The sequence below is a fragment of the Pseudomonas sp. NPDC087690 genome (assembly GCF_044743175.1).
Classification (GTDB): Bacteria; Pseudomonadota; Gammaproteobacteria; order Pseudomonadales; family Pseudomonadaceae; genus Aquipseudomonas.
The window spans coordinates 57672-113393 of the sequence record NZ_JBIUVX010000012.1 but is presented as its reverse complement, the minus strand read 5'-3'; the positions used below and the strand labels follow the sequence as shown (position 1 = coordinate 113393).

The 55722-nt window shown below is 60.5% G+C and carries 56 protein-coding genes and 1 pseudogene (1 of these 57 cut by a window edge); 20 read left to right on the top strand and 37 right to left on the bottom strand.

What is annotated here, in order from left to right:
* Positions 1–56: 56 nt before the first annotated feature.
* The 4 genes from ACIPIZ_RS15055 (at position 57) to ACIPIZ_RS15040 (ending at position 4296) form a co-directional block, all read left to right on the top strand.
* The gene (locus ACIPIZ_RS15055; protein WP_401165894.1) at positions 57–2192 is read left to right on the top strand and encodes a type VI secretion system tip protein VgrG; all 2136 of its coding nucleotides are present in this window, start codon (positions 57–59) and stop codon (positions 2190–2192) included.
* Positions 2189–2785: a DUF4123 domain-containing protein gene (locus ACIPIZ_RS15050; RefSeq protein ID WP_105709002.1), complete on the top strand. Its 597-nt coding sequence runs from the start codon at positions 2189–2191 to the stop codon at positions 2783–2785. The genes ACIPIZ_RS15055 and ACIPIZ_RS15050 overlap by 4 nt, the downstream gene beginning before the upstream one ends.
* Before the next feature lie 29 nt (positions 2786–2814).
* Positions 2815–3417: a hypothetical protein gene (locus ACIPIZ_RS15045; protein ID WP_105709003.1), complete on the top strand. Its 603-nt coding sequence runs from the start codon at positions 2815–2817 to the stop codon at positions 3415–3417.
* 450 nt (positions 3418–3867) lie between these two features.
* A complete protein-coding gene (locus ACIPIZ_RS15040) occupies positions 3868–4296 on the top strand; it encodes a nuclear transport factor 2 family protein (protein ID WP_122661352.1) in 429 nt (142 codons plus the stop codon).
* Between the two features lie 692 nt (positions 4297–4988).
* Here ACIPIZ_RS15040 and mqo read toward each other — a convergent pair.
* Positions 4989–6635, bottom strand: a complete 1647-nt coding sequence (mqo, locus tag ACIPIZ_RS15035; RefSeq protein WP_401165891.1) for a malate dehydrogenase (quinone) — start codon at positions 6633–6635, stop codon at positions 4989–4991.
* Positions 6636–7158: 523 nt separating this feature from the next.
* Between mqo and ACIPIZ_RS15030 the strand changes: the two genes are divergently transcribed.
* Entirely contained in the window at positions 7159–7590 is a 432-nt protein-coding gene (locus ACIPIZ_RS15030) for a nuclear transport factor 2 family protein (RefSeq protein ID WP_401165889.1), read from the top strand.
* A 178-nt stretch (positions 7591–7768) separates the two neighbouring features.
* Here the strand turns inward: ACIPIZ_RS15030 and ACIPIZ_RS15025 are convergent, their stop codons facing one another.
* Both ACIPIZ_RS15025 and ACIPIZ_RS15020 read right to left on the bottom strand, forming a co-directional pair.
* Positions 7769–8494 carry a methyl-accepting chemotaxis protein gene (locus tag ACIPIZ_RS15025; RefSeq protein ID WP_371043887.1) on the bottom strand — a complete coding sequence of 242 codons (726 nt, stop codon included), beginning with the start codon at positions 8492–8494 and terminating at the stop codon, positions 7769–7771.
* Positions 8495–8626: 132 nt separating this feature from the next.
* Positions 8627–9403: pseudogene (locus ACIPIZ_RS15020) on the bottom strand (MCP four helix bundle domain-containing protein); the annotation flags it as partial.
* A gap of 225 nt (positions 9404–9628) precedes the next feature.
* On the opposite strand from ACIPIZ_RS15020, the gene sodC reads away from it, so the two are divergent.
* The 3 genes from sodC (at position 9629) to ACIPIZ_RS15005 (ending at position 11107) form a co-directional block, all read left to right on the top strand.
* The gene (gene sodC, locus ACIPIZ_RS15015; RefSeq protein WP_064392689.1) at positions 9629–10150 is read left to right on the top strand and encodes a superoxide dismutase family protein; all 522 of its coding nucleotides are present in this window, start codon (positions 9629–9631) and stop codon (positions 10148–10150) included.
* A gap of 160 nt (positions 10151–10310) precedes the next feature.
* A complete protein-coding gene (locus tag ACIPIZ_RS15010) occupies positions 10311–10625 on the top strand; it encodes a DUF2388 domain-containing protein (RefSeq protein WP_008082402.1) in 315 nt (104 codons plus the stop codon).
* Positions 10626–10705: 80 nt separating this feature from the next.
* Positions 10706–11107 (top strand): hypothetical protein, encoded by a 402-nt coding sequence (locus ACIPIZ_RS15005; protein ID WP_177431017.1) that lies wholly within the window; start codon positions 10706–10708, stop codon positions 11105–11107.
* Here ACIPIZ_RS15005 and ligD read toward each other — a convergent pair whose 3' ends face one another.
* The 4 genes from ligD to ACIPIZ_RS14985 form a co-directional block, all read right to left on the bottom strand.
* On the bottom strand, positions 11108–13699 hold the full coding sequence (gene ligD / locus ACIPIZ_RS15000) for a DNA ligase D (RefSeq protein ID WP_105709006.1): 2592 nt from the start codon (positions 13697–13699) through the stop codon (positions 11108–11110).
* Positions 13700–13716: 17 nt separating this feature from the next.
* Positions 13717–14670, bottom strand: coding sequence for a class I SAM-dependent methyltransferase (locus tag ACIPIZ_RS14995; protein WP_122853952.1), 954 nt, complete (start codon positions 14668–14670; stop codon positions 13717–13719).
* Positions 14671–14681: 11 nt separating this feature from the next.
* A complete protein-coding gene (locus ACIPIZ_RS14990) occupies positions 14682–16058 on the bottom strand; it encodes an iron-containing redox enzyme family protein (protein WP_253482811.1) in 1377 nt (458 codons plus the stop codon).
* Positions 16059–16221: 163 nt separating this feature from the next.
* A complete protein-coding gene (locus ACIPIZ_RS14985) occupies positions 16222–16989 on the bottom strand; it encodes a tellurite resistance TerB family protein (RefSeq protein WP_401165885.1) in 768 nt (255 codons plus the stop codon).
* Between the two features lie 260 nt (positions 16990–17249).
* Here ACIPIZ_RS14985 and pcsA point away from each other — a divergent pair, with 260 nt between their 5' ends.
* The gene (gene pcsA / locus ACIPIZ_RS14980; protein WP_105709010.1) at positions 17250–17972 is read left to right on the top strand and encodes a phosphatidylcholine synthase; all 723 of its coding nucleotides are present in this window, start codon (positions 17250–17252) and stop codon (positions 17970–17972) included.
* A gap of 147 nt (positions 17973–18119) precedes the next feature.
* Here the strand turns inward: pcsA and ACIPIZ_RS14975 are convergent, their stop codons facing one another.
* Both ACIPIZ_RS14975 and ACIPIZ_RS14970 read right to left on the bottom strand, forming a co-directional pair.
* Positions 18120–18932, bottom strand: coding sequence for a class I SAM-dependent methyltransferase (locus ACIPIZ_RS14975; protein WP_064392677.1), 813 nt, complete (start codon positions 18930–18932; stop codon positions 18120–18122).
* A gap of 33 nt (positions 18933–18965) precedes the next feature.
* Positions 18966–19238, bottom strand: coding sequence for a DUF4242 domain-containing protein (locus ACIPIZ_RS14970; RefSeq protein ID WP_064392676.1), 273 nt, complete (start codon positions 19236–19238; stop codon positions 18966–18968).
* 226 nt (positions 19239–19464) lie between these two features.
* On the opposite strand from ACIPIZ_RS14970, the gene ACIPIZ_RS14965 reads away from it, so the two are divergent.
* On the top strand, positions 19465–19926 hold the full coding sequence (locus ACIPIZ_RS14965) for a GNAT family N-acetyltransferase (protein ID WP_064392675.1): 462 nt from the start codon (positions 19465–19467) through the stop codon (positions 19924–19926).
* A 17-nt stretch (positions 19927–19943) separates the two neighbouring features.
* On the opposite strand, the gene ACIPIZ_RS14960 is transcribed toward ACIPIZ_RS14965, so the two are convergent.
* From ACIPIZ_RS14960 to ACIPIZ_RS14950, 3 genes are read right to left on the bottom strand one after another with little or no spacing between them, the layout of a single operon-like run.
* Complete coding sequence (locus tag ACIPIZ_RS14960; RefSeq protein WP_105709012.1) at positions 19944–21155, bottom strand: cytochrome c biogenesis protein DipZ; 1212 nt, start codon at positions 21153–21155, stop codon at positions 19944–19946.
* 37 nt (positions 21156–21192) lie between these two features.
* Positions 21193–21489 (bottom strand): hypothetical protein, encoded by a 297-nt coding sequence (locus ACIPIZ_RS14955; RefSeq protein WP_064392673.1) that lies wholly within the window; start codon positions 21487–21489, stop codon positions 21193–21195.
* Positions 21490–21518: 29 nt separating this feature from the next.
* A complete protein-coding gene (locus tag ACIPIZ_RS14950) occupies positions 21519–21782 on the bottom strand; it encodes a DUF2790 domain-containing protein (protein WP_064392672.1) in 264 nt (87 codons plus the stop codon).
* Positions 21783–22081: 299 nt separating this feature from the next.
* Between ACIPIZ_RS14950 and ACIPIZ_RS14945 the strand changes: the two genes are divergently transcribed.
* Positions 22082–22822 (top strand): response regulator, encoded by a 741-nt coding sequence (locus ACIPIZ_RS14945; RefSeq protein WP_064392669.1) that lies wholly within the window; start codon positions 22082–22084, stop codon positions 22820–22822.
* Positions 22819–24126 (top strand): ATP-binding protein, encoded by a 1308-nt coding sequence (locus ACIPIZ_RS14940; RefSeq protein WP_105709014.1) that lies wholly within the window; start codon positions 22819–22821, stop codon positions 24124–24126. Before ACIPIZ_RS14945 ends, ACIPIZ_RS14940 begins: the two co-directional genes overlap by 4 nt.
* Before the next feature lie 41 nt (positions 24127–24167).
* Here the strand turns inward: ACIPIZ_RS14940 and ACIPIZ_RS14935 are convergent, their stop codons facing one another.
* Together ACIPIZ_RS14935 and ACIPIZ_RS14930 are read right to left on the bottom strand one after the other, a co-directional pair.
* A complete protein-coding gene (locus ACIPIZ_RS14935; protein WP_105709015.1) occupies positions 24168–24920 on the bottom strand; it encodes a DUF2063 domain-containing protein in 753 nt (250 codons plus the stop codon).
* A complete protein-coding gene (locus ACIPIZ_RS14930; RefSeq protein ID WP_064392664.1) occupies positions 24913–25752 on the bottom strand; it encodes a DUF692 domain-containing protein in 840 nt (279 codons plus the stop codon). Before ACIPIZ_RS14930 ends, ACIPIZ_RS14935 begins: the two co-directional genes overlap by 8 nt.
* Before the next feature lie 251 nt (positions 25753–26003).
* On the opposite strand from ACIPIZ_RS14930, the gene ACIPIZ_RS14925 reads away from it, so the two are divergent.
* The 3 genes from ACIPIZ_RS14925 to ACIPIZ_RS14915 all read left to right on the top strand — a co-directional run bounded on the left by ACIPIZ_RS14925 (position 26004) and on the right by ACIPIZ_RS14915 (position 29097).
* Positions 26004–26849, top strand: coding sequence for a hypothetical protein (locus ACIPIZ_RS14925; RefSeq protein ID WP_163024116.1), 846 nt, complete (start codon positions 26004–26006; stop codon positions 26847–26849).
* A gap of 242 nt (positions 26850–27091) precedes the next feature.
* Positions 27092–28138, top strand: coding sequence for a class I SAM-dependent methyltransferase (locus ACIPIZ_RS14920; RefSeq protein WP_253482797.1), 1047 nt, complete (start codon positions 27092–27094; stop codon positions 28136–28138).
* A 110-nt stretch (positions 28139–28248) separates the two neighbouring features.
* A complete protein-coding gene (locus tag ACIPIZ_RS14915) occupies positions 28249–29097 on the top strand; it encodes an NAD-dependent protein deacetylase (RefSeq protein ID WP_064392658.1) in 849 nt (282 codons plus the stop codon).
* A gap of 88 nt (positions 29098–29185) precedes the next feature.
* On the opposite strand, the gene ACIPIZ_RS14910 is transcribed toward ACIPIZ_RS14915, so the two are convergent.
* On the bottom strand, positions 29186–30067 hold the full coding sequence (locus tag ACIPIZ_RS14910) for a LysR family transcriptional regulator (protein ID WP_064392657.1): 882 nt from the start codon (positions 30065–30067) through the stop codon (positions 29186–29188).
* Between the two features lie 280 nt (positions 30068–30347).
* Between ACIPIZ_RS14910 and ACIPIZ_RS14905 the strand changes: the two genes are divergently transcribed.
* Genes ACIPIZ_RS14905 through ACIPIZ_RS14895 form a run of 3 tightly spaced genes read left to right on the top strand, consistent with a single transcriptional unit; the run spans position 30348 to position 32929 of the window.
* On the top strand, positions 30348–31046 hold the full coding sequence (locus ACIPIZ_RS14905; RefSeq protein ID WP_007919568.1) for a CoA transferase subunit A: 699 nt from the start codon (positions 30348–30350) through the stop codon (positions 31044–31046).
* A gap of 24 nt (positions 31047–31070) precedes the next feature.
* Positions 31071–31736: a CoA transferase subunit B gene (locus ACIPIZ_RS14900; RefSeq protein WP_064392655.1), complete on the top strand. Its 666-nt coding sequence runs from the start codon at positions 31071–31073 to the stop codon at positions 31734–31736.
* Between the two features lie 11 nt (positions 31737–31747).
* The gene (locus tag ACIPIZ_RS14895) at positions 31748–32929 is read left to right on the top strand and encodes an acetyl-CoA C-acetyltransferase (protein WP_105709019.1); all 1182 of its coding nucleotides are present in this window, start codon (positions 31748–31750) and stop codon (positions 32927–32929) included.
* Positions 32930–33153: 224 nt separating this feature from the next.
* Here ACIPIZ_RS14895 and ACIPIZ_RS14890 read toward each other — a convergent pair whose 3' ends face one another.
* Positions 33154–34473, bottom strand: coding sequence for an Nramp family divalent metal transporter (locus ACIPIZ_RS14890; RefSeq protein ID WP_401165879.1), 1320 nt, complete (start codon positions 34471–34473; stop codon positions 33154–33156).
* A 72-nt stretch (positions 34474–34545) separates the two neighbouring features.
* Complete coding sequence (locus ACIPIZ_RS14885; protein ID WP_401165877.1) at positions 34546–35082, bottom strand: chalcone isomerase family protein; 537 nt, start codon at positions 35080–35082, stop codon at positions 34546–34548.
* Positions 35083–35227: 145 nt separating this feature from the next.
* Between ACIPIZ_RS14885 and ACIPIZ_RS14880 the strand changes: the two genes are divergently transcribed.
* On the top strand, positions 35228–36004 hold the full coding sequence (locus ACIPIZ_RS14880; RefSeq protein WP_064392648.1) for a hypothetical protein: 777 nt from the start codon (positions 35228–35230) through the stop codon (positions 36002–36004).
* Positions 36005–36084: 80 nt separating this feature from the next.
* Positions 36085–36648, top strand: coding sequence for a hypothetical protein (locus tag ACIPIZ_RS14875; protein ID WP_105709021.1), 564 nt, complete (start codon positions 36085–36087; stop codon positions 36646–36648).
* On the opposite strand, the gene ACIPIZ_RS14870 is transcribed toward ACIPIZ_RS14875, so the two are convergent.
* The 20 genes from ACIPIZ_RS14870 to mnxG form a co-directional block, all read right to left on the bottom strand.
* Entirely contained in the window at positions 36638–37354 is a 717-nt protein-coding gene (locus tag ACIPIZ_RS14870) for an alpha/beta hydrolase (protein ID WP_105709022.1), read from the bottom strand. The genes ACIPIZ_RS14875 and ACIPIZ_RS14870 overlap by 11 nt on opposite strands.
* Positions 37355–38202: 848 nt before the next feature.
* Positions 38203–39063, bottom strand: a complete 861-nt coding sequence (locus ACIPIZ_RS14865; RefSeq protein WP_064392643.1) for a CsgG/HfaB family protein — start codon at positions 39061–39063, stop codon at positions 38203–38205.
* A gap of 28 nt (positions 39064–39091) precedes the next feature.
* A complete protein-coding gene (locus ACIPIZ_RS14860; protein ID WP_064392641.1) occupies positions 39092–39523 on the bottom strand; it encodes a curli assembly protein CsgF in 432 nt (143 codons plus the stop codon).
* Positions 39520–39912 (bottom strand): curli production assembly/transport protein CsgE, encoded by a 393-nt coding sequence (gene csgE / locus ACIPIZ_RS14855; protein ID WP_064392640.1) that lies wholly within the window; start codon positions 39910–39912, stop codon positions 39520–39522. Before csgE ends, ACIPIZ_RS14860 begins: the two co-directional genes overlap by 4 nt.
* Positions 39909–40460 (bottom strand): type II secretion system protein, encoded by a 552-nt coding sequence (locus ACIPIZ_RS14850; RefSeq protein WP_401165873.1) that lies wholly within the window; start codon positions 40458–40460, stop codon positions 39909–39911. Before ACIPIZ_RS14850 ends, csgE begins: the two co-directional genes overlap by 4 nt.
* The gene (locus tag ACIPIZ_RS14845) at positions 40435–40809 is read right to left on the bottom strand and encodes a type II secretion system protein (RefSeq protein ID WP_064392635.1); all 375 of its coding nucleotides are present in this window, start codon (positions 40807–40809) and stop codon (positions 40435–40437) included. Before ACIPIZ_RS14845 ends, ACIPIZ_RS14850 begins: the two co-directional genes overlap by 26 nt.
* 5 nt (positions 40810–40814) lie before the next feature.
* On the bottom strand, positions 40815–41288 hold the full coding sequence (locus tag ACIPIZ_RS14840; RefSeq protein WP_007919393.1) for a type II secretion system protein: 474 nt from the start codon (positions 41286–41288) through the stop codon (positions 40815–40817).
* Positions 41289–41290: 2 nt separating this feature from the next.
* Positions 41291–43138, bottom strand: coding sequence for a secretin N-terminal domain-containing protein (locus ACIPIZ_RS14835; protein ID WP_401165871.1), 1848 nt, complete (start codon positions 43136–43138; stop codon positions 41291–41293).
* The gene (locus tag ACIPIZ_RS14830) at positions 43135–43647 is read right to left on the bottom strand and encodes a hypothetical protein (RefSeq protein ID WP_105709026.1); all 513 of its coding nucleotides are present in this window, start codon (positions 43645–43647) and stop codon (positions 43135–43137) included. Before ACIPIZ_RS14830 ends, ACIPIZ_RS14835 begins: the two co-directional genes overlap by 4 nt.
* Complete coding sequence (locus ACIPIZ_RS14825) at positions 43647–44195, bottom strand: GspMb/PilO family protein (RefSeq protein WP_105709027.1); 549 nt, start codon at positions 44193–44195, stop codon at positions 43647–43649. The genes ACIPIZ_RS14830 and ACIPIZ_RS14825 overlap by 1 nt, the downstream gene beginning before the upstream one ends.
* Positions 44182–44727, bottom strand: coding sequence for a PilN domain-containing protein (locus tag ACIPIZ_RS14820; protein ID WP_122853942.1), 546 nt, complete (start codon positions 44725–44727; stop codon positions 44182–44184). Before ACIPIZ_RS14820 ends, ACIPIZ_RS14825 begins: the two co-directional genes overlap by 14 nt.
* A 1-nt stretch (position 44728) precedes the next feature.
* Positions 44729–45532: a hypothetical protein gene (locus ACIPIZ_RS14815; RefSeq protein WP_122853941.1), complete on the bottom strand. Its 804-nt coding sequence runs from the start codon at positions 45530–45532 to the stop codon at positions 44729–44731.
* On the bottom strand, positions 45513–47219 hold the full coding sequence (locus ACIPIZ_RS14810) for a GspE/PulE family protein (protein ID WP_253482769.1): 1707 nt from the start codon (positions 47217–47219) through the stop codon (positions 45513–45515). Before ACIPIZ_RS14810 ends, ACIPIZ_RS14815 begins: the two co-directional genes overlap by 20 nt.
* Before the next feature lie 81 nt (positions 47220–47300).
* Positions 47301–47831 (bottom strand): response regulator, encoded by a 531-nt coding sequence (locus ACIPIZ_RS14805; protein WP_105709030.1) that lies wholly within the window; start codon positions 47829–47831, stop codon positions 47301–47303.
* Positions 47832–48050: 219 nt separating this feature from the next.
* The gene (locus ACIPIZ_RS14800; protein ID WP_105709031.1) at positions 48051–48812 is read right to left on the bottom strand and encodes a SurA N-terminal domain-containing protein; all 762 of its coding nucleotides are present in this window, start codon (positions 48810–48812) and stop codon (positions 48051–48053) included.
* 15 nt (positions 48813–48827) lie between these two features.
* Positions 48828–50378, bottom strand: coding sequence for an ABC transporter substrate-binding protein (locus tag ACIPIZ_RS14795; protein ID WP_401165867.1), 1551 nt, complete (start codon positions 50376–50378; stop codon positions 48828–48830).
* Between the two features lie 9 nt (positions 50379–50387).
* Positions 50388–51008 carry an SCO family protein gene (locus ACIPIZ_RS14790; RefSeq protein ID WP_105709033.1) on the bottom strand — a complete coding sequence of 207 codons (621 nt, stop codon included), beginning with the start codon at positions 51006–51008 and terminating at the stop codon, positions 50388–50390.
* Entirely contained in the window at positions 51005–51655 is a 651-nt protein-coding gene (locus tag ACIPIZ_RS14785; protein ID WP_064392614.1) for an SCO family protein, read from the bottom strand. Before ACIPIZ_RS14785 ends, ACIPIZ_RS14790 begins: the two co-directional genes overlap by 4 nt.
* Positions 51656–51669: 14 nt before the next feature.
* Positions 51670–53592 (bottom strand): YncE family protein, encoded by a 1923-nt coding sequence (locus ACIPIZ_RS14780; protein ID WP_401165864.1) that lies wholly within the window; start codon positions 53590–53592, stop codon positions 51670–51672.
* Positions 53593–53884: 292 nt separating this feature from the next.
* Positions 53885–55722, bottom strand: partial view of a manganese-oxidizing multicopper oxidase MnxG gene (gene mnxG / locus ACIPIZ_RS14775; RefSeq protein WP_401165862.1) — the 3' end only. The gene runs 3994 nt beyond the window's last position; the window shows 1838 of its 5832 coding nt (coding positions 3995–5832); its start codon lies beyond the right edge, outside the window; it ends in the stop codon at positions 53885–53887.

Genomic DNA, 55722 nt, shown 5'->3' with positions numbered 1-55722 from the left:
TAGCACTTTGGTATTCCGGCACCATCGGCAAAGCTTTTCCACGGAAGGAGTCAGGCATGCTGGACGCAAACGCTACCCACATTACCTTTTCGCTCGAAAGCGTTGCCAGCGATCTGCAGGTGTTGAGTTTCGTTGGCCGCGAAGCCATCAACCACCCCTTCTGCTTCGATATTGAACTGGTCAGCGCCCGCCCCGACCTGAAGCTCGAAGAACTCCTGCACAAGCCCGGCGTGCTGACCTTTGGCGCCACCGGCGAAGGCACGATCCACGGCCTGGTCTATCGCATCGAGCAAGGCGATTCCGGCAAGACCCTGACCCGTTACAGCCTCAGCCTGGTGCCGCAACTCGCCTACCTGCGCCACAACCACGATCAGCAGATTTTCCAGCAACTGACAGTGCCGCAAATCATCGGCCAGGTCCTGGAAGATCGCGGCATCCTCGCCGACGCCTACGATTTCCAGCTCAGCGCCGAGTACCCGCAGCGCGATTATTGCGTGCAGTACGACGAGTCCGACCTGCACTTCATCCAGCGCCTGTGCGAAGAGGAAGGCATTCACTTTCACTTCCAGCACAGTAGCAGCGGGCACAAACTGGTGTTCGGCGATGACCAGACGGTTTTCCGCAAACTCAAAGCGGTGAGCTACCAGCAAGATTCCGGCATGAGCGCCGACAAACCGGTAATCAAGCGCTTCAACCTGCGCCTGGAAACCCGCACCACCCGCGTTTCTCGCCGCGATTACGACTTCGAAAAACCGAAAATCCTCCCCGAAGGCGCAGTTAAATCCGACTTCGCCCCGGATCTGGAGGACTACGACTACCCCGGCCGCTTCACCACCCGCGAGCGCGGCAAATTCCTCTCCACCCGCGCCCTCGAACGCCATCGCAGCGACTACAAACTCGCCGAAGGCAAAGGTGACGAACCGACCCTGACCAGCGGCCATTTCCTCACCCTGGCCGAGCACCCGCGCGCCGAATGGAACGACCTGTGGCTGCTGCTGGAAGTCTTCCACGAAGGCAAACAACCGCAAGTGCTCGGCGAAAACGTCACCAGCGACGTCACCGACCACAAAAGCGATTTCCACCAGGGCTACCGCAACAGCTTCCTCGCCACCCCGTGGGACGCGCACTACCGCCCTGCCCTCGAACACCCGAAACCGAAAGTGCTCGGCAGCCAGACCGCTGTGGTCACCGGCCCCGCAGGCGAAGAAATCCACTGCGACCAATACGGCCGGATCAAGGTGCAATTCCATTGGGATCGCGAAGGCCAGTCCAACGACAAAACCACCTGCTGGATGCGCGTCGCCAGTGGCTGGGCCGGCGCCGCGTACGGCGGCATCGCCATCCCGCGCATCGGCATGGAAGTCCTCGTCACCTTCCTCGAGGGCGATCCCGACCAGCCCTTGGTGACCGGCTGCCTGTACCACAAGGAAAACGTCGTCCCCTACGACCTGCCGGCAAACAAAACCCGCAGCACCTTCAAAACCCTGAGTTCACCGGGCGGCAAGGGCTACAACGAGTTCCGGATTGAAGACAAGAAAGGTGTAGAGCAGATCTACATCCACGCCCAGCGCGATTGGGATGAAAACATCGAGCACGATCAAAAGATTCGTGTCGGCAACGAACGGCATGACACCGTTGAAGCCAATACGCTGAGCGAGTTCAAGGTTGAAGAGCATCGGATTACCCATCTCGATCGCAAGACGGAAACGCGGGTCGATGACCACCTGACGGTGGGTGTCACCCGGCACCTGAAGGTCGGCACGGCGCAGTTTGTCGAAGCCGGAACCGAAATTCATTATCACGCCGGCGCCAAGGTTGTGGTCGAAGGTGGCATGGAGCTTACCGCCAAGGCTGGCGGCAGTTTTGTGAAGGTTGATGCCGGCGGAGTGACCATCAGCGGTGCCGAGGTGAAAACCAACTCGGGTGGCTCGCCGGGCTCGGGGAGTGGAATCGCGATCAAACTGCCAATCGCCTTGACCCCCGCCGATGCCGATGCTGCCGGCAAACGCCTCAGCGCGGCACCGATCAACACGCCGACGCCTGCGGAGCTGCTCGCAGCACCTTCATCCGGCGCCGCGCCCGCTGCAGCGACGGCTGCAGAAACCCGACTGATCCAACAGAATATGCAGGCACAAACACTGGTAGCGGCCGCCAAAAGCGGCGTGCCCTTTTGCGAGATCTGCAACCGATGAGCCAGTTTCGTCCCAGTCTCAACGAATGGTTGACTGCCGAGTTCTGGCCGCAGGGCACGCAGCCTGACGCGCCGAAGGTCTACGCCTTGCTGGACGGTGCCCGCGACCCACACATCGAATCGCTGGTGCGCAGCAGCGGCGCGGAATTTTCCTGCCTGTACGCGGGCGAACTTGCCCCGAGTCTGTCGGCCGCAGCACCTTATCTGCTGCAGCTCGACCCGCAACAGCCGTATACATGGCGACTGTTCGAGGAAGGCTGGGGGCAGAGTTGGGGCAGCTTCGTCATTGCCCCCGCGCACGTGTCGCTGGACGACCTGCGCAGCCACTTTCGCACGCTGCTGCGGGTGACCGATCCGGATGGCAACCTTCTGGTGTTTCGATTCTACGACCCCAGAGTCCTGCGCGTTTACCTGCCGACCTGCACAGCGCAAGAGCGCGCCGCGATGTTCGGCCCGGCGAGCAAGCTCATTGCCGAAACCAGTACGGGGAATTCCTTGATTGTTTACCCGGCGGATCCCGCAGGCGGGCCAGCGGCGCGAGTCAGTGGCTGGCCGTCGGCCGATGCAGTTGGCCAATACGGTCTCGCCCCCTAGCGGTAAAATAACCATCACGGAGTGGCTGATTGAAACGTCTCGCCTGTCTACTGTTCCCCTTGCTCGCCGCCTGCAGCGCCGGCCCGCTGATGTATCCCGAATCAACAGCAGGTCGCCCGACGCTCCTTTATCCGACCTGCCCTGGACCGCAGACGGCGATGCGTTTCACAACCACATCAAACGAGCTGAACTGGGTTTTCCTGCTGGTTCACGTCTCATTGCCGGGAGGCGAGCCCTCGCCGCCGGGGGCGACCGTGGCCGAAACCGAAGTACGACTTTCCACTCAACTGTATATGGAACATTCGCCTAAACGTGCGTTACACACCCAAAGACAATCCGAGACAGCAGACAAAGTGCCGCTGTGGATCACCGCGTCATCGCCGATGGCAACCGTGCAGTTGGCCAACGGAAAAACCTATCAAGTGAGTATCGAACGTCTGAAAACCGGCTTCGATCCGCGCGCCCCTGAAGTACGCGATGTTCAGCACCCCGGAAGCCCATTAGGCAAAGGGGATATGGGCGACTTCATCCTGACCTTGCCCGAGCTCTACCTGAACGGTGAGAAGATCAATACCGCGCCGATCCATTTCAAGAAACGTGAAGAGCGCTATTTCCCGATATTCAACTGTTGAAGGCTCAGACCGGAGAAATGGTCGCGAGCAAGCCGATCAGAATGGTCAGTGTCAGAAATCCACCCAGAAAAAACGCCATTTTGTTCATGTTGCTCTCCTCAATGCCGAGCTTGCGGTGCACCGGACGCTTCGGGATGAAGGATTGCCGCGAGTGACCGGACTACGGGGTTATTTTGAGCCGATGACTGCGCCGGTTACAGAGGCAGATTGCAATGAAAAATGCATATCAGATGCACATCTGATCCTGTAGGAGCTGTCGAGTGAAACGAGGCTGCGATCTTTTGATCTTAAAAAACGAAATTCAAAGATCGCAGCCTCGTTTCACTCGACAGCTCCTACATAGGCTTTTCATAGGGTGATATTCAGGTTGCCATGACAAGGTTGCCCTGGCCGCGCTTTGCTCTAGAGTCTTGGTCACCGCGAGAACAACTAGAAAAAACCGGAGTGAACATGACCGACCTGCAGCTGCAACCCAACGTCGCCGAATCCCTGAACCGCTGGCACCAGATGATCCGCACCGGCGACCTCAAAGCCCTGCCCGAACTGCTTGACCCCAACGCGGTATTCCGCTCACCCATGGCCCACACGCCTTACCCCGGCGCGCAAGTGGTGTCGATGATCCTCAACACCGTGTTCAACGTGTTTGAAGACTTCAAATACCACCGTGAACTGGTAACGGCCGATGGTCTGAACGTGGTTCTGGAATTCAGCGCCAAGGTTGGGACAAAGGAGCTCAAAGGCATCGACATGATTCGCTTTGATGAGAATGGCAAGATTGTCGAGTTTGAAGTGATGGTGCGGCCATTGAGCGGGTTGCAGGCCCTCGGCGAAGAAATGGGGCGGCGCCTTGGTGCATACCTGGCAAACGCAAAACCCTGACCGCCGAATAACCTGTGCAGGAGCTGCCGAACGCGGCCCGAGCCTTCGGCAGTTCCTACAGGGGTAGATACAAAGCGTGCCCACAAAAAAGCCCACTATTACTTATCTACGATTCTTTTCATTCGCAATTAGCCTAAATGGAAAAGATATAAAAACCTGTCAGATTTTACAGGTTCACGTAACAACCAAGAAGACTAGCCTTGGCTCCGACGTCGAGAAGTTTGCCTAGAGCGTGAGCTTTCAGCGGGCTGCTTATTCAAATAGTCAGGGAGATTCAGAAATGGCAATAAATTACTTTTACGGCGATGGACTCACTCCAAGCGAGAAACGACCCGTCGAAGAATCAGGCGGAACCACCAACCGATTCGTGGAAAAACCAGTTAAACAGGAACACAAATTCACCTGTATTTGCGATCTTTGCAAAAAAGACAGAGGAGATAGAACAGGAACGGCGGCGATCTATTCACAGTGGTACGTTACAGATCCTGTCTACCCATAGAAAACAATGAAACCTTCCAATTTCATGATGTTCAAGATCCAGTCCGCTCCACATGACAAGCTCTTAACCGTCGAACGGATAATGATGGATATCCAACCCACTCCAATCCGTTCCAGGTCATTCAGCTATCGGGTCCACAAAAAAGCCCACTGACCGTCGCCGGTTCAGTGGGCTTTGTGTGTCAGGCGTCTAGTTACAGAGCCATGTCACGTGCAGCGTTTTCCTTCGGTGCTTCAGCTTTTTCAGCTGCAGGTGCGGCCGGAGCTGCTACCTGACCGATCACTGGAGGTGTCGGCAGTTCGAGGATCTTGGCGGTGTAAGCCCACTCTGCAGCCACTTTGGCTGGATCGCTGTTCAGCTGGGTGCCGTAGCTTGGAACGATCTGGTGCAGTTTGGCTTGCCATTCCGGGCTGGCCACTTTGTCTTTGAAGACTTTCTGCAGCACGCTCAGCATGATCGGTGCAGCGGTCGACGCGCCTGGCGATGCGCCCAGCAGGCCGGCGATGGAGCCGTCTTGTGCAGCGACGATTTCGGTGCCCAGTTTCAGCACGCCGCCAGCGGCTTCATCACGCTTGATGATTTGCACGCGTTGGCCGGCCTGCCACAGGCGCCAGTCTTCGGCTTTGGCGTTCGGGAAGTATTCCTTCAGCGCGTTCATGCGGTCTTCATCCGACAGCATCTGTTGACCGGCCAGGTACTCGACCAGCGGGTATTCCTTGATGCCGACCTTGGTCATTGGCCAGATGTTGTGGGTGGTGGTGCTGGTCAACAGGTCCAGGTACGAACCTTCCTTGAGGAACTTGGTGCTGAAGGTCGCGAATGGGCCAAACAGGATGACGCGCTTGCCGTCCAGAACACGGGTGTCCAGGTGCGGAACCGACATCGGTGGCGAGCCAACCGAAGCTTTACCGTAGGCCTTGGCCAAGTGCTGTTCAGCGATGGCCGGGTTATCGGTCACCAGGAACGAGCCACCTACCGGGAAGCCACCGTATTCCTTGGCTTCAGGAATGCCAGACTTCTGCAGCAGGTGCAGTGCACCGCCGCCCGCGCCGATGAACACGAACTTGGCATCGGTTTCGGTTTTGGTGCCGTCTTTCAGGTTTTTGTAGCTGACGCGCCAAGTGCCATCGGCGTTCTTGGTGATGTCCTGCACTTCGCTCGACAGTTTCAGATCGAAGTTAGGCTTGGTCTGCAGATGGGCAGCGAACTGGCGGGTGATTTCGCCGAAGTTCATGTCGGTACCCAGCGGGCTCCAGGTGGCCGCGATTTTCTGGTTCGGGTCACGCCCTTCCATCATCAGCGGAACCCACTTCTTGATCACAGCCGGGTCTTCGGAGTACTGCATGCCGGCGAACAGCGGGCTCGCTTGCAGGGCTTCGTAGCGCTTTTTCAGGAACTTGATGTTGTCATCGCCCCACACGAAGCTCATGTGCGGCGTGGTGTTGATGAACGAGCGAGGGTTCTTCAGAACGCCTTGCTGAACCTGCCAGGCCCAGAACTGACGGGAGACCTGGAACGCTTCGTTGATCTCGACGGCTTTCGGGATCGTTACGTTGCCTTTGTCGTCTTCCGGGGTGTAGTTCAGCTCGGCCAGAGCCGAGTGACCGGTACCGGCGTTGTTCCAGCCGTTGGAGCTTTCGAGGGCGACGCCGTCAAGGCGCTCGACCATTTCCATCGACCAGCTTGGCTCCAGCTCATTGATCCACACACCGAGGGTGGTGCTCATGATGCCGCCGCCGATCAGCAGAACGTCGACTTTCTTTGCTTCGTCAGCATTGGCGGATGTCATCCCCATCGCCAAAGCCAGACCCAGCAGGGCTGTGTTCACTTTTTTAAACATCTGTTGCACCTATGATAAAACGCCTTCCGCCCGCCGCTGTTATCTGCATGCGATCCGCTTTGATGACGCTCAGGCTAGCGTCGCGGATTCCGGCACACTTCAATTTTGACGGGTGGGCACACAAGGCCGACATCCTGCATCGACCTCAGTTAATGTCCCTTCTGAACTGACTTCTTATCATTATTGGCTTCAGCTGCTTGAGCGACAGGGATTCCGTCAGCCCGCCCGAAGGCAAGCAAACCGAATTAGGTCAAACCAAGTTGGCGCGAAGAATATCACGTCAGGGCAAACCCGCGCGTCTGTTCCCGACTTGAGAGTCTTTTTCCGCTCAGGGACTTATCGGCCGCCAAACGCTGAACATGACCCTCTGATCGGTGCGTCGACTCAAACCCTCCAGCATTCAAGTGTAGTTGTCCCGCGATCAGGCGTTTTTCTGCAGTGCCTTACTCAAGCAATATCTGCTAGGTTGTACGACGACTGACAAATAAGTCGTCACCTCCATAACAACAAGGAAACAATCGCAATGACCAAGACCCGACTGCTGATAGGTTTTCTCTGTGCCTTCAACGGTTACGCCATGGCCGCATCGGCCCCCGCGGAAAAAGATGTCGCCCAAGCGGTAGACCATCTGACCCAGGCGATGCTGCACAAGGACATCGCCGACCTGAACGCGCTCACCGCACCCAACCTGACTTACGGCCACTCCAGCGGCAAGATTCAGGACAAGAAGGAATTCATCGCCGACATCGAGACCGGCAGAAGCGCCTTCAAGACCCTCGAGATGCAGAAGCAGACCATCACCCTCTCAGGCGATACCGCGCTGGTGCGTCACCACTTTTCCGCGCAGGCGTTGAAGGGCACTGAGGTGATACCGACCGAGATCGAGAACTTTCAGATCTGGCAGAAGCAGGATGGCAAGTGGTTGCTGGTGGGGCGGCAGGCGTTCAAGTTTTGAGGCCAGTGATCTAGCCTGAATGGATGTTGATTGTGCCGGCCTCTTCGCGGGCAAGCCCGCTCCCACAGGGTTCGATGTTGTGAATGCAATTGTGTTTACACCACCGCCCACTGTGGGAGCTGGCTTGCCAGCGATGAGGCCTGTTCAGACACCGAAACCGCATTTGACCCAACGGCTATCACAACCGAAACCGATCCACCGATTGCGCCAACTGCCCCGCCAGGCTCGACAGCTCATCGGTGGTATTCGCCGTTTGCCCGATCACCCGGCTGTTGCCCTCGGACATCCCCGCGATCATTTCCACCTGATGGGCAATCTCGTTACTGGCCTGGCTCTGCTCGCCAATCGTGCGGGTGATGTCGTTGACCAGTTGTGTCGTGCTCAACGTCGCCTCGAGGATTTCGCGGATGGCGCGCTCGACATCAGCCGTCACCGCCATGCCCTTGTCGACCTGTGCAACACCTGCCTCCATGCTGCTGACCGCCTCGCGGGTGCTGTGCTGAATGCGTGCGACCATCGCGGCGATTTCCTGGGTCGAGGCGCTGGTGCGCGCCGCCAGACTGCGCACTTCGTCCGCGACCACCGCAAAGCCCCTGCCCTGCTCGCCGGCACGAGCCGCTTCAATGGCGGCATTGAGCGCCAGCAGATTGGTCTGGTCGGCAATGCTCTTGATCACCTGAATGATGTTGAAAATGGCTTCGGATTCCTGATCCAGTGTGCGGATGACCTGTGCCGACTGTTGCGCCGAGCGCGCGATATCGTCCATGTCGCTGACCACTTGATGAATCACCCCACCGCCCTCTTTCGCCAGGGTTTCGGCTTGATTGGCCATGCTCAGGGCTCGTTCGGCGTGACGGGTGATTTCCTCGATGCTCGCGGTCATCTGGCTGGCGGCGGCGGCCATGGTGCCGGCGGCGACACTTTGTTGCTGGCTGCTGTCGGCAACCTGATGGCAGCCCTGACTGAGTCGTGCGCTCATGCCGCTGACGCCGTGAGCGTTGCGTCGCACCACGTCGATCATGTTGCGCAGATCGCGCTGCATGGTCGCCAAGGTGCGAATCAGCGCACTCGCTTCATCCTTGCCGGACGGCTCGGCGATGGGTTCGCCGAGGTTGCCGTGAGCGATGCTGTCGGCGATGCGGCTGGCGGTTTTCAGTGGCCCCATGATGCTGCGTATCACCCAGCGTCCCTCCACCAATAGCAGCAGCAGACCGGCAAGCAACACCACACCAAGCGCAATATTGGCATTGCGGATGGCGGCTTCGGTACCTGCGCTGGTCTGCCGGGTATTGGTTTCGATCAGTTCACTTAACGCAGCCATCTGCTCTTCAAGTTGGCCGAATGCGGTATTGAACGAACCGAGTTCCTGTTGCGCGGTATCCGGATTATCGAGCGCCAGGCCGACAATCCGCTCGCCCGCATTGATGTAGATGTCGAGACTCGGTTTTATCTGCTCCAGCGCTGTACGCAATGCAGCATTGATCGGCAATTTGAGGTTCTCATCGAGCACTTCGCGAAAGTGCCCCGCGTGCTCGTCAATCGACTCGCGCACCTCGGTCGCCGTGCTGGTGCTTTTGCCCAGCCCGACCAACATGGCCGAATAGACATCGGCGCGCAGGGCGTCGTGCATCATGTCGGCTTCCATGTGGTTGCGCAGCGCGCTCATGCTGACCGCGTTGTCGCTGACCGCTGCAGCCATCCGCTGGTTGCCGACGTAACTGACCAGACTCACGATCACTGCCGTCAGCAGACTTGTCACAATCAGCAACACTAAACGCAGTTTGATCGACACCGGGGTTTCCTCCTTGGCCATGCCTGCAAACGCCTGTCAGACCTTCAGTTAAGCCTATTTGCGCAGGTCTGCCGTGCCAGAGCGTGTCAGCAGGTGTCGGCATGACAGCCAAATGCCGCAAAACTTTCGCAATGAGCGGCAAGTCTCACTTTGCAACGCAGGCGTACAACGCCTTCATCGCCGGTTAATGCCGGCAGGCTATTGAGTCCGCCGTTCTGAACACTCATGCAGCAAAAGGAGACGCCTATGAAACGCGTATTGTGGTTGGGTCTGCTTGGCACTTTGGCCATCGGCAGCGCACAGGCGGCGACGGAAAAAGTCGCCATCAATCTGGTCAGCGCCGACGGTGCGCCGCAAGCGATCGGCTCGGTCACCATCAGCGAAACCGCGTATGGCCTGTTGTTCACCCCGGATCTGAAGTCCCTGCCGGCCGGCATCCATGGCTTCCACGTCCATGAGAACGGCAGTTGCGAAGCCGCGATGAAGGATGGCGTGAAAGGCGCTGCACTGGCCGCTGGCGGGCATTTCGATCCACAGAAAACCGGCAAGCATCTCGGCCCTTACGCCGACGGCCATCTGGGCGACTTGCCAGCGGTTTACGTGACCGCTGACGGCATCGCCAACTACCCGGTACTGGCGCCGCGCCTGAAAAAGATCGCCGAGATCAAGGGCCATGCGCTGATGATCCATGCCGGTGGCGACAACCACGCTGACATGCCCAAACCGCTGGGCGGTGGCGGTGATCGCATGGCCTGCGGGGTGATCTGAGCCGTCGCCGTCTGAAGGCCGGGCAACCCGTAATCGCGTTGCCCGCGTCTGTTTTGCAATAACGCAGACTTTCCTGCCCCACGGAACTCCCGCCCGCCGCGCCCCTCTCACATTATGTAGTCCTTCCCTTTTTGCTTCGCGCTTGTGGAGGAACACCGTCATGCGCAAGTTAGTGCTCGTTTCTTCTTTACTCCTATGCCTGCCCGTTGGTTCCGCTCTGGCCAAAGTCGATGCCGGAGATGTCGCCACCTCGGCCGGTGTCTCCGCGTCGCTGTACTCGACCTTCAAGGATCACAAAATGGTGATTCCGGCCCGTGACGACTTGTCTGCATTTGTCGCCAGTGGCGGGGCCATTCGTGGGGTTTATCTTGAGTCGGTGCTGCAACAGGTTCGCCAGGACAATCCTGGCCTGAACGCCAGTGATGAAGATCTCGCCAACGCGATTCTGGTGCATTACGAAGGCCTGAATCAGTAGCTGTCACGGATGAAGCAGCCGATGGACGGCCGCTGACGGCGCATAGGCAAAACTGTCCGACGGCCTCTATGATGGAGGCCATGACGACTTCCGCGCCTTTGCGCTCACCCTGCCCGCCCGGCGCCTGCATTTGCGGGCGCGATCCGTTGCTGGAGACACCCGGCGCGGATTTGCGCATCCTGCGCCTGACCCGCGAGGAGGAGAAAGTCCTGCTGGCGCGGCTGGAAAAACTCAAAGACCTTGCCGATCTCGAACACCTGCAACAACGCATGTATGAACAACTGGGATTGCGCGTCGAGGTCGCTCCCGGTTTTAACGAAGTGCGCACCATGCGCGGCATTGCCATTCAGATCGAAGAGTTGCCGGGCCTTTGCCGCAAGACGCGCGCGGCCATCCCCACCGCCATTCGTCGCGGCTTGGAAAACCATCCCGAAATCGCCTTCGAACTGCTCAACGCCCACGACTTGCTGCGCGACACCTGATCACTTTTTCAGCCCGACCCGTTTGCGCATCTCGGCGGTGATGCTCTGCCGGGTTTTCTTCATCTCGGCCCATGGCGCGTCGCCGACCTCCGCCAGACGCTCGTGAACGTTGTGCACGTTCCATTGATTTGCGCCCTTGATCTCGGCGACTTCCTCGCGAAACAGCGGCACCGACACCGGCAGACCTTCGCGGGTGCGCGCGGCGTAAGCGCAGATGGTGGTGGCGCCCAGACCGTTGCGCAGGTAATCGATGAAGATCCGCCCGACACGGTTCTTTGGCCCGGACACCGCCGAAAAGCGGTCTGGCAACAGCTTGGCCATGTGGCTGACGATGGCGTGGCTGAAGTCCTTGACCTCATCCCAGCCGAGTTTGCGGGTCAATGGCACCACCAGATGAATGCCCTTGCCGCCACTGGTTTTAAGGAACGCTTTCAATCCCAGTTCATCGAGCACAGTCAGCGTCAGCGCTGTCGCTTCGACCATGCTTTTCCAGGGCAGCGCCGGGTCCGGGTCGAGGTCGAGAACGAAGCGGTCAGGCTTGTCCAGATCGACGGTGGTGGCGTTCCAGGTGTGCAGCTCGACGGTGCTCATCTGCACCGCGCCAATCAGCGCTTCGGCGTTGTTGATCAGCATCACCGGTTGTCCGGTGACGTCCTTGTCCAGCGTAGCGATACCGGGGATCGCCAAGCGTTCGGCGTTCTTCTGGAAGAACAACTCGCCGGCGATGCCGTCTGGCGCGCGCACCAGTGCCACCGGGCGCTCCTTGAGTTGCGGCAGGATCCATTCGGCGACGCTGGCGTAATACTCGGCGAGTTGCATTTTGGTGGTGCCACTGACCGCGTCGATCACGCGATCCGGGTGGGTGATGCGCACCTTGCCGCTGGCCAGTCCGAGCTGCGATGGCGCGCTCTCGGCATTGCTCGCCGGGGCTTTTTTCGTGGTTTTTTTCGCGGCGGGTTTCTTCTCTGCAGTCTTCACCGGTTTCGCTCGCTCCTCAGTGATGTCCCTGGCCGGCTTGTCATCGCGCAGACCATGGAACACGGCGTGGCGCACCGAACCGTCCTTGGTCATTTCGGCAAACGCGACTTCCGCCAGCAGTTTCGGCTTGAGCCAGTGCACGCCTTTGACCTCGAAACCGCTGGGCGGATTGACCACAGCGGCTTGCTTCACCTGCAAGGGTTTGAGTTGCGCCAGAATGCTTTTCAACGTCGACTCGTTGAAACCAGTGCCGACCTTGCCGGCATAGCGCAACTCGCCGCTGTCGCGATCATGCAGCCCCAGCAACAAGGCGCCGAACGCACTGCGCGAACCTTTCGGATCGGTGTAACCGACGATCACGAACTCCTGGCGATGCTTGCATTTGAGCTTGATCCAGTCGCCGCTGCGTCGCGACACATACGGCGAGCCAAGGCGTTTGCCGATCAGGCCTTCCATCTGCATCTGACAGGCACTGTTGAGCAACGCGTCCGGCGTTTCGTCAAAGGCTTCGGAGAAGCGCAACAACGGTTGCTCATGGCTGCCAAGCACCGTGGCCAATGCGGCGCGACGTTCCTCGACCGGCACTTCACGCAGGTCGACCCCGTTGAGATACGGCAGATCAAACAGGTAGTAGAGGATGTTGCCGCTGCGCCCGGCCTCGAAAGCATTTTGCAGGGCCTGAAAATCCGGCACGCCTTGTTCATTGGCGACGACCATCTCGCCGTCAAGCCACGCTGACTCCAATCCCAGCGCGGCCAGCGCCTCAGCCTGTTGCGGCAGTTTGTGCGTCCAGTCGTGACCGTTGCGGGTAAACAGCTGCACCTGATCATGGTCAATGCGCGCCATGATCCGGTAGCCGTCGAATTTGATTTCGTAGCTCCACTGCCCTTCGGGCGCGCTATCGACCAAGGTGGCCAGCTCCGGCTTGATTTGTGCCGGCAGTTTGGCCTTGTGTGCGCCAGTGAGCTTGCCGCTCGCAGGTTTGCGGGTTTTCGCCGCAGGCTTGTTTAGCGGTTTGCTTTGCTCGGCGGCCAGTTTGGGTTTGCCGACGATGGTGCGCTCGCTCAGCACACTGTCCGGTTCGGCCACCAGCACGTCGTAATCATCCTGCGGCCGCGCGGCGCCGTCCTGATGCTTGATCAGAAACCATTGCTCTTTCTTGCCCGGCATGTGCGTGCGCACCAGGTTCCAGATGCCGCCGAGCTTCTCGCCCTGCAGCTCAAACTTGAGCTTGCCCTTGGCGTAGGCCTTGTGCGGATCTTCCTGCGGTATCCACACGCCACGATCCCAGACAATCACATCGCCGGCACCGTAATGCCCTTCGGGAATACTGCCCTCGAACGTCGCGTAATCCAGCGGATGATCCTCGACATGCACCGCCAGCCGCTTGACCTTGGGGTCGAGTGACGGCCCCTTCGGCACCGCCCAGCTTTTTAAGGCGCCATCGAGTTCCAGGCGAAAGTCGTAATGCAGGTGCGAAGCGTCGTGCTTCTGGATGCAGAACTGCAAGGCGTGCTCGGTGGCGGATTTGCGCCCCGAACGTTTGACGGCCGCCGGTTCTGACGTCGCCGAAAAGTCGCGCATGCGGTTGTAGTCGTCGAGGTTCCTGTTCATCGCGTGCCTGCCTTTTTTCAGCCGATTCGGGTCACCGTCAGCGCCACCACGGCGATTCGGTCTACCCGTTGATAACCGGGGTTGAGCAGTTCTTCGCCGAAGACATCCGGATCGAGTTCGCGGTACGTCCAGCCGAAGCGCTTTTCATCCAGTCGTGGCAGCACGGTGTCGAGAAACGGATCGCGACCATCGACCATCGCCACACCGGTGTAGAGCAACAGCGAGCCGCCGGGTGCCAGTCGATTCAACGCCTGCTCGACAATGCGCAGCGACAGCCCCGCCCCCAGCGTCCCGCCACCGTGACGATAAGCGCGCTCTGCCGGATCGGCCATGTACGGTGGGTTGGCAACAATCAGATCGAACTCGCCCTCGGCACCCTGCAGAAGGTCACTGGCGTGCACTTCGACGTTGGCAACCTCCGCCAGTGCGGCGTTGATCGAAGTCAGGCGCAGCGCTGCGGGGTTGATGTCCAGCGCCAGCACTTGCGCCTCGCGACGGGCACGGCCGATCAGAATCGCCCCGACGCCCGCACCACAACCGATATCCACCGCGCGATGGATGGGCGCGAAGTTCTGCTGCAAGTGAGCGTGAATCAATTGCGCGAAACGATAGGTGTCCGGGCCGAAAAATACCGCGTCGGCCGCGTCGGTGGGGAACGCCGAATGCACGAACAGCAGATCATCCAGACTCGACCAGCGCACGCGACTCTTCAGGTGGCCTTCGTAACTATCAATGACCTGCGCGTCTTGCAGTTGCCGCTGTTCATCGGCCGACAACAACCCCGGTGCGAACGGCCGCGACCAGCCAAAAACGTCGCGCAAAGAGTCGGCCATCTGGCCCTCGTCACGCTGATTGACCCGCTGATGGGTCAACGGCGTCGGCGTAACAAACCGATAGCCGTCTGCCAACAAACGCCGGCCCAGTTGCAGCAGCACAAGATCGTTGGGGCAGAGTTGCTCTTCCTGATTCATCGGTGATGTCCTTACGGCAAGCGGGATTTGAGTTCAATAAACCGACGGGTGGCGAGCAGTCCGGCGGGGTGTGCATGGCGCGCCGGCGCAAGCCACGGGATCAGAATCGCGATCTGCGCCAGCTCGTCCTGGCCTTGCAGCGCCGCGTTGAGCGCCTGTACGTCGGGATCTTGTTCAAGCCCTTCGATGACCGCTGCGGCCTGACTGTGCCGTCGAACGGGTTTGGTTTTATCCGAAGAGGTCCAGTCACCCGCAATCCAGTCGTGCACCAGTTGTTTCTCGTAGGCATTGAATACGCCAAACATCGCCGCACCGTCGCCCGCGATCAGTTGCCAAAAGCGACTGGCCTGCGGGTCTTCGTGGCGTTTGATCCAGCCTTTGTTCTGCAACGCCTGGAGGAATCCGGGTAATTGTTCCGGTGCAGCCAGCCACTGATTGACGGTCTGCCCTTCGAAACGGCAGTAATCGGAATGCATATGCTGGGCGAACGGACATTTGCGCTCGAGCATCGCCAGCAACTCGTGCTCAAGGTCGAACCCTTCGATGATCGCGCGACTGCCCTGCCCCAGATCGTTGAGCCGATAGCCCAGCGCGACCCGGCGCAGAAATTCGCCGCGATCGGCCTCAAGCGGCAGTAGATCGAGCGCTGCCTGCACGGCTTTCTGCGCATGGCCGGTGCTGGCATTGTCGATGGTCACATGCAGGGTGAAGTAGTACGGATCGATCCCCAGTTCACTGAGTTCGTAACTGCTGATCAACAAGTGCAACGGCAGTTGTTCATAACCGAGGTTGTAGCCGATCACCTCGGGCAGGTAATCCGCGCCACAGACACCGAGGGCCAGCTGTATTGCGCCTTGCAGGTAGCGTTGATCATCGATGGCACTGCTGTCCTGCAAGTCGTGTTCAGCGAGCAGTTTGCGGTAGATCACCACATGATTCTGCGCCGGATTGCCATCGCCCAGTTCTTCCAGAAAAGTGCGCAGCAAGCCTTGGAAACGCGGGTCCCGCCAACGCGGCAACAGGCCAGAAAGCCAGGCACCATCAACCAGTTTGGTCGGTGCCACCGCTTGCAGGAAATACAGCGCCTGCGCCTTGCCACGGAAGAACTGCCGTGGCCCACCGGCCTTGCGCTGTTGCAGATAGTCTGAGTATTGGCTGGCAACGTCGGCGCAATGTTCGGCTACCCAGGCATGCCAGGTCATGGGGTCTTCGGGCAGGGAATCGGAAAGCTGCGCGGCGTGTTGCAGTTGCTCCTGCAGGAACGCCTGTGCGAGGTCTTGGGGATTATCATCACGCAACAACGCGTCATATATCTGGCGGACGTTCCCGCCGCCGTTCATCACGTGCGGTTTATCGGTCGCGGTGTGCAAGCGTGTCAGGACAGTCATGGCAAATATTCCCGGTCGGTTGGCAGGACGCTGTTGCACGCGCCTCTACAGCAGCAGAGAGGCAGCGCCTGCGAAAAATTCAATCGACGTGAAAATTGCCCGGACGGACGGCCACGCAGCTCCTTGGCGGAGCTGCGGGTGGCTATGATTTTTTGACGTTACTTCAGGCCTGCCCTTTGGCCTGCTGCTCGAGATGCACCTGCAAATCCGGGTCGATCTGCAAGGCGGCTGCCAGTTCATCCAGATAGCTGCGCTCGGCGTCCTGTTGGTCGTCCACCAGCATCACGCTGGCGAGGTACATTTCGGCGGCGACAGCCGGGTCACCGTTTGCCGACTGCGCCACCTCGTTTGCGTCCAGCGGTTTGCTGACTTCGGCGTCGAGCCATTGCTGCAATTGCGGATCATCGGTGTGCTTGCCGATTTCTCTGCTGATCAGGTCTTTTTCGGATTGATCGATACGCCCGTCAGCCTTGGCCGCCGCGATCAATGCGCGCAACACCGCGTGGCTGTGCTCCTCGACTTCCGGGCCGGCAAGCAAATTCGCCGTTTGCGGGATCTGTTGCGGGGCCGCGCTGGCCTGGCTGCGTTGCCAGGCCTGATACGCCTGAAAGGCCATCATTCCCAGCGATGCCAGCGCCGCATAGTTGGTGCCGCCGGAGCGGCTTTGCGTGCCGCCACCGCCACCCAGCGCCCCACCCAAGGCGCCGCCAAGACCACCACCGGCACCGCCGCCGAGCAAACCACCGAGCAAGCCGCCCAAGCCGCCAAGTCCACCGGCAGATCCGCCGCCGCTGGCCGCGCCTGAGCCGCCACCGAGCAGGCCGCCCAACAACTCGCCTAAACCGTCTGACCCGCCAGCCGGGTTTGCAGATTGTTGTCCCGCCGAGGCCTGGCCTCGCAGCAGTTTTTCAAGCAAATCGCTGGTGTTCATGACGTCATCCTCAGGCAAAGGCAGTGACTGCGTCTGGCAACGATAGACCCCTTAAGCCATTGCGCCAGCACCGTTTGGCTGAGACTCAAAGCGCCAACGGATTTCGCCCGCGTTTTTTTCGCCGGGCAGCTAAGATTCAAGGATGGTGAACCTTATCCCGGCCAGACCGGTCGATAGCTGCAACCCCGACCCGGTTTGCCGGCACCCTTGTTGCCCAAGGGTGATACCCGGCCTGCTTCATTTTTTTGGAGAACGCCCCTGTGATATCGACCGTACACATCGCCAGGCTCAAAGCATGGGGCGCCCATGGTTTTACCGCGACTGGCGTGGTCACTGCCTTTCTGGCCACTCTCGCCCTGTTGGAAAACCAGCCGACCCACTGCCTGATGTGGCTGGGCGTGGCGCTGATCGTTGATGGCCTCGACGGCGCACTGGCGCGAAAGGTCAACGTGCAATCGGTGCTGCCGAGTTTCGACGGTTCGATCCTCGATCTGGTGATCGATTACCTGACATACGTGTTCATCCCGGCGCTGTTCATCTATCGCTACATTCCGCTGCCCGATTACACCTTGCTGCTGACCGTGTCGCTGATTCTGGTGTCGTCGCTGTTCTGCTTCTGCAACGTCAATATGAAGAGCAAGGACAACTACTTTGTCGGGTTTCCTGCTGCGTGGAATGTGGTCGCGCTGTGCCTGTACATCATCGGACCGGGGCCGTGGATCACTTTTCTGACGGTGATTGGCCTGGCATTGCTAACGGTGACACGGATGAAATTCCTGCATCCATTCCGTGTACGCCGGTTCATGCCGATCAACATTGCAGTGACGGCGATCTGGCTGCTGTGCAGTCTGTCGCTGGTGCTCAACCACCCGGTGATCAACCCGTTGGTGATGGGGCTGTGGTTGCTGATGTCGGCGTACTTTCTGGGGATCTGCATCTGGCGCACGGCGCTGGAGTGGTTTGAGCGGCCGCAGGTGAAATAGACTCCAGAACCCAACACACATCCAATGTAGGAGTGAGCCTGCTCGCGATAGCGGTCGTTCAGTAAAAAAATATTCAGCTGACAGACCGCTATCGCGAGCAGGCTCACTCCTACAGGGATCGCAATAGATTCGAAAACCGGGTGTAACTCAGCGTTTAGTGATCACCACCTCCAGATACTCACTCGGCACCACCAACGAACCCTCCCCTGCCCGATTCAAACGGTTGAGCAAATCCGCCAGATCACTTTCCAGCGCCTGTCCGCTTTCCGGCGGCAGTGCCGCGAAGGCCTTGTGCACCGGCCCGTACCAATGGCGGAAAATATCGATGAAATGCGCGGCCGAACGATAGCGAAAATTGAACTCGCGACGCATCACGCGCACCAGAAAATCACGATCATCGAAGTGCTTGTGCAACCACGCATCCGAGCCCCAGTTCGATGGCGGTTGCGCGCCAGCGGGCGGAGGCAGGTGGCGGCCGAGGATTTTGAACATCTGGCCGACGAAGCCTTCCGGGGTCCAGTTAGCCAGACCGATCCGACCGCCTCGGCGACAGACGCGTCCCAACTCGGCAGCAGCCTTGTTCTGATCCGGCGCAAACATCACGCCAAAGGTCGACAGCACGGCGTCGTAGCTCTCATCGGCAAACGGCAATGCCTCGGCGTCAGCAACTTGAAACGTCACGTCGAGATGCTCAGCGCGGGCACGATCCTGGCCGCGTTCCAGCAGCGCTGCGACGTAATCGGTCGAGGTGACCAGACAACCGCGCCGCGCCGCCGCCAGCGTTGCATTACCGTTGCCGGCAGCGACATCCAGCACCTCCTCATCGCAACGCAGGTCGCAGGCTTCGGCGAGGTTTTCGCCGACGATTTGCAACGTCGTGCCAATCACGGCGTAGTCGCCACTGGCCCAGGCGACTTTCTGGCGTTCCTTCAGGGCAGTCAGATCAATCGGGGTACTCATAAGAGTGAACTCCGCTGCGGGTGGGATCGGTGATCATTCGGCCGTCGTCGGATCGATGACCGTCACCACACGCGCCACACTGTTGGCCGGAAAACCACCGAGCCTGGCGTGTTCGCGTACCTGCTCTTCATCAGGTGCGATGTACACGCAATAGATCTTGTCAGCGGTGACGTAACTTTGCAGCCACTGCACTTGCGGGCCGAGTTCGCGCAATACATCACAGGACGTTTTCGACACGGCTTTGAGTTCTGCTTCCGACAGCTTCCCGGCCCCTGGAATCTCGCGTTCAATCACGAATTTAGGCATGGCAACCTCGCGCTCTTGTTATGGGGCAAGGCCGGCAGTGACCCTGCTCAAGCACTATCGCGCCGAGACCGCACGGCGTCCCTGCCAATCGTCTGGCAACCCCCGAAAACAGTGGGTTCGCCGATGAATGGTGAGAATCTGTAAAGCCTCTGGAACACCTTGAGGATTGCCAAGGTTGGGGGTATTGGTTTCTGATGCTCCCTCGCTTCTGGAACGGACTCGACTGATGTCACTGAAACTCGATTGGCTCGCGCATCACATGCACCACAGTGACCGTTATGCTCAATGGATCCACCAACAATTCCCCTACGAATACGTCGACCACCCGCTGGCCGAGTGGCAACGTGAGTTCGCCGAGGGCCAAGGCAATGGTGACTGGTCCTGCCTGATCGCCATGCACGGTGAACACCTTGTCGGCGGCGCCGCGCTGGCACGCGATGACCTCGCCCTGCGTCCTGATCTCGGCCCATGGCTGGCCTGCGTCTTCGTCAGTCCCGAAGCGCGCGGACAAGGTCTGGCGGAACGTTTGATTGAAGGGGTTTGTCAGGAGGCGAAAGACTGCGGATTTGCGCGTCTGTACCTGCACACGCAAAACAAGCAGGACTACTACGCCAAACGCGGCTGGCAGGTGCTGGAACGTTTTCACGCCTGGGACAACGAACAATGGCTCATGGTGCGCGACCTCTGAGCCATTGGTTTCACTGATCAGGCCGCAGGCGCCTTCGCCTCTTGCAGCAACTGCTGGATCATCTGCTCCTGCGCTTCGTAGCGACCTTCGCCGAAGTGGCTGTAACGCACCTGCCCCTTGGCGTCGATCAGGTAATGCGCCGGCCAGTACTGATTGTCGAAGTTGCGCCAGATCGCATAGTTGTTGTCGATGGCCACCGGGTAGGTGATGCCGAGTTTTTTCACCTGATCCCTGACGTTGTCGATGATCCGCTCATAGCCGTATTCCGGGGTGTGTACGCCGATCACCACGAGGCCGTCCTTTTCGTACTTTTTCGCCCAGTCTTTGACGTACGGCAGGGTGTGCTGGCAGTTGATGCAGTCGTAGGTCCAGAAATCCACCAGCACCACTTTGCCGCGCAGAGATTCAGCGTTCAGCTCGGGCGAGTTCAGCCATTGCACCGCGCCGGAAAGTGACGGCATCGCCCCTTTGCCCACCTCCATCGGCGAGTCCGCACGGACTTTGCTGACAAAGTAGTCGACCACTCTCGGCACGTTTTCCAGCACGCTTTTCTCGACGCTGACCACGCCTTGGGAGGACGTGGTCGCCAGCAAGGTTTTATCGAAGCCGCTGGCAATGACCGCCGCCGTCGCGAGTACCGCAACACCGGCACCGCGGCGCAACCAACCGGTGAACGGTATCGACAGTTTCAGCCGATTGACCAGCCCGCGCCCGGCAAAAATCAAGGTCCCCAGCGACAACGCACTGCCGACACCATAGGCCAGCAGCAACAGGCTGGTCTGCGCGTTGGCGCCTTGCAGCATGGCACCGGTGAGGATCACGCCGAGAATCGGCCCGGCGCACGGTGCCCACAGCAGCCCCGTGGCCACGCCGAGCATGATCGAGCTCAACGGCCCGGCCTTTTTCCGGGTGTCCGGGTCGAGGCGATTGCCGAGCATCACCAAGGGGCGCGTCAGCCAGTCGCCGACGCGTGCCGAGATCAGCGACAGGGCGAATACACTCATCACGATCAGTGCGACGTAGCGCCCGCTGTTGCTGGCCTGGATTACCCATTCGCTGCTGACCACAGCGAGGCTGGAGATCAGCGCGAAGGTCAGGGCCATGCCGCCGAGGGTCAGCAGAATCGAGGCGCGGCTGCGTTGCGCACCGGCAAACAGAAACGGCACCACCGGCAGGATGCAGGGGCTGAGCACGGTCAGCAGACCGCCGAGGAATGCGATGAGGTACATAGTGAGTCACCCTTGATCAATGAATGTAACAAGCCATTCAAACGTTCTGGCTTTCCAGCCAATGGCTCTGCGGCGTACGGCTGGCGCCGTTCTCGGCAAACATCTGGCCCTGCGGCGTGCGGCTGGCGCCGTCGGCTGCAAACATCTGGCCCTGTGGCGTGCGGCTGGCGCCGTCGGCTGCGATCAGGCCGTCGCTGCCCTGCTTGGCCACCGGCGTCAGCTGGAAGCAGGTGCCGCTGTGGCAGCTATGCTGTTCAACCGCAGCGTTGGCATGGGTGACGACGCCGGCCAGGGAGAAGGCGATGGCGGTCAAAAAACGCGATACGTTGTTCATGGCTGTTTCCTTCTATAAAGAGTGATGGCTTAGTTGTCGTTGTTGCAGCCGTCGGCGAATTTGCTGTAATCGAGCACGCGGGTCTGACCGGCCGAATCGAGGTAGGTCATGCGCGCCTCGACGATGCCGCAAGTCACCGAGTTGTCCTGTTTCAGCGAGAGCACTTTGTGGATATCCAGGTGGGTGCCGTAGGTGTAGGTTTGCGCGGTGACATCGGCTTCGGCGCGGGCCGACAGCGTGCAAATGTTCAGCGCAGCAAACAGGCAGGCGGCGATGACGGACTTGTTGTTCATGGCGTGTTCCTCAAGGCTTCAGTGGGTTTGAGCCGAGGCGATCTGTGTGTGCCTCGATGGAGCCTATTTGAGGCTCGCGAGGTATCGCGTCTGTGTCAGGAAAAGCCGCGTTTCAATCGCTGTGTATCCCTGCCATAGGGAGATACAAAGCGATACAAAACCCTGGAAGAACCGCGTTTTTGCGTGCTCATGTATCCGTTGTCACGGCAGATACACTGCAATACAAAGGCAGGCAGGCGAGCCGCGCGAGGCTCGATAGACTGCACGGCATTCCCCTTTGATATAGAGGCTCGAACCCGATGGAACATGTCGATCACATTCTCATCGTCGACGACGACCGCGAGATCCGTGAACTGGTTGGTAACTATCTGAAGAAAAACGGCCTGCGCACCACGGTGGTCGCCGATGGCCGGCAGATGCGCAGTTTTCTCGAAGCCAACACCGTCGACCTGATCGTGCTCGATATCATGATGCCCGGCGACGATGGCCTGCAGCTGTGCCGCGAGCTGCGCGTCGGCAAACACAAGGCCACGCCAGTGTTGATGCTGACCGCGCGCAACGATGAAACCGACCGCATCATCGGCCTGGAAATGGGCGCCGACGATTACCTGACCAAACCGTTCGCCGCCCGCGAATTGCTTGCGCGGATCAACGCCGTGCTGCGCCGCACGCGCATGCTGCCACCGAATCTGGTGGTGACCGAGGCCGGTCGCTTGCTGGCTTTCGGCCGTTGGCAACTGGACACCTCGGCCCGTCACCTGCTGGACAAGGACGGCACCATGGTCGCCCTCAGCGGCGCCGAATACCGTTTACTGCGAGTGTTTCTCGATCACCCGCAACGGGTGCTCAGCCGCGATCAACTGCTCAACCTGACCCAGGGCCGCGACGCCGACCTGTTCGACCGCTCGATCGATTTGCTGGTCAGCCGCTTGCGCCAGCGTCTGCTCGATGATGCGCGCGAACCGGCCTACATTAAGACCGTGCGCAGCGAAGGTTATGTGTTCTCGCTGCCGGTTGAGATCCTCGGTGCCCCGGCATGAAGCTGAACCTGCACTGGCCGCGCACCCTCGCCTCGCGGCTGTCGCTGATTTTTCTGATCGGGCTGATCCTCGCCCAGGCACTGTCATTCGGCGCGCAGTATTACGAGCGTTACCAGAGCGCGAAGAACACCATGCTCGGCAACCTCGAAACCGACGTTTCGACCTCGATCGCCATCCTCGATCGCTTGCCCGCCGAAGAGCGTCCTGACTGGCTCGAGCGTCTGGCGCGAAAAAATTATGGTTACCTGTTGAGCGAAGGCGAACCGGGCACGCCGATCAAGGCCGGGGATGTGCCGGTGGCCGTTACCTCGATCACCGAGGCCATCGGTGAGCGCTACCCGTTGACCTTCAGCGATATTCCCGGGCCGAAGAAACACTTTCAGGGCCACCTGCGACTGAGCGATGGCAGCCCGGTGACCATCGATGTACGCCCGGCGATGGCCCCGTTGTCGCCGTGGTTGCCGGTGGTCTTGCTCGGCCAACTGGCGCTGATGATCGCCTGTACCTGGCTGGCAGTGCGCATTGCGATCCGCCCGCTCACGCGCCTGGCCAACGCCGTGGAAACCCTCGACCCCAACGCCCACCCGGTCCACCTCGACGAAAAAGGCCCGACCGAAGTGGTCTACGCCGCCCGTGCGTTCAACGCGATGCAGGCGCGCATCGCTGCTTACCTCAAAGAACGCATGCAACTGCTGGCGGCGATTTCCCATGACCTGCAAACGCCGATCACGCGGATGAAACTGCGCGCCGAGTTCATGGACGACTCAGCGGAAAAAGACAAACTGTGCAATGACCTCGGCGAGATGGAGCATCTGGTGCGCGAAGGCGTGGCCTATGCCCGCAGCATTCATGGCTCGACCGAAGAAAGTCGGCGCACCAACCTGGATTCGTTCCTGGAAAGTCTGGTGTTCGACTATCAGGACATGGGCAAGGATGTGCAGCTAGTGGGCAAGAGCGAAGTGGTGGTCGACACCCGTCCGCATGCGCTGCGTCGGGTGTTGGTCAATCTCACCGACAACGCGCTGAAATTCGCCGGCAGCGCCGAAGTCTGGGTCGAAGCGAACAAGGGCAGCCTGGCGATTACCGTCATGGATCGCGGCCCGGGCATCGCCGAAACCGAACTGGCGCAGGTGCTGCAACCGTTCTATCGCGTGGAAAACTCGCGTAATCGCGACACTGGCGGCACCGGCCTCGGCTTGGCCATCGCCCAGCAACTGGCCATGGCGCTGGGTGGTTCGCTGACCTTGAGTAATCGCGAGGGTGGCGGCTTGTGCGCTGAACTCAAGCTCCCTCTCCATTCTTGATATCTACAAATAAATCTGTGGGAGCGGCGCGGTTCAAGTGTTCAAGATACCAGACCGATCACCTGGTCCTCATGCATCTGCTGCAACAACGCCAGCCCACTGTCCATGAACGAAGCGCTCGCCGACTGTCCGGCCTCCTGCGCCAGAGCTTGCAACTGCTCACGTCCCGTCAACGGCGCAAACTCGCTGATGCGCTGTAGCAACCGCCAGGCCAGCGGGCTCAATTCGGAAAACTTCACACTCCAGTCTGCCGTGCGCCGCACCAGCAACAGCGTCGGTTGCGCCGGTGGCGTGGCGGGTTGATTATTCGGCTCGAGTTGATGGACAGGCCAGACATACGCCAGCGGCCAGGCCAGCGCCGAGAGCTGCAGCGGGCGCTCCAGCAACAGCACCGGATCTGTCCATGACAGCACCTCAGCATCAGACTGCTGCAAGACCATCTCGACCCATTCGTAATGCGCCAGCTCCAGCAGGAACGCCGGCCACTGCCCCTCTCGCAACACCTGCGGTTGCGTCGCGAGATAGTCGAGAAACGTTTCTGCAATCTCGCCAAACTTCGGCGTCTGCGCCCGCCAGTCCCGCAAAAAACCGCGCACCAGCAAGCCCCAGCGTTGCTCACCGATGATGCGAATCAACACTGCAAACGTGCCGCTCAACAGTTGCGATACGTTGTTGAACACCAGATCGCGATAGACGTTAACCCGCGCCGCGTTCATGTCGACCGGCGGCGTTTGACGGTCGGGATCGCGCAAGTATCGGGTCAGCGCCTGTTGTTGCTGCAAGAGGTTATCCATGGTTGGCCTCCCGGGATTGCAGGTGGCGGATGATCTGCAGCTCTGCGACCAGTTCGGCGAATGCCGGAAAGTTGAAGTCTCGCTCCAGCAAGGTCGGCTGCGTGCCGAAGTGCCTGTAGGCCTCGGCCAGCAACGTCCACACCACGGGTTTCACCGAAGCCCCGTGTGTGTCGATTTTCAGCGAATCGGACTCGTCGAAGTGCCCGGCGACGTGCATACCCACGACCCTGCCCGGCTCGATCCCGGCGAGAAATGTCAGCGGATCGAAACCGTGATTGATCGAGTTGACGTAGACGTTGTTGACGTCCAGCAGCAGGTCGCAATCGGCCTCGCGCAGCACGGCATTGGTGAAGGTCACTTCATCCATGTCCTGACGCGGAGCCGCGTAGTAAGAGACGTTTTCCACGGCCAGACGCCGGCCGAGAACGTCCTGAGCTTGGCGAATCCGCGCCGCGACGTGGTGCACCGCCTCTTCGGTGAACGGCAATGGCAGCAAGTCGTAAAGATGCCCGTCATCGCTGCAATAACTCAGGTGTTCGCTGTACAGCGGCACGTGGTAATGATCGAGAAACACGCGCACTTCCTGAAGAAACCCGCTATCCAGCGGTGCCGAGCCGCCAAGCGACAGCGACAAGCCGTGACAGGACAACGGGTAACGCTCGGCCAACTCGCGTAAAGCCGCTCCGTGGGCACCGCCAACACCGATCCAGTTTTCCGGGGCGACTTCTAGAAAGTCGAAATCACCTGCGCTGGCGGCTTGCAGATCCTTGAGCAGGCCACGGCGCAGACCGAGTCCGACGCGCGAGGGCATTGATGATTTGGAGTTTGGCATGGACACCTCTGATGATGGCTGACCCATACAGTTGAAACGGTGGCTGTATCAGCGCTGTGTGCAGTCTCGGCAACTTTTGCCACGCCGTGTATCAACAGGTAATTGGGATACACGCCAATACAAGAAGCCAATTGCCAATTACCCAATCGCGATAAGAAAACAGCTTTTTACACCTGTCAGAGTTGACAGTATCGAACTTTCAAAATGCTTCTTAGACTCGAGAAACAACCTCAAAACCAAGAAGAGCGTTTATGTCTCGACAGCCGAATGCAACAGCAGGAACCATGACCGCGAAGAGTGTTGACGAGCCTGATTTCGTTGCCGATTCTCGGTTCGAGATCAGTCGCTTGCCAAATCATTGGCAAATATCGGCTGCTGACGCGTCAGAACAGGGTAATCGAGCGTTGTATATACACGTGCCGGCCAGCCTGCCTGATACTGGTATAGAAAAAACCTACCCGCTTAATGGGAATGACGGGGCGGAAAACGCTTGGATTCGTTATATTTCAGGTGACTTTATGGTGTCTTCGAGCACCGGTTCTCTGACGCTCCGATATTACGGCGACCAAGAGAAAATGGTGGGAACCTTTGATTTCGAAGGCGGGTTTGGCGGCAAGCGATTTCGGCTGACCGATGGTCACTTTGAAATGACCGGGTTAAAGGAACCGGGCGTTCACACCACAAACTCGCTTACCGCAGACGTGACCGGTGCTTTTCCGGTGACGTACTCGACACAGACCCATCAGGTCGCTTTCTTACCGGACACTCAACAACTCGAACTATATGCCTCTGAACTGATCTGGAGCACTCTTGCGCCCCGTGTACACGCGCTCATACTGCGTCTTCCTGAGGGTACTAAAAAAGGTAGTTATAAAATCGGAAAATTTGGCGATCCGATTTATGCGTCCTACAACGTCCTCGCCGCCGACGGTAATCTTTTCCCATCCATTGAAGGAGACATTGAGTTGCTCGCAGACGCTTCTGTTGATCATCTGGAAGCTAATCTGCGCTTTACTGCGATCGCTGCAGGAGTCCCCGATAAAACATTGCAAATAGCCGATGGAAAAGTCATTTACAAGCGTATACCGGCCAAGTAACTGCGTTACGCCCTGAGGCACTTACTGATCACCCACAATCAGAGCAATCTGCGCGGGCAAAATGCTCCTCGAATTGCCCAGCAAGACTAGACTCTTAATTACCCTGTTCCCACAACAGGGCAACCGGGGCGATGGCACGCAGGACGCGGCTTTCGCTCGAATCCAAGACGACCACACCCCAGAGGTGTATGCCTGGGATAAGCAAGACCTCTGGATCGTGATCCAGGCACAGGAGCACCATCATGGACGAACTCAAACTTAACGAATTCATGGGCAAACTGGTCAATGACATGGGCGGTGCGGCAATGCTGGCCAATGTCATTGTCGGTGAGGAACTGGGACTCTATCGGGCCATGGCCGACAGTCAGCCGATCAGCCCCGAAGCCCTCGCGGCAAAAACCACCTGCAATCCACGGCTGGTGCGCGAATGGCTCAGTGCACATGCCGCGTCCGGCTACATGGAACACCGTGACGGCCAGTTTCGCCTGCCGGAAGAACAGGCACTGGCGCTCGCCGTGGAAGATTCACCGGTGTACATCGCCGGCGGATTAGGCGTGGTGGCGTCGTTTTTCCATGACAAGGACAAACTGGTCAAAGCCATGCGCGGCAATGGCGCCCTGCCCTGGGGTGATCACCATCCGTGCATGTTCACCGGCACCGAGCGGTTTTTCCGCCCAGGCTACAAGGGGCATCTGATCGCTGAGTGGCTGCCGGCGCTGGACGGTGTCGTGGGCAAACTCGAAAGCGGTGCCAACGTCGCCGACATTGGCTGCGGCCATGGCGCCTCGACGGTGATCATGGCGCAGGCGTTTCCCAACTCGCGCTTCGTGGGCTTCGACTACCACGCGCCGTCGATCACCGTCGCCACTCAGCGCGCTGAAGAAGGTGGCGTCAGCAGCCGGGCGAAGTTCTTCCAGGGCACGGCGAAAAGCTATCCCGGTGATGACTATGACCTGATCTGCTATTTCGATTGCCTGCACGACATGGGCGACCCGGTCGGTGCCGCGCGGCATGCCTTCGAATCGTTGAAGGACGACGGCACAGTGTTGCTGGTCGAGCCATTCGCCAACGATACGCTGGACGACAACATCAACCCGGTCGGACGACTGTTTTATGCGGCATCGACGTTTATCTGCACGCCGAATTCGCTGTCCCAGGAAGTCGGATTGGGCCTCGGTGCGCAGGCCGGGGAAGTGCGCTTGCGCAAAGTGTTCAACGAGGCCGGTTTCAAACAATTCCGCCGTGCGACGCAAACACCGTTCAATCTGATACTGGAGGCGCGCAAGTAACGCTGCATAACCCTGTGGTTCTGCATAAAACCTGTGGCGAGGGGGTTGCCCCCTCGCCACAGGGTCAGTGCTAATCTGCATGGCATCCCGCCGCCCCCGGAGTGCTGACCATGCTCGACAGCCCGACCCGCAAACACCTCGACACGTTGCAACAGGCGATGGCCGATGGCGATTTTCTGGTGCTGACCGGCGCTGGCATCAGTACGCCGTCGGGCATACCGGATTACCGCGACAGCGACGGTGTGCGTCGTGGCCGGCAACCGATGATGTATCAGGAATTCCTCGCCTGCGCCGAATCGCGTCGCCGCTACTGGGCGCGGGCGATGCTCGGTTGGCCACGGGTGCGTCAGGCGCAACCGAATGCGGCGCACGAAGCGCTGGCCGGTTTGCAGCGACATGGCTTGCTCCACGCCTTGATCACGCAGAATGTCGACACCTTGCACGATCAGGCCGGCAGCCATGACGTGATCGAATTGCATGGCAGCCTGCATCGGGTGGTGTGCCTGGATTGCGGTCAGCGCAGTGAGCGCGATTCGATTCAACGTTTGATGGAAATGCACAACCCGTATCTGGCAGGTGTCGATGCGGTGCTGGCGCCGGATGGCGATACGTTGCTCGATCCGGCGTTTGAAGGACGTTTTCAGGTGCCGCGCTGCCCGCATTGCGCAGGGGAACGGATGAAACCGGATGTGGTGTTTTTCGGTGAGAACGTCGCGCAGCCCACCGCCGCCCGAGCGATGGCCGCCGCCGAGAATGCGGCGGGTATGTTGGTGGTGGGTTCGTCGTTGATGGCATATTCCGCATTTCGCCTGTGCCGGGTGATTGCCGATCGCGGCAAACCGTTGATCGCGATCAACCTCGGCAAGACCCGTGCGGATGACCTGCTCGACCTGAAGATCGAAGCCTCCTGCGAACAACTTTTGCCGTTGCTCGCCCACCACCTGAATGCCCCCCTGTAGGAGCTGCCGCAGGCTGCGATCTTTTGATCTTGAACAACAACATCAAAAGATCGCAGCCTGCGGCAGCTCCTAAACGGAGGGGTGTGTTTCAGGCGTAGTGTTCCTGTTGGAGGATATCGAACAGTGCTTGCGCCGCTGCCGAGAGTTCATTGCCCGGTTCGGTCAGCACGCCGATGGCCCGTTCCACCGAGTCGTTGAGTGTCAGGCAGTGCGCGCCGAGTTCCAGCATCTGTTCGGCGCACAACGCTGGCACCGCGCTGACACCGAGTCCGCTGGCAACCATTCTGCCGACCGTTGCCAGTTGATGACTTTCAAACTCCACCGGCAACTTCTTTCCGCGCGCCTGCAAGTGCTCCTCCAGCATCACCCGCACCGTCGACGGCCGTTGCAAGGTAATGAACGGTTCCTGCAACAAGGTCTGCCAGTCAATCTCAGCGCGCTGCGCCAATGGTGAATCCTTTGGCACCACTGCGACGAAGCGATCCATGTACAACGGCGTAAATGTCATCGAAGTGTTCTGCATCGGCTCGAACGCTACGCCCAGTTCAACCTGACGGTCGCGGACCATTTCCAGCACCTGTTCATTGATGACGTCGTTGACCGTAACGTTGACGTTTGGATAACGCGCGCGAAAGGTTTTCAGAATCGGCGGCAACAGGTTGCCGGCAAATGACGGCATCGCCGCCAGCGTCACGCGTCCGCGTTGCAGGCTGAAGCGCTGGCGCATTTCGTCTTCGGTGTTGTCCCAGTCGGCGATCAGCCGTCGCGCCAGCGGCAACAGCGATTCGCCTTCCGGGGTCAGCGCAACGTTGCGCGTGTTGCGGCTGAACAGGCGCCCGCCCAGGCCCTCCTCCAACGCCTTGATCGTCAGGCTCAACGCCGATTGCGACAGGTGCAGACGCTCGCAGGCCACGGCGAAACTCAGGCTTTGAGCCACGGCGAGAAAGGCGCGAATCTGTTTGATGGTCATACTCAAACCTCTGGACATACCTCTGGGCCATGATGATCGTTCCCACGCTCTGCGTGGGAATGCAGCCCGTGACGCTCCGCGTCACTGGACGCGGAGCGTCCCTATAGGCATTCCCACGCAGAGCGTGGGAACGATCAAGCGTTAAGCGGCAAGCCATAACGCGATTATTGAGCTTTATCAATCAATCAACCTTAAAAATCAACTTAACAAATATATTCTCCAGCGAGACACTCCAACCATTCGGCTAGCCAGCCGCCCGCAAATAATAAAAGAGGTGCATATGGCAGGTTTCGACAAGCGCGTGAGTTCCTACGAGGAAGCCCTGGCCGGGCTTGAGGACGGTATGACCGTCATCGCCGGCGGCTTCGGTCTGTGCGGCATTCCGGAAAACCTGATCGCCGAGATCAAACGCAAAGGCACCCGCGACCTCACCGTCGTCTCCAACAACTGCGGCGTCGACGGTTTCGGCCTCGGCGTGCTGCTCACCGATCGCCAGATCAGCAAAGTCATCGCCTCCTACGTCGGCGAAAACAAGCTGTTCGAAGAGCAACTGCTCAAGGGCGACATCGAAGTCATCCTGACCCCGCAAGGCACCCTCGCCGAGAAAATGCGCGCGGGCGGCGCCGGCATTCCGGCCTTCTTCACCGCCACCGGCGTCGGCACCCCGGTCGCCGAAGGCAAGGAAGTGCGTGAATTCAAGGGTCGCAAGTACCTGATGGAAGAATCCATCACCGGCGACTTCGCCATCGTCAAAGGCTGGAAAGCCGACCACTTCGGCAACGTCGTCTACCGCCACACCGCGCAAAACTTCAACCCGCTGGCCGCCACCGCCGGCAAGATCACTGTGGTTGAAGTCGAAGAAATCGTCGAACCCGGCGAACTCGACCCCTCGCAGATCCACACCCCGGGCATCTACGTCGATCGGGTCATTTGCGGCACGTTCGAAAAACGCATCGAACAGCGCACCATCCGCAAATAATTCAGGCTGACGGAGAATAAAAACATGGCACTTACCCGCGAACAAATGGCTCAGCGCGTCGCCCGCGAAATGCAGGACGGCTTTTATGTAAACCTTGGCATCGGCATTCCGACCCTGGTCGCCAACTACATTCCCGAAGGCATGGAAGTCATGCTGCAATCGGAGAACGGCCTGCTCGGCATGGGTCCGTTCCCGACTGAAGAGACCATCGACGCCGACATGATCAACGCTGGCAAGCAGACTGTGACCGCGCGCATCGGCGCGTCGATTTTCAACTCCGCCGAATCCTTCGCGATGATCCGCGGTGGTCATGTCGACCTGACCGTGCTCGGCGCGTTCGAAGTCGACGTCGAGGGCAACATCGCTTCGTGGATGATCCCCGGCAAACTGGTCAAGGGCATGGGCGGCGCGATGGATCTGGTGGCTGGCGCCGACAACATCATCGTGATCATGACCCACGCATCCAAGGACGGTGAGTCCAAGCTGCTCGCCAAATGCAGCCTGCCGCTGACCGGCGCCGGTTGCATCAAGCGCGTGCTGACCGACCTCGCCTACCTGGAAATCGAAAATGGCGCTTTTGTCCTCAAGGAACGCGCACCTGGCGTCAGCGTCGAGGAAATCGTCGCCAAAACCGCTGGTAAACTGATCGTCCCGGATCACGTACCGGAAATGCAGTTCGCTGCCGAGTGAGGAATTCGAAAATGCAAGACGTCGTAATTGTTGCCGCCACGCGCACAGCGATCGGCAGTTTCCAGGGTTCCCTGGCCAGCGTGTCCGCTGTTGATCTGGGCGCGGCGGTGATCCGCCAGTTGCTCGAGCAGACCGGTCTGGACGGTGCGCAGGTTGATGAAGTGATCATGGGCCAGGTGTTGACCGCCGGTGCCGGCCAGAACCCGGCGCGTCAGTCGGCAATCAAGGCTGGCCTGCCACACGCGGTGCCCGCGATGACCCTGAACAAGGTCTGCGGTTCAGGCCTCAAGGCTCTGCACCTGGGCGCACAGGCAATCCGTTGCGGCGACGCCGACGTCATCATCGCCGGCGGTCAGGAAAACATGAGCCTGTCCAACTATGTGATGCCGGGCGCACGCACCGGTCTGCGCATGGGCCACGCGCAAATCGTCGACACCATGATCAGCGATGGCCTGTGGGATGCGTTCAACGATTACCACATGGGCATTACCGCCGAGAATCTGGCCGACAAGTACGAGATCAGTCGCGAACAGCAGGACGCTTTTGCTGCCGCTTCGCAGCAGAAAGCCGCCGCTGCCATCGAGGCCGGTCGCTTTGTCGATGAAATTACTCCGATCCTGATCCCGCAGCGCAAAGGCGATCCGGTCGCGTTCAAGGTCGACGAGCAGCCACGTGGCGACACGACGGCGCAATCGCTGGCGAAACTGCGTGCAGCGTTCAAGAAGGACGGCAGCGTCACCGCTGGCAACGCTTCGTCGCTGAACGACGGCGCCGCCGCAGTCATCCTGATGAGCGCAGAAAAAGCCAAAGCCTTGGGTTTGCCAGTGCTGGCGAAAATCGCCGCTTACGCCAACGCCGGCGTTGACCCGGCGATCATGGGCATCGGCCCGGTCTCGGCCACCCGCCGCTGCCTCGACAAGGCTGGCTGGAACATCGACCAGCTCGACCTGATCGAAGCCAACGAAGCCTTCGCTGCACAATCGCTGGCGGTGGCCAAGGATCTGCAATGGGATCTGGACAAGGTCAACGTCAATGGCGGCGCCATCGCCCTCGGTCACCCGATCGGTGCATCGGGTTGCCGCGTACTGGTGACCCTGCTGCATGAAATGATCAAGCGAGATGCGAAAAAGGGTCTGGCGACTCTGTGCATTGGCGGCGGTCAGGGTGTGGCGCTGGCGCTGGAACGCGTTTAAATATCGAGTTCAACGGCAGACGGCGGATCCACGACATCCGCTGGTTGCTGGCAACAAAAACCCGGTGCAGCTTGCTTTGCACCGGGTGTTTTTTGTCTGTTCGAAATATTTGTTGAATGTTTTGACGCCATCGCGAGCAGGCTCACTCCTACAAGGGATTTGTGAACCCGATCCTGTAGGAGTGAGCCTGCTCGCGATAGGGCCAGCCCAGACACCGCAAAAACTCAGCCAGCCAATTGCAAAATCAACCAGGCATTCGCCCCACTGATCACCACAAACAACCCCCACGCCAACACCCGCGTCGGCCAGCGATTCACGAACGGCCCCATCAGCTTGTGGTCATTGGTCATGCGAATCAGCGGGTACAACGCAAACGGCAGCTGCAAACTCAACACCACCTGGCTCAGCACCAGCAACTTGCCCACCGCGTTATCGCCCATCAGCCACACGCCGATGAACGCCGGAATCAGCGCCAGCCCACGGGTGATCAGGCGCCGCTGCCAGCACGGAATCCGCAGGTTGAGATAACCCTCCATGATCACCTGGCCGGCGATGGTGCCGGTGAAGGTTGAACTCTGCCCCGAAGCGAGCAACGCCACGCCGAACAGCACGCTGGCCAATGCCCCGCCGACCAGCGGATCAAGCAAGTGATAGGCGTCCTGGATATCGACTACGTCGGTATGCCCCGACTGATGAAACGCCGCTGCCGCGAGAATCAGGATCGCCGCGTTGACCAGCAGCGCCAACGCCAGCGAACCGATGGTGTCGATGCGCGCGAGTTTCACCGCGTCCTGCTTGCTGGCCAGATCCTTGCCGATCATGCGCGTCTGCACAATCGAGGTGTGCAGGTAGAGGTTATGCGGCATCACCGTCGCGCCGAGAATGCCGATGGCCAGGTACAACGGCGCGGCATCGCTGATCGCCGACAACGAGGGTTTGAAGCCGCTGAACACGTCCGGCCAATACGGCTTGATCAGCACCAGTTCAACGAAGAAACACACGCCGATGGTGGCGACCAGCACCAGCATGATTGCCTCCAGTCGGCGGAAGCCCCGGTTCTGCAGAGCCAGCACCAGTAACGTGTCGAACGCCGTCAGGGCAATGCCGAAGGTCAGCGAGCAACCGAGCAACAAGTGAAACGCCAGCGCACAGCCGAGTACTTCGGCAAGGTCGGTGGCAATGATCGAGATCTCCGCCAACACCCACTGCAAACGTGCGGTCGGCGTGCTGTAGCGCTCGCGCGACAGTTGCGCCAGATCGCGCCCAGTGGCGATGCCCAGGCGCGAACACAGGCATTGCACGACCATGCCCGCCAGACTCGCCAGCAACACCACGAACAACAGGCTGTAGCCAAATCGCGAACCGGCCTCGATGGCGGTTGCCCAGTTGCCCGGGTCCATGTAGCCGATCGACACCAGCAATCCTGGGCCGGCGAAACGCAGCACCCGTTTGAAGAACGAGGCTTTCGGATCCACCGCGACGCTGCCGGCCACTTCCGGCGGGCAAAACGGCGCGGTGGCGATTTTGGGCAAACTGAATTTCACGCACACATCCTGAAACAAGTCGGAAAGATGCAGCTTAGACGTTTCAGTTGCTGCCTTGAAGCGCAAAAGAATCTATCGACTGACACCCAACAACTGCTCACGCAACTCGGGACTGCGCGTACGCGGATCCAGCCAGATATCGAAGAACGCCCGGGCAAACTGCGGATCATCGATTTCATGCTGCAACTGCTGACCGACAAAAAACCGCGCGCCCTGACCTGGCAGATACACCCCGGTAATCCGCGTGCCGGCCTGCACATCAATGAACGATTGCTGCATCTGGATCTGCCAGCCGGCCAATTGCACAGGGCTGACATTGGCGCCGCCCAAACGCCTGATTTCGTCGACGCTGGCCTTGACCAGATCCTCGCGGGAGATGCTGCGGCGGTAGATCAGCTCCAGGGCAAACGGCTGACCGTCAGCCAAAGGCCGGGCGGCGCTCCACAACCGGGCGTTGTACACATCGAATCCGAATACGCTGAAATCGCCGGTGCCGATGATCTGCGCACCTGGCACCGCGTCTTGCCAGTTGGCCCAGGTCGGTGTCAGCAACAACGCCCACAAACCGATGCCACAACAACCTCGTAACACTTTTGGCGCGCTGTTCATGGCGTATCGACTCCAGCAAGCTCTGATAGTCAGAGCATAGTCGGCTATTGAAATGCGGATGTTGTATACAAAATACGCACACATTTGCAGCAATCTCTGATCGGCAGTGCTAACGTGGCCGTCACCACCTGACGGAGCCCCCTGCGTGCTGATCCTCAAACTGCTGTTGATTCCCGGTTTTCTGCTGCTGATTTCCCTCGCGGGCAAGCGTTGGGGGCCAAGCGTGGCCGGGTGGCTGTCCGGGTTGCCGGTGGTGGTCGGGCCGATTCTGTTTTTCCTCGCCATTGAGCAGGGGCCGGCGTTTGCCGCTCACTCAGCGGTGGCGGCGTTATCGGCGATGTTCGCGATGATTGCCTTCTGCATCACCTATGCGCAGGTCGCACAGCGCGCGAACTGGCCGTGGGCGCTGACGATTTCGCTGGCGGTCTGGGGCGTACTGGCGTTGCTGTTGTCGCTCGTTCCCGCGTCTTTGCCGTTCTCTGTGGCGGCGGCCGCGATTGCTCTGCTTTCGTCGCCTTACCTGTTTCCTAAGGTACAGCCAGTGCTCAACGGCCCGGCGCCGAAGTCGGACAAACTGATCTGGCGGATGATCGCCGGCGCCGCGCTGACGCTGGTGGTGACGATGCTGGCCAGTACCGTCGGCGAGCGCTGGAGCGGTCTGCTCGCGGTGTTCCCGGTGCTCGGCAGCGTGATGGCGGTGTTTTCCCAGCAAACCCGTGGCCCGGCGTTTACTGCCGTGCTGTTACGGGCAACCGCGACGGGGATGTATTCGTTTTCGGCGTTCTGCCTGGTGGCGGCATTGACCTTGCCCACCCTGGGACTGAGCGGATTCGCGGTCGGCGTGGCGGTCTCCGTGGCCATGCTCGGCGTGACCCGCCAATTGCTGGTCCGGCCGGTGGCGAAACAGCAGCAGGCACAGTAACCCTGACGAACCGCGCTGGAGTGACAGCACGCTGCGTGGGATGATCGCCCACCTAGCGCGTCCATCCCTCGGAGATTCGAATGTCATTGTTGAGCAAGAAAGCCGTCATCGTGTTGCTGGCGGCCGTCGCCGGTCTCGGCGCCATCAACGCTCAGGCGGCCAAAGCCAAGGAAAAAGCCACGACCGAGCAAGTCTCGCTGCTCGGCGGCAAGTTCACTTTCACTCTGCCTAAAGGCTTCGTGGCTGATCCGTTACCGGCCAGCCCCGGCGGCGCCACCGGCACGATGTACACCAACGAGTCCACCAAAACCGTGGTCATCGCCGCCGAAAACCAGATTCCTGAAGGCCAGAACGTCAAGGACAATGACGGCGAATTTCTCGACGGCAGCGTCTCGAGCTTCATCGAAGACCAACGCAAAGCCTTGCCGGATTTCAACAAGCTCACGGAGAAAAGTCTGACCCAGAAAGGCACCGGCCTCGGTTTGCGTCAAGTCGACAGCACCGCCACCCAAGGCGGCGGCCAGACCCTCAACACCACGCTGCTGGCCGGCTCCGGCACGAAAATGGCGCTGGTTCAGGTGATCTCCCGCGCCAGCGACAAGAAAGGTCACGATGCCCTGGTAAAAACCATCCTCAAGGATTGAGCTGCTGCAACCAGCCATTCAAATCCCGCAGTTCGGCCGCAGTGATGCTGTGGCCGACACCTGGATAGGCATGGAATTGCGGTGTGTAAGCCAGCTTCTCCAGCAACGCCTTGGCCTCGGTACCGTCGTGGTACGGCACGCGATCATCGGCGGTACCATGGCCGATGAAGATGTTCAACGGCAACGGTTGTTGCTCGGCCTTGAGCTGGCCTTTCAACACGGGCAACAAACGCCCGCTCAACGCCGCGATGCCGCCCACGGCCAGCGGCGGTCGCAGCCCCACTTCGTAGGTCATCATCGCGCCCTGGCTGAAGCCGATCAGGTACACCTTGTCCGGACTGGCGTGATATTTCTTCGCGGCTTGCGCAATGAAGTCGCGCAGCTTCTGCCCGCTGGCCTTTAAATCATCCGTCTCACCGTTGTAAGCGCCCTCACCCTTCTTGCGAAACCACTGATAGCGATCCTCGCCCAACGACAGCGGCGCCTGCACCGACAAGTAGTTGTACTGCGCCGGGAGCTGGAACTTCATCCCGATCAGATCCGCTTCGTTACTGCCGTAGCCGTGCAGGAAAATCACCAACGGACGCGGCTCCGCGTCCGGATGAACCTGCTCGAGGTACTTCAATGGGAGATCGGATTGCAGCGTGGTTTGCGCCTGGACGGCGCTGGACACCAGCAGCGTCAGTAGAGCGAACACCTTCAACATAAGCCTTCCTTCACAGAATGCAGGGATTGGGGGGAGCCTAACATTCCAGGGTGGAGATCCAAATGTTTGGGGAAGTTGGGGTCGTCATTGCTGGCGGGCCAGCACCCACCGAGAAAGGTATACATGCGAGGGATTGGTTGGCTGTCACACCGCCTTTCGCGAGCAAGCTTTGCTCCTACAAACGCAAGACCAAAAGATCGCAGCCTCCGGCAGCTCCTACAAATTCGCGGCGCAGCCGCCCCACTAGCAGGATGAGCGCAAGCTCGGCTGCAGCTCTTGATCTTGATCCACGAGCGACGTCGGCAGGCTGAGCGCAGGGATTGATCCGGGGGTGGGAGCGCAGCGACCGTTTGGCGCAGCCAAACACAGCGAGAGGAGGTGCAGCGAAGCAAACCGTAGGCGCTGCGCCCGGATCGATCCCGGAGCGAAGGAACCCCGAGCCTCAGCGAGCGGGCCGAACGTAGGAGCAAGCGTTTTTGGTTACTTTTGACTGGGCCGGCATTCCGGGCGTTTGTCAAAAGTGACCCGCCGTAAGGGCGGAACCCTAAGCAGCCGTTGCCGCAGGAATGGATATGTACTCCGTCAGAAAGAACCCCACCGCCTGATAAAACACCTTCGCGAGCAGGCTCGCTCCCACAATTGGAACTGGGTACATCTGCCAGAGATTGGTCGGCAATAAGGCCGCCATCGCTGGCAAGCCAGCCACCACAAGGATTTTGGTACATCCGCAATAGCAACTGTGTCTGAGAGATAGCTATCGCGAGCAGGCTCACTCCTACAGGTTTAAACCGGTTTCGACCGAGAGAGCCTGGTCGGCTATCAGGCCGCCAAGCTCAACAGCAAAAACCTCACTCAGCATCCGGATCAATCTTGTTCTGGGTCAAATACCGATTCAACACATCATCCTGCCCAGGCACAGAACTGTCCCCCGCCACCTGCCACAGATGCCGCTCAATCCCCTGCGCCACCATATGCCCCACCGCCGCCTCAATCGCCGACAGAACACAAAGCTGCGCCGGCTCGTTCGTGGTGTACCCAACCTCAGCCTCAAGCAACTTCTTGAACTCGATGAACTTGAAAATCCCCGCGCTGCGCGCCACCGAATAAATCGTCTTGCTGGTCATCACATTCGCCAGCACCTGCCCACTGCGCACATCCACCGCACGCAAGTTGACGGTCACCTGATCCACCCGATACTCACGCTGCAAATCAATCCCCAGATACCGCGCCCCTTCCCCACCGCTGCGCACATTGGTGTCATAGGCGATGATCCCGCCTTCGAGCATCATGTTCGCCGCCTGCAACGGTGGCAGCTCGCCCTGAATATTCACCGGCGTATTCGGCTTCTTCTGCGAGGCGCGAATGATCTTGCGTTCGGTCAACAGGTTCTGCAGCCCTTCCCGCTCCAGCACGACAAACCAGCCACTGGCCTGCATCGCGTCCATCAGCATCGACGCCGCGCCTTGGGTCACGCTGGTGGAAAACGAACTCGCCGGCGTCGGCTTGTACTGCCCGGTCTGGTCACGGAAGCCGTACACCACCGCCATCAACCGGCCCTTGGGTCGCGGCATCTTCAGCAAGTCGTAATAAGTCGAAGCCCTGGGGGTCAGGGTCGGGGTTTCGGTGTCCTGCTCGGCCGACATCGGCTCACGCAGACTGCACCCTTGTAATGTCGCCAACAGCAGCCCTAACGCGATGATCTTTTTCATGTCCGTTCTCCCCGGAACCGTCAGCCCGTCATGGGTTGAGGCCGTTCACCTGAATTTCCGAAACCTCACCGCTCGCTCGATCGGTCACTTCAATGCTCAGTGCCCCGGAGTCGTCGATGACGTTGACGATAAAAGAGTCGGTGGACAGGCTCCCCGTGTTGCCGGTGGAGATGTTGTCCAGCAACTGCCCTAGCAGCCGCGATTGCAATTGACTGGTGAAGCGCTCCAGTGCCGATGTCCCGGCCACCGCCGAACGGCTCTGGATGTCCGGGTCGTCGTGATCGTTTTGTGCCTGGGCGTTGTTGAGCAGCCAGGTGCCGTTCAACGGGTTGCCGCCGAACGACGGGTTGACCGGCGTGTAGACCAGTTCAGTGGCCTGGACAGCGGCAGCGCTGGCGAGCCCGATCAACAACCCCGAGATCCAGAATCCGCTGCGCCGTGAGAACGTTGTGCTGTTCATAGTTCGTCCTTCTCAAGGTCGGTGGTGTCCTGCAACAGAGCCTCCAGCTTGCGCTGGACAACCTGGCGTCGAACCCAGTCGGCGGCCGCGTAGGCCTCGTCCTTCAGTTCCACGGTATTCGGCGGCAGGAAGCGCCGATAAACCAGGCGTTGCTGATATTCCACGGTCACCAGGCTGCCCCAGCGCGCGTCGGGCCGCTCGCGCACCACCAGGTTGAAATCCATCGGGCTGGTGTCGCGCAGGCGTTCACTGAACGAGTAGTAAAAGTCGTGGCCGATGTGCGAGATCGTGTCATCGACGATGAAGCCCATCATTTCGTCTTCTTCACCGCCATGGGCGCAGCACGCCGCCACGGTGAGAATCAGCGCGCACCACCAGTGGCGAGTCATGGCTGCAACGCCTGGGGCAAATTCGACTGGCCTTTGGCCGGGCCCCCGCTACTAGTGCTAGTGCCGTCGAGAAAGGCCTTTTCTGCCACGAACTGCCAGTCCGAATAACGCTGCATGCCGTCGAAATCCGACCACTGCGTCGGGAAGTCCGCCTGCTTCAACGGCAGCTCGGTCGAGGGACTGTTGAGGCCGGTGATGCGGCCATCGAAACCGCGTTGCAGTGCCCACTCGCCCTGACCGATCGGGTCTGGATAGAGCTGCCGCAGATGATGTTTCGCCTCTGGAAAGCGCTGATCTTCAAGCAGGTCTGCCAACTCTTTCGGGTACTGCGCCAGCCCCGGCGAACTGCGGTAGTAGCTGCGCAGCGCCTGGGCGTATTGGGTGCCGACCCAGAGCAATTGGCGCTCACGGTCGCGGCGCGAAGCGGTCGACCACAACTCGCCGGCACTGGCCAGGCCCATGCCCATCACCGCAATCAGGAACAGCACGCCCAGATAGGTGAAACCACCCTGCTGCGCGCGGTTACCACTCGGAATACTGGCTGCCATCACGCGCCCTCCCGGTAGCACCGCTTTTGATGTCGGCCACGCCGCCCGCCACACCGTCCGGTGGTGCGATCAGCACCCACTGGTCTTTGCGCTCGGTGATCGGATCGAGTGGCGCGTTGCGCAAGTAACGCTGTTCGATCAGTTGCTCGATTGAATCCGGATAGCGCCCGGTGTCACCGTAAAAGTGATCCAGCGCCTCGCGCATCGCCGACAGGCTCTGGCGCAAGGTGGTTTCCTTCGACGCATCAAGGCTGTTGAAGTAGCGCGGCAGTGCGATGGTCATCAGCGTGGCGATGATCGCCATCACCACCATCAGCTCCAGCAAGGTAAAACCTTTTTCCCGGCGCATGAGGTTCACCACTCGCGGTAGGCGATGCCGTTGAGGCCCTTGCCCCGGGCGTGGGAATAGACGTCGAAAACGTCCTCGCCATCGCGCGGGTTCTGAGCCGAACTGTTGTAGGCGCGCACGCCCCAACCCCCTTCGTCATCACGTTTGGCCGGCACCAGCGGATCGCGCGGGATGCGGCGTAAAAAGTAGAACTTGGCGCCCTTTGCGCTGCGCACATCGCGCACGCCTTCGACCAGTACTTGCAGGTTCGGCGGGTAGCCGCTGCTGTTCAGCGACTTCTCGATGTAACCGGCATCGAACGCGCGTTTGTAGGCGTCGATGCCATCGCGAATCTGGTACAGCGCGTTGCGCAATTCCTGCTCCTTGCCACGCCGCACCAGGGTCTCGGTCAGCGGCGCGGCCATGCTCGCCAACAGGCCGATCAGGGCCAGCGTCACCACGACTTCGATCAGGCTGAAACCGCGTTGGCAGGCGTTCATGATCAAGGCTTCTCGACACTGACGCGGGTGGTGGCCACGGCCGATTCACCGACTGCACGCGGCTGCGCGGCAGGCGCCGGCATCACGTAGCTCTGCGAACGATCCGGTGCCTGGATGTGCATGCTGGTTTCGGTGCCGGTGGAGAACTCCATGTCCGACGGGCTCTGATACGGCAGGTTGCGCACGATCCGTGGCGTGATCGACAGCACCAGTTCCGATTTGCCGACGGTGTCCTTGTTGCTGCCGAACAGCCGGCCAATGCCAGGAATATCGCCGAGACCCGGAATCTTGTTGCCGGTGGCGCCGTGATCGTTGCGCATCAGGCCGGCGAGGATCTGCGTTTCGCCGTCGTGCAGGCGCAGCGAGGTTTGCGCGTTGCGGGTGTCGACCTGCACCGGAATCGTGCCCTGGCGGGTCGGTTCCAGCGGCGTGGCGTTACTCACTTCGAGAGCAATCTTGATCGCCACTTCGTTGTTCAGGTGCACGGTCGGTTGCACTTCGAGCTTCAGACCGACGTCCAGATAAGTGACGCTCTCAGTGATCACCGGGCCTTGCGTCGACGGCACCGAAGTGGCGCTGATGATCGGTACGCGCTGACCGATGTGGATGCGTGCCTGCTCGCGATTGCTCACACGAATCACCGGGCTGGCGAGTGTGTTGATGTCATTGTCCTGAGCGTTGATTTTGGCTTGCGGCGACGGCGAGATCGAAATCCGGCTGGAATTGATGCCTTTCAGTTGATCAAGCAGGGTCACCGCCGAACCGTCGCTGTTGACCACGCCGAAGGTGTTCGGCCATTGCAGGCCAAGGTCGAGGATGCGCTGGGTGGCGACTTCCATCACTTCAACTTCAAGCACCACTTCCGGGTTGGACTGGTCTTGCGATTGCAGGAGTTTCTCGGCCATGCGCACGGCGTCTTCGGTGTCGCGCATGGTCAGGGTGTTGAGGCGTTCGTCGACGAACACGTCGCGGGTCTTGAGCATGGTCTTGACCATGTTCAGCGCGGTGTTGGCGTCGATGCTGGTCAGGTAGAACGTGCGCATCACCAGTTCCTGGTAATCCTTCACTTTCTGCGGTGAGTCCGGGTAGATCAGCAAGGTGTTTTCGTTCACCACTTTCTGGTGCAGCTGGTTCTGTTGCAGCAGCAGGGTCACGGCGTCTTCGATGCGCACGTCACGCACGAAGATCGTCGCTTTCATGTCCGGGCGCAGGTCTTTGTCGAAGATGAAGTTCAGTCCGGCGACCTGCGACAGCACTTCGAAAATGGTCTTCAGGTTGGCGTCGCGAAACTCCAGGGTCACTGGCCGATCAAGCTTGGTGCGCAGTTGCGGATAGGCAATCACGTTGCGGCTCTGCACCAGACGAATGTTGCCTTGCAGCTCCAGTGCGCCCTCGTTGTTCGGGTCGAGTTCGAGGATCTGTTTGACCTGGCGATCAGCGCCGTAGATGTCGCCACGACGCAGGTCGCCACGGGCCAATTCGAGTTTCTCGTCCATGCTGCGCAGGTAATCCATCTGCTTCAGGGCATCCTGGGCGCGGCGGTTGTTCGGCTCGATGGTCAGCGCGCGGTTGTAGGCCACCCGCGCCGAAGCGAAGTCGCGGCGCGAGCGGTCAGTGTCGCCGGTCGTCAGCAACGCCGTGATCGCCTTGGCCCGACCGCTGTTGAGCAGCAAGTGCAGCTCGGTGTCCCGTGGGTTTTCGCGCAGGCCTTCTTCGATTCGGGCCAGCCCCGCCTCGTACTGACCCTGTTCAATCAGGTCGGCGGCTTCCTTGTTGGCCACTTGTGCGGAACTGCACGCGGCCAGCCCGGCACACAGGCCCAGGCTCATCAGCAAACGGCAACGGTTCATTGCGTACTCCCCACAGACAGGGTCTGCGACAAATGCAAGGGCAGGTAGACCAGGCTCAATTCCACATCGGAAATGCCGGTGATCTTCCAGGTGTCGTCGATCACATCCCCGTTGCGCACGACGTAGATCTTTTCGCCGTTCTGCAAAAACACTTGCAGGTCGCTGCGGTCATGCAGCCTGCCGACGAACTGAAACGGCACCGGTGGCAGGCTCGGGGCTTGCACCACTGTTGCTGGATTGATGGCCATTTCGGTGACCGTGGCCAGAATTGGCGCGGCCTTCCAGGATTTGGCCGCGAACAGGTCGCCGGCCGGGCTCAGGTCCTTGATCGGCGCATCCTTGGCCTTGGCGGTGCTGGCCGGCAGCGCGCCCCGGGTTTTCCCCGGCGTAGCGACAGCCACTTCGTGCGAATCGGCGTCTTCGCTTGGCGAGAAATATTCCGGCAACCACGCCAGCGCGGCCGCTACGCCGAAGAACGCCAACCACCCTGTCACGCGCTTGGTATTCATCACGACCTCGACAGGTAAAGGGTCATACGGATCCGGCCATTGAGGTCGGTGTCGCCAATCTTCTTGCGTTGCAACTCGAGGTCTTCCACCACCACCGCTGGCAACTGACCGAGCAAGGCGTGCAGAAATCGGCGCAGTTGCGGGTAGCTGCCGCGCACTGGCAACAGGATCTGATAACGCGCCAGATGGGTTTTCGGATCGACGCCGAGTGCATATTCGCCGCGTGCCAGAGTGATGTGCTCCTGGGCTGCGAGAGCGTAGATGCGGTCGATGGCGACGGTGGCTTGCGGCTGCGCCGGCAGTTTGTTGCGGAAATCGTCGAGCTGACGTTGTGGCACCACCGGCGGCGCGATGCTGCCGTCTTCAACCTTGGCCAGGTATGCGGTGGCTTCCTGAGTCTGTTGGCTGAGGTGCTGCAACGATTGCCAGCCCGGCAACAAACTGCCGAGTGCCCAAGCCACGGCGACCAGCAGCAGCGCCAGCCCGGCGAGGCCCGGAATGCCGACGCCTTGCAGGTATTCGTGGACGATCAGTCTAGGGATTCGCATCGCCAATCTCCCAAGTCGCCGACAGGTTGAATTGCACCGGTTGTTCCGGCGATTTGACGACGATTTCGTGGCTCAGCAGCGACACGTCGGACAGTTCGTCGCTGGCTTCCAGCCGTTTGTGGAAGTCGAGCATCGCTTGCAGATCCCGCGCTTCGGCGCTGATGCGGACCTGGCCTTTGCGCGCATCCGGGGTCAGGGTCAGCAGCGCGACGTCATCGCGCGGCATCGCTTCGAGCATGGCGAACAGGCGCTCCCACGGCCGGCGCAGTTGCTGCGAGACCTTGCGCATTTCGGCGAGGTTTGCCGCTTGCTCGCGGGTTTCCGCCGGGCTCAGGGTGGACTTGGCGCCGCTGTCACCGTTGAGCTGACGCTGGGTGGTTTGCAGGTGGCCTTGTTGCTGTTCGGTGTGCGCGTCGAGGTGCTGTTGCACGCCGAAGCACAGCAGCGCCAGCAGCACGCCGGCGCCGAGCAGGCTCCAACCCAATGGGCCCGAACGTGGCCGTGGCTGAAAGTCGAGATTGAGCGCGCGCATGTCAGGCCACCGCCCGGGACATGACGTACAAGCCGTCACGCACGTTCATCGAGGCGTCTTCAAGGGTGCGCAGTTGCACACCCGCCACGTCCGGATGCGCATCGAGGCGCGCCGGGGCATGCAGATAAACATTGAACGCGCGTTCGCTGGTCGAGGCTTGCAGCTGGCGTTCGCGACCGATCAGGGCATTCAACGCGGCATCGCTGTCGCTGCCACCGACCGAGCGCACACCGGCCCAGCGCCCTTCCCTCACCAGCAACAACACGCTGCGTTGCGGCTCGGCGACGACGAACAGAAAGTCGCCGGCATCCAGACTTTTGTCGAAGCGGTTGAACGCCGCCATCAGGTACGGTTGCACCGAGCGCAGGCGCAAACCGCGAGCGCTGACCAGTGTGCGCAAGCGTTCGAGCAAGTCTTGCGGCAAGGCGCTGGCAATGCGGTCGTAACCGGCCGGTTCAGCGGACAGCACCAGACTCCACGGCTGGGTCGGCGCGCCAAACAGGTCTTCGAAACACAGTTGGGCAAAGCCGCGCAGTTCCTCAGGGCTGCTGATCTGCGCGCTCCACGGCACCAGGCAGAAGCGGCTGAAGTGCCCGGAGATGACCACACTCAATTCGGCCCCGGCGCGGGCGTGTTCACCGAGCAGGCGGTCGAGGGTGTCCAGCGCCACCGCGTAGCTCTGGAAGCCTTCGTCGATGTAACCGACGCTGCCCAGCCACAGGGTCTCGCTGCCACGCCGCTGCCCCAGGCCAACACCGCTGGCGCCGAGCACGGCGACAAAACGCTCACGCGATAAAAGTGACACGATTGATCTCCTCCAGCGTGGTGCGACCTTGTTCCACCAGCTCCAGCGCCGACTCGCGCAACAGGCGCAAACCACGGGCGCAGGCCAGGGCTTTGATTTGGGTGATCGGTTGGCGCTCGACGATCATCTGACGCAGTTCGTCGTCGAGGTGCAGCAACTCGGCAATCGCCGTGCGCCCGCGATAACCGCTGCCCCGGCAGTGGCCGCAGCCTTTGCCGTGGACGAAGTGGTAGTGATCGACTTTCTGCGGATCGAGGCCCGAGGCGCGCAGTTCTTCATCGCTCGGGTTGACCGGCGCGCTGCAACTGGCGCACACCAAACGAATCAAGCGCTGGGCGAGAATCGCGTTGAGCGCCGAGACCAGGCTGTACGGGTCGATTTCCATTTGGGTGAAGCGGCCGATCACGTCGAAAACGTTGTTGGCGTGGATGGTGGTGAACACCAGGTGACCGGTGAGCGCCGATTGCACGGCGATCTGTGCGGTGTCCGGGTCGCGGATTTCGCCGACCATGATTTTGTCCGGGTCGTGGCGCAGGATCGAGCGCAAGCCGCGGGCGAAGGTCAGGCCTTTTTTCTCGTTGACCGGGATTTGCAGCACGCCCGGCAATTGATACTCGACCGGGTCTTCGATGGTGATGATCTTGTCCACGCCGTGGTTGATCTCGGTGATCATCGCGTACAGCGTGGTGGTCTTGCCGCTGCCGGTCGGGCCGGTGACCAGGACCATGCCGTAGGGCTCGGCGGCGAGGCGGCGCAACTGGCGCAGGGTTTCGTCTTCAAAGCCCAGCGCCTGCAATTGCACACCGCAGACCTTGTCGGCCAGATCCTGTTTGTCGAGCACCCGCAGCACGGCGTCTTCGCCAAAGATGCTCGGCATGATCGACACGCGGAAGTCGATCTGCCGGCCACTGATGCCGATCTTGAAGCGACCGTCCTGCGGCACGCGTTTTTCGCCGATGTCCAGTTCAGCCATGACCTTGACCCGCGAGATCACCTGCTCGGAGAACTCCGCACCTTGGACTTTGCTGATGTTGTTGAGCACGCCGTCGATGCGATATTTGATCACCAGACCGTTGCCGGTGGTGCCGAGGTGGATGTCGCTGGCATGCATTTTCAGCGCGTCGTAGAGGGTCGAGTTGACCAGTTTCACCACGCTGCTGGCGTCTTCGCTGATGCTGGTCAGCGACAGGCTTTGCAGGGTGTCGATTTCGCTGTGGGTGTCGCCTTGGGCGTTGAGCGATTCGACGGCGTGGAAGCTTTCTTCGTGGCGGGCCAGATAGGCTTTCAGGTCATCGGCGTGCACCAGATACAGCGGCGCGCCGTGCAGGCAATCGTCGATCCAGGCCAGACGCGCCGGGTCGAAGGGGTCGGCAAACACGCCGATGACTTCGTCGTTGTGGCGCAGCAGGATGAATTCACGTTTCAGGCATTGTGCGAGGGTGACGCGGTCGAACACCGGCGTCGCGGCAAACAGGCTGTCGGTGTCGAGCACCGGGTAATGCAGGGTCGCGCCGAGGGTGTGAATGAACGGCATCGGCGCCAGTTCACAGAGGACGCCGAGGGCTTCGAGAACACGTTCGCCGGAAGTGGCGGCCCGCGCCCGGGCCTGGGCAAGCTGTTCACTGGAAAAGCGTTCTGGCGCGCTTTCGGCCAACAGCGGTTCGACGACAACGGACAGACGTTCCATGGCTTGCTCTCCAACCGGGGCTTAGAGCCCTGTCGGCGCGGCAAACCTTGGCGGCAAAAGCCGGAACGTCTGATCGCGCCATTACTCCCCGGTGAGCATTTGATCGTCGTCCGGCGCCATGGATTGCGACTGCCGTCGCCGATCCGCCAACACCCAACTGCCATCGTACAACTGCAACGGGAAGCTCTCGGTCCTGCTCTGGCGTCGTTCGACAAAGCCTTCTGAAGGGCTCGCACCGGGTTTCGCTTCGCGCTTGATGCCAAGAAGGTCGCAGACAGCTCGGGCCAGTTCCGCCAATGGAAACGGTTTGAACAGGATGTGGCTGACTTCCAGTTGCCGCGCCCGCTCACAGACTTCAGCGGTCGGGTGACCCGTTATCAGCACAAAATGGCACGTCCTGTTCTGGCGGACCGCGTCGAGCACCTCAAAGCCTTCCATATCGGGCAAGCGGTAATCGAACACCAGCACGTCGGGGGCAAACGTTTCGGCCAAGCCGATCGCCGTCGCTCCGTCATGTGCAATCCGGACGTCCAGCCCCTGCGCCAACAGATAATCCTGAAGGTTCTGTGCAAGCAGCTGTTCGTCTTCGACAACCAGTACTTTGTTAACCAAGGTCGACTCCTTGAAACAGCAGGTCCGATGACCCCGCCCTGAGAGTGCGCCTTACCATCGGTAACGCACACTTCATGCCAGGCTGAGTGCCGGTAATTTTACGTCTTCATGTCCTTGAAATTAATGACAATGCCCGCTCGTCCCGGTACCCCGTTCCCCAGAAACGGGGAAGCACCTGAATGGGCATCGAAGCCATTCCCCACTATTGGGGGGGAACCTTCAGTCGTCGTCAATTCGTTCGATCCTGTTCTGCACCCGTAATTGCGCGAGCACTTGGCGACGAGCCTGGGTCTGTTGCTGTCGGGCGAGCTGTGCCCTGACTGTATCCAGCCCCTGCGAATCTGGGACATCGGCGGCCTCCAAGTGGTTCTGCAAATAAATCACATGCCAGCCGAACGGTGAACGCACGGGTTGGCTGGCGAATGTCGCCCCGCTGATGATCGAGGCGCGCATTTGCAACAAGCGTAGACGCGCTGCCGCGACTGTGGCTGCATCCGCTTGTGCGGGCACACGGATTATCAGGTGCCGGGGTTGCAAGGTATTGGCGCGGATCAGCTCGGCGAATGTCTGCTGCGCCGCCAGTTCGCGGCGGGTGTATTCGGTGAAAGACGCCTCGTCGAAACCGGCGTCCTGCAAGCGCCGGACGAATTTATCCGTGCCGCCGATAGCGCTGCGGGTTTGCTCGACTTGCGCAAGCACCGCTTGCTCGTCGATCTGCACCCCGCGTTTTTGCGACTCCTGCCACAGCAGTTCCTTGTCGATCAGCGTTTGCAGCGCCGCCTGGCGCAGCTGTTTGTAGGCCTTGGGATTGCGAATGCTCGCCACCGCGCGGCCCTGATCCTCAAGGTATTCGACGAAGAAGCGCTCAAAACGAAACCCGGAGATTTCTTCGCCATTGACCCGCGCCACGGCCGGTTCGTTATTGGCCCACGTCAACGGGAGCCAACAGGTCAGCAACAAGATCAGCATTCTGAGCTTCATGATCGGGCCCTCCGTTCAGGGGCTGGCAACAATCGGTTTATAGGGGGCGACCAGATAGAAGCGCTGATCGGGCAAATCCACGGTGACCACGTGCGCGCCACTCAGGCCCAGACGTCGGCCGGGCCCGAAACTCAGGCGCGGAGTCAGGCCGGTGTCGAAGTCGTGCAGGCCTTCCAGCGCCGTCACCAGTTTTTCGCGGCTGGCGTCGCGGCCGGCCTGTTTCATGCCCTCGCTGAGCAGCAACATCGAGGCGTAGGCGCCGACTTGCAGCACCGCGTGCTGGGCGCCGAGACCCTGACCTTCGCGCAACAGCGTCAGGGCCATGCGCCCGGTCTGGGTCCAGTCGCTGGGCACGAACGGATAGGCGAGAAACACGCGCCGCGAGAACCCCTCCGGCACTTGCAGCAACTCACCAGCAACCTGGCTCGAAGCGGCGAACAGGTATGGCACCTGCCCGGCGTCTTGCAGGCGTGTGGCCAGACGCCCGAAACCACCACCATTGCCCAGATAAAACACCGAGCGCGAACCCAGTGGCAAAGCCTCTGCTGCCGGGTCGTAGGCTTGCAGATGGACTTTCTGCCAGCCGTGATCCTGCAAGTATTCAGCGAGCGTGGTCGCCGCTTGCGCTTGCAACGGGTCATCGGGATAAGCAATCAGCGTCGGCCCTTGCAGCACGCGCAGGCTGGCCGTGGCGTAATCGGCCAGCGCGATCAGTTGCTCGCGCAAGCCCGGCAACGGCTCGAAAATCTGCGGACTGGCCTGCATCGAGCCGAGCGACGACAAGGCGCCAATCAGCGGTACGCCGGACTGTTCCAAGCGGCTCGCCAGTTCGCCGTCGAGGGCCGGCGCCAGCGGTGCTACCAACGCAAAAACCTGTTCCTGCTCGATCAACCGCTGTAAGGCTTGTTCGGCACTGGCGCGATCCGGGCCGGGATCAACCACGGTCAGACGCAACTGCCGTCCATGAATGCCTCCGGCGTGATTGATCCGCGCCACGCTGCCGTTAAGTATTGCTGCGATGGTCATGCCCTCTTCCGCCAGCGGGCCCTGACTGGGCAACAACGTGCCCAGGTGCAAGGTCTCGGCATCGAGGCCGGGGTCGCGTTCGTCGGCCAGGCGTTTGAGGTACGCGGTGAGGTTGCGCTGATCCTTCATCGACAGCACAAAGCGCGGCATGCTCGGGTCGAGGCGATTGTCACCAGGGTCGCGGCCCTGCTCGATGACGGTGGCCAGACTGCTCTCGGTGTACGCCGGATAGCTGCGACCGTTGACCTGTCGCTGGCCGTAAGTGCTGGTCAGTCGCGCCCAGTTCAGCGGCGGCGGACGTACCCCGCCTTCGGGCCGACCGAGGCCATCGGCGCCGTGGCAATTGGCGCACGGCAAGCTGGTCGCTGGCAGTAACACGTCCGCCGCACCGACCCGCGCCATGATCGCTTCGCCGCTGGCGGAAAGGCCTTGGCGGTACAGGCGCTTGCCCGCCGCCTCTTCCGGGGTCAGCGGCGCAGCGCTCGCGCCAAGGCTGACGCCAGCGAGCAGGATCAGGGCGAGTACGCCGCTCAGGTTCATGGCGCGGGCTCAGCGGCCGGCCACGGGCATTGTCAGCAACTGCAAGCGCTGGGCAATGGCGGCAGCCGGGGCGTCGGGGCGGATTTTGCTCCAGCGTTTATTGGCGACATCGCCGACGATCAACTGCGTGGAGTGCTGCTCGGGCGTCGGCACGATCTGGCCGATACGGCTCAGCACCAAGTCCATCTGCGCTTTGTCGCCAGTAAGAAAAAGCCAATGAGGGTCATCGGAACCCTGCTTCAAGGTGTAAGCCTTGAGCACCGCCGGCGTGTCGCGCAACGGGTCACTGGTAAGGGAAATGAAGGTGATGTCCTGTGCCTTGTCACCGAGCAGCTCGCGGACTTCCTTGAGCTTTTGGGTGATCAGCGGACAGGCATCGTTGCAACTGGTGAAGATCACGTTGAGCAGAACGATGCGGTTTTGCAGGGCATCGCTGTAGAAGCGCAGGGTCTCGCCGTTCTGATCCTGCAACGGCGTGTCGGTGAACCAGGTTTTCGCGTCGTGGGTGCCTTTGGCCGGGGCGGCGGCCACAGCGGCTTGCGGCTCAGAGACGTGGCCTTCGTGGGCAAACGCCACGGTGCTGAAGATCCAGAAACATACGGTCAGGGAGATCCAGTCGAGCAGTCTCATGGCTGTTGCTCCATGGCGATGGCGGTGTGTTTGGCGTGAGTGCGCAGGCCACTGAGTTTCTCGACTTCCTTGGCCAGCAGCGCCGGGTCAGTGAAGCCGTAGTAGCGCATCCAGTGGCGGCTGTCGCCGTCGCCGACGAGGATCAGCGGTTGATGACTTTTCAGGTCGCCACTGAAACTGCCAAGGCCCTTGAGGGTTTCATTGATCGACTGCGGCGAACCGGTCAGCCAGCTCCAGCCCGGCCCGCGCTGAAACGCGCGCGCATAATCCTGCAAGCGTTTCGGGTCATCGCGTTGCGGGTCGATGCTGATCGAGACCAGTTGCACTTCATCGCCGACGCGCGCGCCGAGCTGTTTCTGCACCTTGCCCATGATCGACGAGACCACCGGGCACACCGTGGTGCAACTGGTGTAGATAAAGCTCATGACGACAATTTTGCCCTGCACCAGGTCTTGTTCCAGGCGCACGGTTTTACCGTTTTGATCGAGCAGCGGCACGTTGGCGAATTTCACCTGGGCGTGTTCCTGAGTGCTGCTGGCGGGGGCTTTGTGTCCGGCGTGTTCGTCGGCCGAATGAGCGTGGACTTGTTGAATGCCGAGGCTCAACAGGCACAGGGTCAGCAGGCCAGTGGATGCAAATCGCTTCATGTCGAAACTCCTCTTCAACGGGCCTGGCCGGGGGCTACCCGAACACTGGCAAAGGTCTTGTCATCGAAACCGGCACCCAACGAGGCGGCGCGCACGTGCAGGTACCAGGCGCCGCTGCGGTCGAGGGTGATTGGCGCTTCGTATACGCCGTCAGCGACTTCCAGCGCCGCCACTTGACGGGGGTGCGAAGTGGGCGCGAGGTAATAGCGCAACTGCACGTCTTTCACCCCGCTGCGCTGGGCTTTGTCTTTGCCTTGCACGATGCGGAATCGCACGACGTAGGGGTCGTTGAGCGCAACGGCCGTCTTGTCGAGAAGGAACTCGACTTTCGGCTGGCCGAGGTGTTTTTGCTGTTGGCCGTCGCTATCAATCTGCGCGGTGAAGCAGTGAATGATGTTCGGTTGATTGAGCAGGAACGCCACGTCGAAACGCCCCGCTGCCGGCAGTTTCACCCGCGCGCTGTAGAGGCCCGGCGAGACCTCGCGCAGGCTGCGGTCGATGACCATGGCGGCGCGGGCGATCTGGCCACGGTTGGGGTAACCGGACATCGGCGCGTTCATGCCTTCGGCGTAGAAGTAGGTGGTGTTGTCGACCGGGTTGACCACGAACACTGCGTTGTCGTCGCGCGACACCGCCAGGCTTGAGGCCAGTGGCAAATCCCCGGCCAGGCGCGGCGCTTGCGGGCCGGCTTCGAAGCCCTGGCTGATCGGCTGGCGACCTTCGCCGAGGGAGGACAGGTTGATCATGGTGACTTTTGGCGAGGCGAGTCCGCGGATGTAGGCGTAGGCCTGGGTGAACACCACTTGGTAGGGTTCGGCGCTGACGTCCAGATCATGGATTGCTGTGTTGGTCGCAGCGTCAATGACGCTGGCGCGGTTTTCCACGGTGTTCAGTACCACGCCAAAGCGGCCATCGGCGCTGAAGCCCATCGGGCCGAGGCCTTGTTGCAGTTTGATCACCCGGCGAATGGCATGGGTGCTGGCATCGATCACGGTGACGGTGCCGTCCTTGCCATCGGCCACATACACCGCGCCGGACAGCGCAGAATAGGCGACTGACAATGGGTGGGAGCCGGTTTTGATCTGCTCGACGATGGTCAGGCTGGCGATGTCGATCACGCTTAACGTGCCGTCGTCGCGGTTGCTGACGAAGGCGAAGCGGCTGTCTTTGCTGAAGGTGATTTCGTGGTGGCCGCGACCGGTCTGTAAATGTTTGAGGGATTTGAGGCTTTGGGCGTCGATCACTGTGACGCCGGAGTCTTCGGTTTTGCTCGCGTTGTTGCCGACCCAGAGCAGGCGTTCATCGGGTTGCAGCGCCACGCGCACCGGTTGACTGCCGGCCTTGACCGAATCGAGAACCTTGAATTGTTCGCTGTCGATGACGGCCACTTCGCCCGCTGTCGGCATCGAGACGAACACGCGTTTGTTGTCTGTGGGAGTGACCCAATCCATCGGCGGTTGTTTGAGTTCGATCCGCGCGAGGGTGCTGGTAATGCCGCCGACCGAGACCGATGGATCGACCACGGCGATGCTCGCGTCGCGGTTCATCACCAGCAGGAAATAGCTGTTCAGATCCAACAATGGCCGCGCGCCGATGTTGGACTTGAGGAACACGCCGACCCGGGCTTTGCAGCTCTGGTCACGGCCCTGGGCCTGGTCAGCGGCGAGGGCTTGCGGATCGACCCAGGCACCCGGCGCCACCCCGGACAGCGGCTGGCCTGAGGCGCTGTCAGTGACGCGGAACTGCACATCGGCGAACTCGCCTTCACGCAGTTTGCCGTCAGCGGCCAGCGGCTTAAGGTTGAAATCCACCGCCACGCCGTCGCGGTTCAGCGTCTGCCCGATGCCGGTTTGTGCCAGCGCAACCTCGCTCAGCGTCAACAACGCCCCGGCCATGGCCAGCGAGCAAATACCGATGATGTTGATGATCCTGTTCATCTCGCACTCCCCAAACGCTACCTGACAAAACACCGACCCTGTAGGAGTGAGCCTGCTCGCGAAGGCGTCTTCAGCTGCAGCCTTGAAACCGAGTAGCTCCATTCGCGAGCAGGCTCGCTCCCACAAGGGATTTGCATTCCTACCGCATCCTCACTGCCCACCACCGGCCCCTGTAGGAGTGAGCCTGCTCGCGATAGCGTCATCTGCCTCACCATCCGAAACCGAGTAGCCCCAATCGCGAGCAGGCTCACTCCTACAGGGGATTTGCATCCACCGGGACATTACCGTTCCGCTACTGCCCCTGCGGCGCCGGTTCCGGTTCGTTGGTCACCCGCAGCAGTCCCCATAATCCGGAGGTGTTGCCGTAGGCCCCGTAGTCGCGGAACAGGTAATCCCCCGGGATCGCATTGCTGCCGCCGGCGCTGGGGATCATGAAGCTGAAGTGCGCGGCCGGCAGGATGCTTTCGTGGGCGCCGATGTACATCGACATCGGGTTGTAGCCGAAGCGCACCGAGCCGACGCCCGGCGAGCCCATCGGATAACCACCGGTGTCGCTCTTCTCGGCCTGGAACGGGTTCACCGACCAGACGTGCCCGTCGAGCTGGAACGTAGTGCCGCGACTGCCACCGCTCGGCATCAAAATATGCGTACGCAACGGCTGCCCCGGTTTGGCGTAGAGCACCGGGGTCTGCGGATCGCCACCGACCAGCGCATTGCTGTAAGCCATGTGCGCATTGACCATGTCGCCGTAACCCGCGCCATCGGCATGACCAAACGGTGCATCCGGGGCGAGGCCGAAGCGGTACCACAGCGGTTCGGTCTTGTAGTTGATCGCCATGCTCGAGTTGTCCTGCGGATCGGTCGGCACGCCGAAGCCCTCAGCAGCGATCCCTTCCACCGGCCGGCCATTGGCCCAACGGGTGTTCAACGCCTTGTGCCAGACCATCGCAAAGTCGCGGTAGCTGGTTTGCCCAGGTGCCGTCACCGTAGCGTTGACCTTGCGCGCATCATCAACCCAGGTCGCGCCGATCGGCAGAATGCTCATCGCCCCGCCAAGGCCTTTTTGCGGTTGCTTGATCACGTCCGCCGGGGTGATGTTCAAGCCGCCGAACTCCACCGCCGTGGCATTGATGTTGTCGACGCTGCGGCCCAGTTGAGTCACCGGTTTGCCTTCACGCTCCAGGTGCCCGGCGTAGTACTGATAAGTACGGGTCGGGTACGCGCCGTTGCTGCCGACACGCGGTGGCACGGTCTGGATCGGGTTGGCACCGACGTTGGCGCCGTCGGATTTGGTGATGTCATACGCCAGCAACTGCGCGTGCAGACCGACGTGGCTGGACGGCCGCATGAGGTTGTTACTGAAGGTGGTCGAACCCAGACCACTGTTGCGATCACGCTTGACCATGCCCTGCATCACGGCAGTCTGGGTCAGGTCAGGCATCACGCTCGGTAGACGGTTTTCCAGAGTGATGTTGATGCAATCCCCCGCTGCCGCACGCAGCACCAGCGGTTCGACCGGGATGCCGGGTTTGAGCTTGCCGCTGACCGGATCGAGATCAGATTTACGCACATAGAGGATCGCGGTCGGGTCATGCAGCGGCCCGCTCTGCCCGCCGATGGTGATGGTTTCGCCATCCTCCGGATCGGTCACGGTGACCTGCGGAATGCTCACCGTGCGCGAGTTCAGCACCAGGGTGCCACCCGCCGGATTCAGCGGCCCGCCGACATGCTGGCCAAGCCCTTCGGGATCGCCGATGGTCAGCCCCAGCGTATTGCCGAGGATGTCATTGGCCAGCGCCGCGACCACTTCATAGTTGCGCTGCACAGTGGGCCGAGTGCCAATGCCGTTAGGGTTGGCGCCATAGCGCGGGCAACTGCCCTCGAACGCTACGGTGTTGCGCATGCCCGCCGGGCTCGGGTTGTTCGGGATGGCGAACAGGTCGGCGCGTTTGGCGGTGTAGTTGCGCATCACGCCCCAGATACCGCTCCAGTAGCCTTCGATCGAAGCGTCCATCGAGTACAGATAGTCGCCCGTGGTCGCCGCCGAACTGGACAGCATCGACACCGGCGCAATAAAGCCCATCTGCTCGGAGATGCCGATCATCTGCGACGCACGCCAGCCGGAGTTGG

Coding starts and splice junctions, on each gene's coding strand:
- ACIPIZ_RS14950 (WP_064392672.1), bottom strand. CDS start 21,782: ATGAACAACAAGTCCGTCATCGCCGCCTGCCTGTTTGCTGCGCTGAAC.
- ACIPIZ_RS14920 (WP_253482797.1), top strand. CDS start 27,092: ATGGACGAACTCAAACTTAACGAATTCATGGGCAAACTGGTCAATGAC.
- ACIPIZ_RS14915 (WP_064392658.1), top strand. CDS start 28,249: ATGCTCGACAGCCCGACCCGCAAACACCTCGACACGTTGCAACAGGCG.
- ACIPIZ_RS14860 (WP_064392641.1), bottom strand. CDS start 39,523: ATGAACAGCACAACGTTCTCACGGCGCAGCGGATTCTGGATCTCGGGG.
- ACIPIZ_RS14820 (WP_122853942.1), bottom strand. CDS start 44,727: ATGCGCGCGCTCAATCTCGACTTTCAGCCACGGCCACGTTCGGGCCCA.
- ligD (WP_105709006.1), bottom strand. CDS start 13,699: ATGAACAGGAACCTCGACGACTACAACCGCATGCGCGACTTTTCGGCG.
- ACIPIZ_RS15030 (WP_401165889.1), top strand. CDS start 7,159: ATGACCAAGACCCGACTGCTGATAGGTTTTCTCTGTGCCTTCAACGGT.
- ACIPIZ_RS14830 (WP_105709026.1), bottom strand. CDS start 43,647: ATGAATACCAAGCGCGTGACAGGGTGGTTGGCGTTCTTCGGCGTAGCG.
- ACIPIZ_RS14930 (WP_064392664.1), bottom strand. CDS start 25,752: ATGCCAAACTCCAAATCATCAATGCCCTCGCGCGTCGGACTCGGTCTG.
- sodC (WP_064392689.1), top strand. CDS start 9,629: ATGAAACGCGTATTGTGGTTGGGTCTGCTTGGCACTTTGGCCATCGGC.
- ACIPIZ_RS14840 (WP_007919393.1), bottom strand. CDS start 41,288: ATGAACGCCTGCCAACGCGGTTTCAGCCTGATCGAAGTCGTGGTGACG.
- ACIPIZ_RS14910 (WP_064392657.1), bottom strand. CDS start 30,067: ATGACCATCAAACAGATTCGCGCCTTTCTCGCCGTGGCTCAAAGCCTG.
- ACIPIZ_RS14935 (WP_105709015.1), bottom strand. CDS start 24,920: ATGGATAACCTCTTGCAGCAACAACAGGCGCTGACCCGATACTTGCGC.
- ACIPIZ_RS14965 (WP_064392675.1), top strand. CDS start 19,465: ATGTCACTGAAACTCGATTGGCTCGCGCATCACATGCACCACAGTGAC.
- ACIPIZ_RS14865 (WP_064392643.1), bottom strand. CDS start 39,063: ATGAAAAAGATCATCGCGTTAGGGCTGCTGTTGGCGACATTACAAGGG.
- ACIPIZ_RS14955 (WP_064392673.1), bottom strand. CDS start 21,489: ATGAACAACGTATCGCGTTTTTTGACCGCCATCGCCTTCTCCCTGGCC.
- ACIPIZ_RS14795 (WP_401165867.1), bottom strand. CDS start 50,378: ATGAACCTGAGCGGCGTACTCGCCCTGATCCTGCTCGCTGGCGTCAGC.
- ACIPIZ_RS14835 (WP_401165871.1), bottom strand. CDS start 43,138: ATGAACCGTTGCCGTTTGCTGATGAGCCTGGGCCTGTGTGCCGGGCTG.
- ACIPIZ_RS14985 (WP_401165885.1), bottom strand. CDS start 16,989: ATGAACACCAGCGATTTGCTTGAAAAACTGCTGCGAGGCCAGGCCTCG.
- ACIPIZ_RS15025 (WP_371043887.1), bottom strand. CDS start 8,494: ATGGCCGCCGCCGCCAGCCAGATGACCGCGAGCATCGAGGAAATCACC.
- ACIPIZ_RS14970 (WP_064392676.1), bottom strand. CDS start 19,238: ATGCCTAAATTCGTGATTGAACGCGAGATTCCAGGGGCCGGGAAGCTG.
- ACIPIZ_RS15055 (WP_401165894.1), top strand. CDS start 57: ATGCTGGACGCAAACGCTACCCACATTACCTTTTCGCTCGAAAGCGTT.
- ACIPIZ_RS14900 (WP_064392655.1), top strand. CDS start 31,071: ATGGCACTTACCCGCGAACAAATGGCTCAGCGCGTCGCCCGCGAAATG.
- ACIPIZ_RS14960 (WP_105709012.1), bottom strand. CDS start 21,155: ATGTACCTCATCGCATTCCTCGGCGGTCTGCTGACCGTGCTCAGCCCC.
- ACIPIZ_RS15040 (WP_122661352.1), top strand. CDS start 3,868: ATGACCGACCTGCAGCTGCAACCCAACGTCGCCGAATCCCTGAACCGC.
- ACIPIZ_RS14825 (WP_105709027.1), bottom strand. CDS start 44,195: ATGCGAATCCCTAGACTGATCGTCCACGAATACCTGCAAGGCGTCGGC.
- ACIPIZ_RS14995 (WP_122853952.1), bottom strand. CDS start 14,670: ATGAATCAGGAAGAGCAACTCTGCCCCAACGATCTTGTGCTGCTGCAA.
- ACIPIZ_RS14925 (WP_163024116.1), top strand. CDS start 26,004: ATGTCTCGACAGCCGAATGCAACAGCAGGAACCATGACCGCGAAGAGT.
- ACIPIZ_RS15010 (WP_008082402.1), top strand. CDS start 10,311: ATGCGCAAGTTAGTGCTCGTTTCTTCTTTACTCCTATGCCTGCCCGTT.
- ACIPIZ_RS14790 (WP_105709033.1), bottom strand. CDS start 51,008: ATGAGACTGCTCGACTGGATCTCCCTGACCGTATGTTTCTGGATCTTC.
- ACIPIZ_RS15005 (WP_177431017.1), top strand. CDS start 10,706: ATGACGACTTCCGCGCCTTTGCGCTCACCCTGCCCGCCCGGCGCCTGC.
- ACIPIZ_RS14905 (WP_007919568.1), top strand. CDS start 30,348: ATGGCAGGTTTCGACAAGCGCGTGAGTTCCTACGAGGAAGCCCTGGCC.
- ACIPIZ_RS14800 (WP_105709031.1), bottom strand. CDS start 48,812: ATGAAGCTCAGAATGCTGATCTTGTTGCTGACCTGTTGGCTCCCGTTG.
- ACIPIZ_RS14845 (WP_064392635.1), bottom strand. CDS start 40,809: ATGCGCCGGGAAAAAGGTTTTACCTTGCTGGAGCTGATGGTGGTGATG.
- ACIPIZ_RS14780 (WP_401165864.1), bottom strand. CDS start 53,592: ATGAACAGGATCATCAACATCATCGGTATTTGCTCGCTGGCCATGGCC.
- mqo (WP_401165891.1), bottom strand. CDS start 6,635: ATGTTTAAAAAAGTGAACACAGCCCTGCTGGGTCTGGCTTTGGCGATG.
- ACIPIZ_RS14975 (WP_064392677.1), bottom strand. CDS start 18,932: ATGAGTACCCCGATTGATCTGACTGCCCTGAAGGAACGCCAGAAAGTC.
- ACIPIZ_RS14810 (WP_253482769.1), bottom strand. CDS start 47,219: ATGGAACGTCTGTCCGTTGTCGTCGAACCGCTGTTGGCCGAAAGCGCG.
- ACIPIZ_RS14945 (WP_064392669.1), top strand. CDS start 22,082: ATGGAACATGTCGATCACATTCTCATCGTCGACGACGACCGCGAGATC.
- ACIPIZ_RS14785 (WP_064392614.1), bottom strand. CDS start 51,655: ATGAAGCGATTTGCATCCACTGGCCTGCTGACCCTGTGCCTGTTGAGC.
- ACIPIZ_RS15050 (WP_105709002.1), top strand. CDS start 2,189: ATGAGCCAGTTTCGTCCCAGTCTCAACGAATGGTTGACTGCCGAGTTC.
- ACIPIZ_RS14885 (WP_401165877.1), bottom strand. CDS start 35,082: ATGAACAGCGCGCCAAAAGTGTTACGAGGTTGTTGTGGCATCGGTTTG.
- ACIPIZ_RS14895 (WP_105709019.1), top strand. CDS start 31,748: ATGCAAGACGTCGTAATTGTTGCCGCCACGCGCACAGCGATCGGCAGT.
- ACIPIZ_RS14850 (WP_401165873.1), bottom strand. CDS start 40,460: ATGGCAGCCAGTATTCCGAGTGGTAACCGCGCGCAGCAGGGTGGTTTC.
- ACIPIZ_RS14870 (WP_105709022.1), bottom strand. CDS start 37,354: ATGTTGAAGGTGTTCGCTCTACTGACGCTGCTGGTGTCCAGCGCCGTC.
- ACIPIZ_RS14875 (WP_105709021.1), top strand. CDS start 36,085: ATGTCATTGTTGAGCAAGAAAGCCGTCATCGTGTTGCTGGCGGCCGTC.
- ACIPIZ_RS14990 (WP_253482811.1), bottom strand. CDS start 16,058: ATGACTGTCCTGACACGCTTGCACACCGCGACCGATAAACCGCACGTG.
- csgE (WP_064392640.1), bottom strand. CDS start 39,912: ATGACTCGCCACTGGTGGTGCGCGCTGATTCTCACCGTGGCGGCGTGC.
- ACIPIZ_RS14940 (WP_105709014.1), top strand. CDS start 22,819: ATGAAGCTGAACCTGCACTGGCCGCGCACCCTCGCCTCGCGGCTGTCG.